Raw genomic sequence first — 57,671 nt, 5'->3', positions numbered from 1 at the left:
TCACCATATATATAAGCGGGATGCATCGGGCAATGTTGTGGAAGAGCAACGCTACAACGGTTCTTCTTTTGATACGATCATAATGGTTTACGATTATCGAAATCAGGTAATAGCAAGGTATGAACCGTACGGAGGCCAAGCGAAGGGCAAGAAAACACAGTTTAGCTACGACCGGGCCGGCCGGGTAATCGCCGAAACGCAGACCGTTCAAGGAACGGACGCGACGATGGGGTATACTTATGACGGGATGGGGAGACTTATCCGGAAGACTGATCCGCTGGGGAATGCCTGGAGATATGTTTATGATGCGAACGGAAATCAAACCAAGGAGATCGATCCGAGATATTCATCGTTGCCGGAAGAAAAGGCCCCGGGCATTGAACAAGAGTATGATTCGCTTGATCGGCTTGTTCGCACATCCGTTTTTGACGGACAAACCCGGACAGTGATTTCGTACAAGCACTACGATGGGCGCGACAACGTTGTACTGGAAGTGCAAGGCGAGGGATATAATGCTGCCGATCCGAACGCTTCTATCGGAAGCGTGTTCGAATATAACGCGCTTGATCGTCCGGTACAGATCATCTCTGCACAGACGGCTTCCGACAACCTGAAGACCGGATCCTTGTTATTTACCAAAAGGAATAAATACGACGGTGCCGGTAATCTGCTTGCGGAAACGGATGCCTTAGGAGCGACAACGAATTATTCTTATTATCTGAACGGTCTCCTGAAAGAGAAAGTGTTTGCGGACGGCAACAGCGAGACGTATGATTATGATTTGACCGGAAAGGTCTGGAAAAAGACGGTTGACCGCAATGGAGGCGTTACCAAGCAGTATCTGACCATCTTTGATCAGCCTGCTCGAATTGAATATCCCGATGGGACCTCCGAGAGCTTCTTCTATTCTCCCAAGGGTAAACTCGTTAGGAAGCTTGACCAGGCCGGAAACGAACAAAGAATGGAGTACGATGCCTCCGGTAATGTGACAACCAAGCTTGAGTTCGTATCCGTGAACGGCTCGCATAATCTGTACAAGCGGACCGAAATGAAATATGACGAAGCGAACCGCTTGCTTGAAACCGAAACCTTCCGTTTCGAGGAGCCGGCGGGTATGTCAGGAACTCCGGTAAAGACATCGACAGGCGACCGAGTTATGAACGTGTATGACAAAGCGGGGCGTTTAATTCGTTCCTCCGGACCGAATGGCCGAGAAACCCTTTTTGAGTATGACCGGACAAATCATGTTATTCTCAAGAAACAAAAAGTTTCGGACAATGATTATGATATGACCCGCTATGAGTATGATGTTCAAGGCAATCTCGTCGCCGAATCGCTCCTCGTACGCATGTCCGATTTGGCGCAGGAAGAGCTGGCGGGGGCCCAATTTGACGATGCTTATATTGATCGCGTTTTGTCGACAACCCGTTATATCTATAACAATAACGGCCAAGTGAAGAAACAGACCGATGCCAAAGGTCATGCGACGATGTTTGCTTACGATCTTGATAATCGTCTGATTCGTAAGACCGATGCTTTAAATGGAATTATTACTTATCGGTATAACGGCAATGGGCAACTTGTACAAGAGACCGACACGGCGGGGATGTCCAGGGTTTATGAATATGATGCGGTTAATCGTTTGATTCGTAAAAAGGAGCCGGCGGCCGACGGCTCTTCCGCGATTAGAAGATACGTCTACGACGCAAATGGAAATTTGATTAAAGAAATTGCTCCCAACCAATATAACTCGTCGTTGGACAGCGAGACTGCCGTCATGGGAATGGCCGGGGTTTCTTATAAATACGATTCGATGAATCGCCGTACAGTTACCTTTTCTCCGGAAGGGAAGGCGCTCGAATATGTGTCCTATGATGCGGTGGGGCGTGTAAACAAAATGGTTGATGGGCTGAGATACAAGGACAACAGTATTTCGGCATCGCCAGGAACCGAGATGGAATATGACGGTCTTGGGCGTAAAACGAAAGAAACCGATGCTTTAGGCGGTAGTGCCGTTTATAACTATGACATTTTGGATCATGTCATTCAAATTACGGATAAACGCGGACTCATTACCCGTTATAGCTATAATGCAGACGGTACCGTTTCGAAGATGACAAACGCCGATGGAGGCGTTGTCAAATATGCGTATGATCTTTTGGGACGTAAAATTTCGGAGATCAATCCGCTTGGCGTCCAAACACAGTATACCTACAACTCATTCGGTAAAGAAAAGGCCTTGACCGACGCTTATGGTCACACCACCGAATCGAAGTATGATCTTGCCGGCAACCTGTTGTCTTTTAAGGATAAACGGGGAAGCGTCAGCTTGTATAAATATGATGCGAAAAACCAATTAATTGAGAAGAAATCGCCCCTTGAAAAGGATGGCAGCGGAAATGCCGTTTATGCGGTAGAAACTTATTCGTACGATCCGGTTGGGCGTCTTCTGAAAGAAAGCCTCGCCGGCTCCAAAGATAAGTCGTTTCTTCGCGAGACGACCTACACTTATTATTCTAATGGGCTGGTACGGACCCGCTCGGACAATAGCGGAGCTTCGACAGAGACTTTCTACGACAGAAACGGCAATGTTGTCCGGACAGAGGCACCTCGTTCGGCAAACGAACGGGATATCGAAAAATTTGTCTATGACAGCTCAAATCGAATGATTCAACGAATCCGGCTTGTGGAAGAGCAGGCTCTGGATGCGGTCGTCGCCACGGGAGACAACCAGGATGCTGAAAATGCTGAAGTGGTAGAGCTTGCTACAGATTATGAGTACGATCTTCTCGGCAATCTGGTGAAGGAGACCGATGCGCGAGGCAGCGAAGTTTCTTATACGTATGATGCTTTGAACCGGTTATCTTCGAGGATACAAAAATGGGGTGGAGCGGATGCCGCAGTCAAGTATGATTACGATCCGGCCGGAAACCGTCTGTCGGAGACGAATGAACTGGGCTTCACCCAGCGTTACGCTTATGATGCGATGAACCGGGTGTCTTCGGTTACGGATGCCAAGGGTCATGAGTTGTCTTACGAATATGATGCGGCAGGCAATCAACTGTCGAAGACGGATGCCTTGGGCAACCGGACTTCTTTCGCTTATGACAAGCTTAATCGTCTGGTCTCGATAACGGATGCATATGAAACGATAACGGCACATTATGTCTACGACGCTACAGGAAACAAGATCAAGGATATAGATGCCAGAGGCTATCAGGCGGGAAGCTCGGATGATAGCCGTTACGGTGAAGTCTATGTTTATGATTTGGCCGGAAGGTTGGTCTCGAAGACGGATCGCGAGGGTTTCACAACAACCTATCGGTACAACCCGGCAGGGGAGCTTCTGAAAGAGACGAACGCACTGGGAGCTTCTTATACGTACGAATACGATAACGCAGGCCGACTGGTCAAGGTCACCGATCCGCTGGGCGTCAATGTGCTGTACAGCTACGACTTGGCCGGCAACAAGCTTGATATGACAGATGGAAGAGGGAAAGTTACCCGTTACGAGTACAGCTCCTTCGGCTTGCTCATCGGATTAATCAATCCGGACAACAAACGGATAAGTTACCGCTATGATCCGGCGTTAAATATTGCGGAGATGACCGACAAGAACGGCAACCATACCCGTTATACCTATGACAGTCGAAATCTGCTCCTGTCAAGAGTGGTGGATGAGACGGGAGACGCCGTCCATTTCACTTATGATAAAACGGGTAATCGCTTATCCATGACAGACGAAAGCGGAGTTACCCGATATGCCTATGATAAAAATAACCGGGTTACCGCCATATCCAGAGATGAAGCGGTACAAATTTCTTATACCTATGATGCCGTTGGCAATGTCGCTACGGTGAAAGACAAAAAGGGAAATACGACCACCTATACGTATGACAGGTCAAACCGGATGTCTTCCGTGGAATCGGAAGGGAATGTTTCAACATACACGTATGATTCAGGAGGAAACCGAACCTCCGTGACTTATGCGGGTGGTGTGAAGGAAACCTATACCTTTGACAAAAACAACCATTTGCTGACTTTGCAAAATTTGAAGCCCAATGGTTCACTGCTGTCCTCCTATACGTATACATATGACGGAGCAGGCCGACAGACGTCGAAGACGGACAGCTATGGCAAGACAAATTACACCTACGATGAGGCCGGACGGATTTTGAAGGTCGAGACGCCTGGAAAGACAACACTTTATGCTTACGACAAAAGCGGCAACCGTCTGACGGAATTAGAAACGTATACGTCCGAGCAGTCTAGCGGATATGTTGATCCGTCAAACGGGGGGAAAGTAATCTATCTCGTCAAGAAAAGTGAGTACGTTTATTCAAGCGCCAACGTTTTGCGGCAGCTCGTAGAGAAGATGCTGGATGCCGAGGGAAAAGAGACGTTGGAGAAGACAACCGTCTATTTATATGACGACAATGGTAATGAATTACGGCGGCAGGTAGGTTATATCCGACCACATAACCGTGACATGAAACAGGTGACCGGTGCCAATCCGCACGGTGACGGACTGACGAACGAGTTGTATGAGGTGTTTGAAAAAACAAGCAATACGTTTGACGGCTTCAACCGTCTGAAGCGCTCGGAGCGCATTCAGGGCGGAATCCGTTACAGCGTTGAGTACACCTATGACGGAGACGGACTCCGGACGCGGAAGCAATCCCGCAGCTCGAAGGAGGATAAGGCCGAGGTTACGAATTATCTCTACGACCGCCAATCCGTAATCCTGGAGACGGATGCCGAAGACCATGTATCGGTGAGTTATGTGCGAGGAATCAACTACATTGCCAGAATGGATGCTTCCTCGAAGGTGTCATACTTCCTGTTTAACGGTCATGGGGATGTCGTTCATACCGTCAGCGATAGCGGGGAGATGGAGAATCAGTACGATTACGATCCATTCGGGAATATCCTGCTAAGTGTTGAACAGTACGCCAGTTCGATACGTTATGCGGGTGAGTTCTACGATGCGGAGGTAGGCTTGTACTACTTACGGGCGAGATATTACGATCCGTACATTGGGCGGTTTACTTCGGAGGATACCTATAGAGGGCAGGATGATGACCCATTAAGCCTGAACTTATATACGTATGCGTTGAATGATCCGATAACTAACGTGGATCCGTACGGACATGCTGCGGTAACGCTGAGGGATCTGGCCAAAGCCACGGGGGCAAGTATGTCGTACAACTCCAAGACGAAGGTGACGACGGTGACCCTTTCATCGGGGGTGTCGGTGAACTTCAATACGAGCAGCAAATCGGATCAGAAGAGCAAAGGTTACAGCGTGCAGAACGGTCGGATTGTGCTAGACAATAAACAATATGACAAGCTGATGTCGCAATCGTATACGAAGGCAAAAAGCTCAGTTACAGGCGGTAAAGTAACGGTTAAATCCAAGGTCGAAACGGCGGTGGGAACCAATAACAAGATCGTATCGCACACGAAGGTGGAAAAGACCTATGATGTGAAGTCACCCGTGATAAAAGGGCTCACAAGTAAGTGGCCACTCACGGAAGAAAAGGCTAGTGTGCTGGATACGAAAACGCAGAAGATATCGGGTATTAATCTGGTAACCAATAAGGATTTGGTAACCAATAAAGAACTGACGAGGAGAAGTGCCCTGATCAAGAATATTACGAATGGATCGGGAGGAGCGATAGGGAGGCCTCAGGCGGCCGTCATCAGTTTGCTGCTGGAGCAAAGTAATGATTCCGTCAGTGAACATTTGAAAGCCAAATATAACGATATCGGAAAAGTTAGTGATAAAGATGACAAAAAGCTCCGGGGAAATAGTGAGCTCTACTCAGTAGCTCACCTGGTGAGCAATACTATAATGAACTCAGGAAAAGCACAAACGACTTCCGGCGATAACGACTTGAAGTCGTTCTACAAGTTGGTGTACCCGAAAAGAACTGATCAGGATTACCAAAACTTTAAAAAAATACTGTCAGGGTCCCAGAAGAATGATTTGGAATCAGAGATAAATGCCTTTTACAGCAAGGAGACGTTGCTGTACGGAGGATACTTGGACCAGGAAGAATATAGTGGCAAGTGGAAAACGGCCGAAGCAGTTCTAGAAGTGGCATTACCCGCCGCTGGATTTGGTCTATCGAAGGGGATTGCCCGGTTTGGCTTTAAAGGAGCGGTTCGGAGTGTTCCTAAGGGGACGGGAGAAACTGCGCAGAATTCTGGTTCACTTAAACTGGATTTGCAATTATTTGCAAAGGGCAAGTTTCCTACTGGCTCTGTCAGCGGTAAAGATGTGGTGAAATTCCTGAAAAAAGATGGTTTTTCAGAAGTGAGTCAAAAGGGTAGTCATGTAAAACTAAATGGTCCGAATGGGGAAGTGGTAATAGTTCCTGTACACGGAGGTAAAGATTTACCAATTGGAACTCTTAATAGTATAAGGAAACAAGCAGGCTATAAATAAAGGAGTGATTAGGTGGTACAAAAGGAGTATGAGTATTGGGCAATTTTCCATTTTGCTGATGATGGGATATCTGTTAGCTTTCCGGATTTACCTGGATGTATTTCATGCGGCTACTCTTCAGAGGAAGCTATTCAAATGGCGAAAGAAGCGCTCATGTTGTATCTTGAGGATATGACAGAAGAGACTATCCCCAAACCAACTCAGATAAGCTCATCGACACTAACACCTTCGGAAAAAGTATATTTAATAAAAGTGAAGTTATAAATTGTTCAATTAACCTTGATTGGCTACACGCCTTTCAATGTTTCTTTTTAGTGGGGGCTACCCAGTGCCGAATGAATCGGGCGGCCAATTGTTGGAACTCACATAGCCACTTGAAAACATTCTTCTTATTGCTCGCCGCGCTACTTCAACAATAGCAGCATATGCGCGGCGGCGATTTCACGAGGAGCGAGATTTATTTGTGCTTGACTACATCCTGAGCGTCTTTCTGGATTTAATAATACATAGCCAGTTCTCTCGGCGGATGGGTGGATTGATTCGTGGAACCTCCCCGTAATCCGCCATCTGGCGACGAATTGGGCGTAGAACGTCAAGAAACCGTCTTAGTTGGGTGCTACTGTTCTGCCGTGATCGTTCGCCTGTTCTGCGGATAAAAATGGGGATTTGCCCGGTTTCTATCGCCTGTAACCACTCGGGTACCGGATTTTCGACATGCGATATGAATGAGAGCTATGGATGGATTTTATGGAAAACGTGACATACGGTCCTATGTGGGGAAATACAGGGACCTCCCATAGGAGCATGCGAGAATCGTTACTCTGTCGGGTACTTTACCGTACAAAAGCACCCAAGAGACCATTGTTTTCTTTATCACGTTAGTGCTTTAAATAAAAGGGGGTACGATATTCAGAAGTGAAGCTGAATTCACACCTGAACATCTAGCTCTCCTCTGAAGACCGAAGGAAAGGAAAGGGACGGAGCGAAGCGGAGTCTTCCGAGCGAAGCGAGGAGGTCACAAGCAGGAACGAGCAGCTTGAATATTCGTGGGCATCCTATGCCCATAGAAGCCTGGGCTGTTTTTAAAATATGGAGGATGGATGTGCTATGCTCCTCGCTAACGCTCGGAGGACTTCGCTTGCTCGTCCGCTATACGAGGTATCTGGTAATAATTGAAATGTGCTGATTTCTCGCTGTTCTCTGGATGGTCATATTCCCCACACGCCCCCGCTGGCGACGATATGGACGTAGAACGTCCCGTAGTCACTGACGGGGGCTTTTTGCGTATTCGGAAAGGCTTTAGCCAGCCCCTGATGATTCGCCCGTTACGCTTTGTTTAAACGGGCTGTAACCATACTCCTTCCCTCTCTCCTTATTGGATACACCGAGCGAAGTGAGGAGATTATTTTCCCAGCCACTACTTTTCATGTCAATCACATGGAGTACAGATGCATCCCCCTGGTTTATTTATGTTAAACGCCCCAATAGGGCGCTAAAAAACCGAGGAGGGCTTGGCGATGGGATATAACTGCCAGATGACGAGGATTGGAGATTGCCTGAGAGTGAAGATATTCGGACGGGAGTTACCTGAAGAAAGCGACCGTAAATCGAAAAGCCAACGTTACGCGGAGATTGAAGCGATTCACGCTGATCGCTCTCTGACGGACTTGCAGAAACGGGTCTATTCGGCGGTTTTAGAACCGCCGGATGAAGAGGAATGCGCGGTAAATCGCCCTGATCGAACGCCGAAGCCGGGGACACTCCGGTTAGCGGAACGTGAAAGGTTCTGCCACCTGATGGATCAGAACTTTAGCCTAGGTCACAAGTTCATTACGCTCACCTAACGAGAAGCCGGATGTGACGCTGGATGAAGCGGCGAAGGACTATGAGAACTGGGTGAAGCGGATGCGTGAGCGGTACGGGGATTTCAAGTATCTCGCTGTTCGCTCCTTTCAGCAACGCGGCACGCTTCATTTCCACCTGCTAACTGATCTGCCGAATATTCCGAGAGCTGAACTGGCGGATGGAACGATTCGGGACATCTGGGGACTGGGAAGCGTCGAATTGAAACGAATCTACAGTCTGCCGATGGTGGAACGCCGAAACAAGCTGAAGCTTGACCTAATCAAGAATCTGCGGGATTTTAAGGCGGATGAACGCTCCTATGGAAAGCGCCTGTTCCTCAAGAGTAAGAACCTGATTGTCCCGAGGACGGTAAAAGGTGACTTTGATGAGATGATGGCGAAGTTGAAGGAGAGCGGGTATGTACCGGAGTTTGTGGAATCCCGTCAGTTTCCGGTGGAGTACATAAACTATATCCAGCTAGAAACGTACCACTTGAGGAAATAAAGGATGCCTTTATAACGTTACCGCATTAAAGCTAATAAGACCCTTGTTCCCACTGTGGGCGAGCTGAATAAAGGTGGTGTGACTTTAATTTTGAAATGAAAATTACCATTTGAGCTTTCGATTACCAATAACCCCCTGCCTCGACTGTGGGGAGGCTGAATAAAGGTCACCACACTTTAATTTTGGAATGAAATGATGCTTGAACTCCCCCACACTCGCGTACTATGATTGCTTCGATCAATAATTACCAAAAAATAGTAACCTAAATTAGGGGTTCGGTTACGGTAATTTTAATTATCGTTGCGATAGGGGGAGTTACGGTTGAACGTGATTGGTTATATTCGCGTATCGACGCAAGGGCAAGCGAAGGAAGGCTACAGTCTCACGTATCAGCGAGATGAGATCGAAGCGTACTGCGTCGCACAGGGTTGGAACTTGTTGCATGTGTATGAGGATGCCGGGATTAGAGGTGCGGAAGTAGACGAAGAAGCGCTGGAAGTCGAGCGGGAGGGCTTTCGGGATATGCTCGAAGCGCTGCCGGATGGCGGGGTGAGCTATGTGCTCGTACTAAATACGAACCGCTTGTGGCGTAGTGATATCGTGAAAGTGCTTGTTCACCGGGAGTTAAAGCGCTATAGCGTGGACGTAAAGAGTATCGAGCAGCCGACATACAGTATCCACCGGAAAGACCCGAGTGACTTCCTGATTAACGGGCTGATGGGAACTGCTCGATCAGTACCAGCGACTAGAGATTGCCCTGAAACTGGGGCGTGGAAGAATGAAGAAGGCACAGCAGGGCGGTTATGCCGGAGGACGCGCTGCGTTCGGTTATACGGCGAAGAAAGGACGGAAAGTAATCGAAGTAAACCCGCTCCAGGCATCGGCTGTGAAGCGGCTGTTTGAACTAAGGAAACGAAACCCAAGCATGACGCTGGCTGAGACAGCGCGACGGCTAAACGCCGAAGGATATACGACCCAGCAAGGCAAGCTGTTTACAAAGGTGCAAGTCAAGCGAATCCTTGACCGGAAAGAGCTTTATCAAGGCATGGTGTGCTATGGCAGCGTGAAGGTCACTGGGCTGCACGAAGCGATTCTTTGAGTCGGTGGTGGCGGATGAAGGAGATGGAGCGCTACGACCGTTGTGTTAAGGAGGAAGATTGGTATCTGGAACGACTGAAAACGCTGCGTGCCAGTACGCGATATTCGATCATATGTACCGCTATGGCGAGCGGTTCAAGATAAGCTGACGGCGGAGGATGTGCTGATCGTCATCGATCAATTGGAAGACGCGGTAAGATTGGAATTGCTTCATGTGCGACTTGGAAAGCCTGCCTGGCCTATGTGCTGAATTCGAACAAAACTAAATAGCTGACTGATGGAACGTGATGGGAATGAGATTTTGCTAACGTGTCTTTGCGGCTCGTCCGCTCGAACTGAGGATGCAAACTCATTGATCATAACGTTTCAAGCCGTCCGATGGGACGGTTATTCATGGGCTAGAGGTTGGCTTACGTTCCGTTGTGGCGTGTCCGCTTGTGCTAAGAATGCCTCTCCAGCATAGTAGTTGTCTCATCTCTATACGAGGAGTGAAACGAAGATGATTCAACCCGATAGATTGATCTATGTAGGCGTAGACCTGCACAAGCAGCATCATACTGCTGTCATGATTGACTGCTGGAGTAAGAAGCTGGGGGAAATCCGGTTCGACAACAAGCCGTCCGCCTTCCCCTTGCTTGTGAAGGAAGTGAAGAAACATACAAAGAAAGGCATGTCCGTTGTATACGGCTTGGAAGACGTGGGGGGATTCGGTAGAGCGCTTGCTGTTTATTTAACCGAAAGCGGCTGTTCAGTAAAGGAAGTGAATGCGAAGCTGGCGAATAACCGCCGTAAGAGTCACGTCACGGTTCAGAAATCCGATAGCTGGGATGCGGAATGCGTGGCGAAGGTACTGCGGGATGAACTGCCAAATCTGCCGGATGCGAAGCCGATTGACCTGTACTGGGCGATTAGCCAGCTTGTCACCCAGCGTAAATGGCAGGCCAAGAGCTTGTCGGGCATGGTGAAGAGGCTTCATCAGCAGCTTGGTTATCACTATCCGAGCTATAAAGCGTTCTTCTCCGAGATCGATGGGAAGACGGCGTTGGCCTTCTGGCATAAGTATCCTTCGCCAGTCCACCTGAACGGTGTGACGTTGGATGAACTGGCGACGTTCCTGCGGAAGCTGAGCAACTACGCACTCTCGACGAAGAAAGCGGATCAGATACTGACACTTATTGCGGAGGATGGCGATACGACGCGGGACTTTCAAGAGAAGCGCAATTTTATCGTGAAAGGGCTTGTGCGAAATATTCGCTTTTATGGGCGTGAACTGAGCCGTATAGAGAAGGAGATCGCAAGCCTAATGAAAGAGCTTGGCTTTCAGCTGGAGACTATGACGGGAATCGACTTGGTATTGGCTGCGGAGCTGGTGGCGGAGATTGGTGATATTCACCGCTTCGCTACTCCGGATAAGCTAGCGAGATTTGCGGGAGTAGCGCCGATAGCTGTAGGGTCGGGAAACAAGCACCGTCATTACAAGAGTAAGCAGGGCAACCGGGAACTGCATGATATTCTGAAAGCTCTCGCTATCCGACAGATCGCGGTAACTAGAACGAAGAAGGAACCTCGTAACCCCTACTTCCATGCGTACTACGAGCGAAGGATGGCGGAGGGGAAGACGAAGCAGCAAGCCATCGTCTGTATCATGCGGAAGCTAGTGAATATAGTCCATTACCTGATGCGGACGAAGGCGGCTTATGTGATACCGACAGTGCCTGAGAAGGACGCTGGGTGATATAATGGGAAAAGGCGGTAAAGAAGGTTTTATCGCCTAAATTCCCAGTTAGTAAGGCTTTATTAATTAGGATACGTATGAGGGGGAGCTTACAGAACCGCTAACATTAAACTTGTATACGTATGTCGTAAATAATCCATTAATATATACGGATTCAACGGGACATGATCATCGTGTGGATGGTGGCGGCAGTGGAGGCGGGGGAAATATTCGAGTCCCCAAATGGGTCACCTGGCCAAATGGAACGAGCAGTAAATCAAAAATAAAGCCAACTCCCACACCCAAGTCTCAAGTAAAGCCCACTACGAATCCTACAGTTAAAAATGACTTTTCGAATACAAAACTTCAAAAAGAAATATTAAATGAAAAGGCATACTATCGGGCGAAAGTTAGAGCTAAGTCTGAGGGGACGGGTGATGCTCCAGTTCCTACAAAGCCGGGTGGGGGAAGCAATCCTAGTGATTTTGTTAACCCACACTCTGAAAAGCATATGTATGACCCAAGTAGGCCATCAACTCCAAATCGTTCACAATATGGTGAAGATGTTGATGTTGGGAAATTAAGACAAGAAACAATGACTAATCCTGATAAAGCATATTCAAACTGGCCAAATCCTAATAACCCTAATACGCAAAGAATAACCAAGTATTATAAAGAGTTTGACGGGAACATTAGTACACCTGACACTCCGACAGGAAGTCATCGAGTCTTTGAAAACTTGGATGACCTTACAAGAAGTTCCCACTTCCCTTATGTTCCAAGAAAATAAATATTGGTGGTGTTAAGATGAATGGCATGCTATATCATGCTTACTTGCCCGAAGGTCATGAACATTATGTTTCCAAGGAAGTGATAATGTCGGGCGGTATAAACCATACAACAAAATCAAATAACCGATACAGCAATGGTGGCAGGGTTAAACTTGATGTAACTGAACGGTTTAGACCTTTGAATACACCAAATTGGGTTGATTTTAGAGAAGCAATCGGTGTTGATATGGTTAATCGGTTTACAAGGTCATTTTGCTTTCCTGAATTTACAAGTGAAATCTTAGTCTTTGATGGGGATATTTCTTTATCCATTTATGACCAAGCGTTTTATGAGGATTTGAAGGATACTGATGAGGAAGCACTTAATTTTGATACAGGCGAAAGTTTAGAACACTGGGTAAAACTGTATTGGGATAGTTTGATGACACTTGATGAATACAAAGGAAAGAAACCCTATCCTAAACCGGAAGTATTGGTTTTTGAACCAGTTCCTAAAGAGATTATCCAAGTATGTGAAGAATAAATAATGTCGACCTTGATTGGCTTCATGCCTTTCAAGGTTTCTTCTTTTGGAGGGGGTGGGTGACGAACGAACCTAACATTCAACCAATAGCACGAATAACCCATGTAATAGCTGTATAAAGATTTCGTCATTTCGGTTGTACGTACGTAAAGGCTTGAATTTTATACCCTAAGCAACGCTATTCCGTTACGTTGAACAGGTCGATTATGGTCAGATACCACCGTGATTGACCTGTTTTTTGTTATCTTCGTTTTCTCACAGGTTTTTGAAAATAATCGCAACTTTGCGAATACCTACCTCGATGGATATAGTGTCGAGAGCATCGCAACAATTTCGTAGGATAGTCCGACCACTATATTGTCAGGACTTAACTGAACAAACGGGAAGGTCATGTGTGAAAGGCTAGCCACCGAATCCCTCATTCCTATAATACAAGCGGCAAAACCGTCAAAAGTTTTGCTGGGTGGGGGAACGCATGAATAACGTACAACTTTCCGTCGATAAAATCGCTGTTGAATACCATGGAGTGACGGTCAATTTCTACAATCAACTGGCACTTTCATTTCGAGATTGGTTTGATATTGAGCCTGCCATACCATACAAGGGCTATGTCTATCATTGGAATCTAGCCCTTGATGATGCGTACCTGTACTTACGGTATCAACCTTGGTGGCAGAAGAAGTCAAGAAAGTACAGTCTTCGAATTGAAACCCATCCTGACCACTTAGTAAAGTTTCAACGGTTGCTTGATGCTCTGTATAGCCACGCGCAGAAGGTTTCCTTCTCTCGATGTGAATTGGCATACGATATTCCGTATCCGATGAATAATGCTTTCATTGCATCCAATACGGGGCGGAATATGAATGTCTATGAGGGAACTCGATACTATGGTCGGAAATTCGAAAGCAAAGACCATGCGTTTTGCCGTAATTCACGCTGGCGATGCCACAAATTAAAAAAATATTGCAACAGGTAGCCAAAGCAAGATTATTATGGAAAATCCTTATGGTTATGATCCTTTAAACCCTGAGATTTTACGGGTATTGCAAGAGGGAGGTACAATTGAAGTGACTGGGTCAAATGCAAACAGATTTTTTAATTCCATCCCCAGCAAAGCAAAAGAACTAGGTTTTCAAATAACTACTAATACTGTTCCTAATGTTGGACAATTTACTTATTCTAATGGGCAAGTGATACCAACAAGCAGAACATTTGAATTTATACAGTATATACTACAAAAATAGGAGGCGAACATGAATATCACATTGGATATTACTAAGAGATTTAATACACTTGTTAATCATGACAGTTTCTTTGACTTTGCTGCTATGAATCCAGTATTGTTTTTAAATTTTCCAAATGATATTCGTGGGAATTACGATCTTGAGCTTATGAATTTTGGACTTAATATCAGTAAAGAAATGGAACAGGAATTCATCAAGCATACTCCTTATTTTGACGATATTGTAAAATGTGAGTATGCCTATAAAAGTTTGGTCATCTTTGGGAAGGCAAAATTCACCTTTACTGAAATAAAAGGTGCAGACATACGGCTTTGCGACACAGGTGAAGTTGCAGAAAGCAGAGCATTGTACTATACGTGGCCCTATGAAGTCACGAAAGGCGATTATCAATTTTTATGTGGAGGACACTCACCATTTTCGCCTCATTATTTATTGTTGTATCTAATTGCTGATAGTAATACTAGAGCTACTATAACTTTTTCATCAAACAATTTTATACTCTTGGATTCACATTCAATTGAACTCGAGGAGTTCGCTTCTAGCAAACAGGCACCTTTTAGCTTTAAAGAAAATGTGACTGGCAAACATTTTTTGAGTAATTGTACAGCCATTCCAGGAAAAATGTTTGACTTTGATTTTCGGAACAAATATTTTGAAACTGTCTTTAAAGAGGGCTTTCATACTACAGTAGCGATTAAAAATGAAAAATAGTAAATACAACTTAGGTGACGAAAAAGATTCCATTAAAAGTAAACTAAGTAATGTTATAGTGAGGTGAACAGCTAAATATGGAAACTTTGTTTTTTAATTCACAATTGGCGATAGGGGAAGTAGTTCCGTTGATTTTTAAACATCTCAATGTTCAAAATGTGGCAGAAGGGGAGAACAGTTCATATCTGAATGAAATGTACTTTTCAGGTAGTGTTATCGGACTTGATATTAGGATTTCTGAAAACAATTACGATTACGAAGATAAATTTAATTATATGATTAGTATTAAAAAGTCTATTGGGACAGTTACTACTTAGGTACAACATCTTGGTTCGAGAACACCAAAACCTGCAGCATCTTGTGGTTTTCTATGCACAACGGGGAGAGTTGGAGGACCATTTACAGGCGTTTTGGCGACTTGAAATCAACATATGGTGCCGGAGTGACGGTTTAACGCTAAATCCACAATATAGGTACCTAAGTAGTAACATTGGGACAAGGCTAAAGAGCGAAGATGGGCTCTATTCTGTAGCAGAAATTGTCGCATCAGTAATCACAATGAGGTTGAATATAGAGGTAGCACTAGAGGGCCTACAAAGAGAAACCGAACCCAGATCATTACTGTTGTTCCGAAATAATGGCGGTGATTTATCAGTTCAGAAAGCTATCTCTTAATGTATTCTTCGGTGCAACTGTATCTTAGTGTTTAATTAGAGAAAGGGAAGCAAAAGTCCTCAATGTTGCTCCTAGAGCTCCCTAATCAAGATTGCTTACAGCCTGATCATAGCAGTAATCTCGTAATCCCAGTCACGCACACTGGTGTAGCTTTACTGCGAGGACATCACACCATTATTCAAGCAACAATCGTTTTGATGGGTAGGGGAAACACATGAATAACGTCTGACTTTCCAATGATAAGCTTTTTGTCGAATATCACAGAGTAAGCTTATAAAGTTGGTGATAATGGAGTAACTGTTAAATTCCCCGGCGAGTCAACGAGACCATATGTAAAGTCAAATGGCACTACTTCTCTTATTGATGAAATAATGAGTGCCAAAAAACCAATTCCTGATCCAGGGGGATTACCCAATGGAGTAAGGTGGGATGTTCAAGGAGCATATAATGGTAAAAGTGGGGTATGGGAGCTTGTGATCGATAAGGATACAAATACAATAGTTCATTTTCTATTCAACTCCAAGAAATAGGAAGTGGTGAGTTAATGAAATTTAAATCAACTGAAGATGTAAAAATGATAGTCGGCGAATTAATTTATACAAAAGATGATTATTCCTTTGACTTTGAACCTAACGTAAGTGCCGATTTTGCAATATTAATCGGGTATATTAATATAACCTTCGACTCTACAAGCAAAACGGCAAAACAAATATGGGGTTGTAATCCTTACTTGGGTTGGGCAAATAGGATATTGACTCCGCCAAAAGCAAAACAGCTAGGACTAATGATACAAGAAGAAATTGAATCTGGGGATGTATTAAGATTAGTTGAAGCTGGTGAATGGGAAACCTATTTCGATGAAAAGAGTGGGTGGGTTTGTATAGGGGATGTTTCAACCTTAGACACAGATGATGCAATTGAGTTTGCAAGAGGTATAGTAGTTGTATTGCAAAATGGGTTTATAAAGTCTTTGTGGTTAAGACCCAAAATTATGCAAAACGAAGTAAGTGAAAAAGAATGATATGAAAATTAAAATGAGCTATTAATTGGACAATGTTGTTATATAAGTATTTGTCCTACCCGGTAAACCGTGAAAGGGGAGCCGGGTTGAATTTGTGTTTGACCCTAAAACGAATGCTTTCGCTGTCGGCAAACCTAACAGTAGCTCCTTTACTGGATCACCACACCAAAAGTTAGCTGAAACAATAAATGCTGATTATAAAACTGTAGTGGGTGGTATGTTTAATAGAGGGACTAAAGGAGAAATATTAACTACTGAAAATAGTGGTCATTATGGTCAGAACTGGACTGCTGAAGTGAGAAAACAATTTGAAGAGGTAATGAGGAATTACGGATTGCCTGTAAAACATGAAGTATGGGGTATGTAAACTATGAACAATCATTTGAAATTACTAATTAAAAGTCACGTACCATTTGACAAAATAAAAATTTCTTATATGGTAAACACCGACATAAAAGTAAATTGGTTTCCGCTTATGTCATTTGGAGAACATAAAACAGTCATTGGACTATCCACTGATGCTCATTGGGTAATTAACGATAAGCAAGGAATAAGGATACTAGATGAATCCTGGAAATTTCTTCGCTTATTAGTATTATTAGAACAACCAAGCAATACAGTCCATAACTCTTTAAAGGAAGCCCTAGCCAGCTACAATATAATTGTTAATGTAGAGGATGTCTTTCCTTTTATTGAAGTTGTAAAAATTGGTTTTGAACAAAAATCAGACTATTGGGTAGAACTAGCATTAAACTGGTTTGAAGAATTGTCTTCAATTCAACAAAGTGAACCATTGGATTCCTTGTATAAAATTGTAAATGCACATTGGGCTTCACAAAAGTTACGTCATAGAGTAAGAAAGATGATAAGGAACATTGAACAAAAATAGTTATTTTTCAAACCTTGATTGGCTTCGTGCCTTTCAAGGTTTTTCTTTGGTGGGGGTTGCTCAGTGCGTGAAGTTATTCATCCAACAACGGTTATAATTCATGTAATACCTGTATACACCTCTGCGATCCAAGCTTATCTTCGGTGGAGAAAACAAGAACAAACGTCATAGAGCTATCTTACGTGAGCAAAACAAGGTCAAGGTTGTCTGATGAGGCACTAGCTTGTATAGAGCTGTTGGCCCAAAGGAATTCTATGAGGTAATGGAGACCGACAAGTTTAATGTAATTCCGGAGGGTTTAGGTGTTATTATTGAGGTCAAAGTACCAACCTCACAATTGAATAAGTTGGCAGATTTCACAGAAGTGGACAAATTAACGTGTTTTTTTGCAAACTGCTTCCAAAGTTATTGGTAAGGGAGAAATAAAACAATTTTTTATAAAATGATATAGTACCTTAAGTTGGTTGCATTTTTTTCAATGAACAGGTTGATTATGGTCAGATACACCATGATTGACCTGTTTTTTTGTTATTTTTTATTTCAATCGCAACAATAAAATGCTCCACTGCGACATGGAAGAGGGGAAGGGGCTGCCTTATATCAATAGTTCAACTTATAAGCCAAAGCCACCGACTCTCACAACGATTATTCAAGCGGCAATCGTTTTGTTGGGTAGGGGAAACGCATGAATAACGTCTGACTTTCCAATGATAAGCTTTTTGTCGAATATCACAGAGTAAGCTTATAAAGTTGGTGATAATGAAGTGACTGTTAAATTCACCGGCGATCTTGATGATTTTGCAGCAGGTCAAGGAGCTAAGACCTGGAGGGACTATCCTAACCCTGAAAACTGGAAGTCAACCGTATTAGATAATCTGAACAACCCAAATGTACAAATTAAATTTAATCTTACTGGTGTGGACAGTCCATGGGCTTCTGTATCGAGGGCAGCAAGGGGAGCAGGGGGCGCAACTGATTGGGAACTACTTCAAATCAAGTCAAGTCCCCAAGCATGGGGCAGAATTACATGGTATGAGAATGGTAAAGTAGTTTCGAATCCATTTGAATAAAAAAGGAGAAATGAAACAACTATGATACAATCTTTTGATAGTCGAGATTTTAAATTTTGGCATTATACCATTAGTCATGGACAATTACTCATAAGAAGTATTAAAAGTGCTAGTAATGCAACGAATATTGATATCATGTTTTTTGATGTTGATTATGTAGAAATACCTCGAAACCTCCCTAATTTAAAAATTGAAGAGGCAGGGGATGATGATGTTCTTTATATTAAGGAGAAAATCCATAAGTCTGTAAAACCTGAAAATATCACAATTCTGTCCTCTAATGATAAGCGTTATTTGGTAGTTGCAAGTATTATGAAAATTGATGAGAATGAATTAGATATGTTTGAATTGCCGTTTACCAAGTAAAACTTGAATTTCATTTACATCTTACTTCAACGGAGTTAAGTATAATAAATTCCGGTGGAGACCACCCGTGCCAAATGAACCTATCATTAAACTCCCAAAAGAATGATTTGGAATCAGAGATGAATGCCTTTTACAGCAAGGAAGCATTGTTGTACGGAGGATATTTGATCCAAAGCGACTTTACAGAAAAAGCAATAACAGCCCAAGCGATACTGGAATCGGCATTGCCGATTGCGGGGTTCGGTATTTCGAAGGGGATTGCCCGATTTAGCCCTAAAGCGGTTCGGAATGTTTCTGGGGAGATGGGGGAAGCAGGTACTGTCGGCGCAATGAAAGCTAGAAATGTCAAACCACTTGACGATTTAGTTAAATTGCCTGACGGGTCGATTGTTACACAAGGAGGAAGAAAGCTCACACAAGGACAAATTGATGAACTTTCTAAATTGGATTTAAGCAGATGGAATCAAGGTAGTCACGATTCAATAGCAGATACTTTTCTTAAACATTATTGAGAAGCATGGACGTGAAGTAGGTGCAACTAGTTTTACTCAATACTTTAACAAAGCAAACGAGTTCTCAAGGAATCTTAAAGGCAGAGGTGTTCCAGTAGATGGTTATACAGAAGGTGCTATGAAGTATTACAATAAAGGAAGGGACTGGGAAAGATATATAATTGTTGATCCTGACGGGAAGATTATTTCTTTTGGTGCGAGGTAAAAAATGGGGAATAATAGTTGGAAAAACATTCAGGTTACTGGAGTTTCTAGTATTGAAAAGTGTGTTGCGGAATTTGATGTTACACAACTAGATGTTCCATCAGGCAGATTTCGAATAAGAATCTATGAAAGTATGAGTGGGAAGTTCATGGGATTTACTAACTTGAAAATCAAAAGTTCATTCGATGGTTATCCTGAGGGGGGGGTTGGCAATGGGGATTCAATAACAGAAGCTTTACAAGATACAATTAATAACATTATGGAGAAACTTTCTGAGAACAGGGTACTTGATGACAGTGATTTTATTTTTGTAAATTACAATGAATTTTAATTGAATAGTTATAGTAAAAAGAAACCTTGGTTGGCCTTGCAGCCTCCAAGGTTTTATTATAGGAAGTGAAAAACAAGCATTATTTTACCAATGACATACCAAGACAATGATTTGGAATCAGAGATAAATGCCCTTTACAGCAAGAAGACGTTGTTGTACGGAGGATATTTGATCCAAAGCGACTTTACAGAAAAGGCAATAACAGCCCAAGCGATACTGGAATCTGCATTGCCGATTGCGGGGTTCGGTATTTCGAAGGGGATTGCCCGGTTTGGCTCTAAAGGGGTTCGGAGTGTTCCTAAGGTGACGGGTGAAGCTCCTGAAAGTTTAACTAGCTTGTATAGAGCCGTTGGCCCAAAGGAATTCTATGAGGTAATGGAGACCGGCAAGTTTAATGTAATTCCGGAGGGTTTACAGGCAAAACAATTTGGATTAAATTTTGATGAAACATTGAAGTTTGCTGATAAGTTCAAAGATATAGGTGCTATTATTGAGGTCAAAGTACCAACCTCACAATTGAATAAGTTGGCAGATTTCACAGAGGTGGACAAATTCATTTTTAAAAATGGTACAGTGACAATACACGTTGATAATTTAGATGAGTTTAATAAGATTATTCAGGATATCTCTCATAAGTATTGAAGGAGTGGTTGAATGTTAGTACTTGAAGCAAAGGTGTCTTTTGATAGACCCTCAGATAACCCTACAGCACTACAAAATGACTTGAATGCTGAGAATATAATAAGACCTGTGATAAATTTTGGAAATAATTTATTATTTTCAGGCACTCTAATAGTAAAAGAAGAACTAGCTAAATTAATTAGAGGTGAGGTTTACGATGTGATTTTTGAATTACCGACGGTTGAAGAAGAAGAGTACAAACATATTGAAAATTTGGTGCGAGTTGGAAACGTGTTTTTTTTGCAAACTGCTTCCAAAGTTATTGGTAAGGGAGAAATAAAACAATTTTTTATAAAATGATTTTATAAAATGATATAGTACCTTAAGTTAGTTGCATTTTTTTCAATGAACAGGTTGATTATGGTCAGATACACCATGATTGACCTGTTTTTTTGTTATTTTTTAATTCAATCGCAACTATAAAATGCTCCACTGCGACATGGAAGAGGGGAAGGGGCTGTCAAAAAATCTTCCGCAATATATCGGCTGGATAGTCCGACTATAATAAATGTCAGGACGTAACTGAACGCATCCCACGGTTGCCCTAATCCTTATAACAATAGTTCAACTTATAAGCCAAAGCCACCGACTCTCACAACCATTATTCAAGCGGCAATCGTTTTGTTGGGTAGGGGAAACGCATGAATAACGTCTGACTTTCCAGTGATAAGCTTTTTGTCGAATATCACAGAGTAAGCTTATAAAGTTGGTGATAATTGGAGTGACTGTTAAATTCCCCGACGATCTTGATGATTTTGCAGCAAGTCAAGGAGCTAAGACCTGGAAGGACTATCCTAACCCTGAAAACTGGAAGTCAACCGTATTAAATGTCGGGATTGTGGAAGGTTATAATTTTTTTGGGGATGGTTTTGATAAAAATCCATTTGAGTATGTTCCAGTCTCAGAGTAATTTTTGATTCAAGCCAAGATTAGTTAGAGATGAGGTTTACGAGTGGCGTTGGGCAAGGATATGAAATGGTTTCGGAGATACGTTGCCAATACACAACTGTAGATATAAAGCCCCACCGTCAGAGTCTCATCATTAATGGGAAAATCTCCCGTTAATGTACCGCTATTGGCTCTTCAATCGGATTTAGCTGGAAAAACTCCATCTATTTCACGGCCCTATTGCCGATATCCACAATTTCAGGCGAATTAGCGGGAGGTTTTCCAGCTAATTCGCCTCTGCAGCCGCATACGCACCAAATTAACGGGAAGAATTCCCTTTAATTCGAACCAAACATTAGTTGCGGGTCAACAGTGTGAAAAGAACCATTTACACCGCTGTCTAATATGCAAATCATAGTTCAACCTGTGTAGCTGAAATTGAAGTTCAAAAGTTGATTGACTTGCTCAACACCTTGTTTGGCTTCATGCCTTTCAAGGTTTCTTTTTGCGTATAGTGACGTAAGCACGGGGGTTAACGCCCCTTGATTTATAGTCCCAAAGACACAAAACGGAAACCCAATTGGGTTTTTTTTCATGGGAAAGTATTGAAGGATGTAGTAAAATTGACCTGCGCATCAACCGATACACTATTTATGGGACTTATTCTCAAAATTTGATATTTCTTTTTGGCAAAGCTGTCGAAAGGCAGTGACGCAAAGCTATAGGGACTACCTCCTGTCATAGGAAATGTCAGCCAGTTGCTCTTTGTTTGCGGCAGCCTATGGTTTTTTTACTGTGGGCTGTCTTTTTTTGCCCATTTCAGGGACCATTCTGTCGTTTGGGGAGAGGGGATGATAGCGGAATTTGATTAAAATTTTTAATAAATCAAACTTTTACCCAGATATAAATTACAAGAAAGAAAGAGGAGAAACAGGAGATGAAATTACCCCGTCTTGTTGGCGGTATGCGCCAATGGAGCATTGTAACCAAAAATATGGTATTAGCGAGCTTTTCGATTTTGATGACAGGCGTTATTCTCATTGCGTCGAGCTTTTATATTCAGGGGGAGGTTCTGACAAAGCAGTTGGAGTCCGATTCAAAAGCGGTGATGGAAGCCTGGTCGAAAAAGATCACCCCGGCGGAAGCCGCCGAAGCCATGAAAAGTACGGACCGGAATTCACCGATTCAGCAAAAGCTTACGGTGATCTTCGATGACTTATCCGCGACCCATCCGAACGTGGCTCAGGGTTATATTTTCGGCTCGGAAATCGTAAATAACAGCACGCTGATGATCGCTTTCCCAACGGCCGTTCTCGATATGTTCGAAGGAGAGGGCCTGCATTTAGGTGACCAGCTTGGACAGCCCCCGCATCATATCAAGGGCGTTCAAGAGATGTTAAAAACAAAGAAGCTCACCTTTACGAAACCGTACAAAGATGCTTACGGCACCTGGCTGACCGTACTTTATCCGATCCAAGATGAAAGCGGCAAGATTTTCGCTTATATGGGGATGGATTTTGACGCAAGCGTCATTTTGCGGGGACAGCAGGATTTGTTGAAGTACACCTGCCTCGCTTTGGTGGTTATTTTGCTGCTGGTGCTGACAATCCAATACCTATTTACAAAGCGGACCTTCGCGCCGGTAAAAGATCTAATGCATGCCCTGGACCAGTTGAGCCAGGGTGATTTCAGCGTGCGTCTGCAGGAGAGTCAAAGCGAGCTGGGACAGGTCAATGCGAAATTCAATTCCACCGTCGCCCATATGAACGAATTGGTCTCCACCATTAAGGCGGTTTCCACTCAGTCAGCCGAACAGGCGCGTGTCTTGTTTGCGGCCTCGGAGGAAAACCATAAGACCTCGACGGATATCACGAATCATATTGAAGAAATCTCGGACAAGGTGTCGATGCAGAGCAAATCGATTACGGAGAGCGTGACATCGCTGGAGGAAATCAATTCGGGAGTTTCCACGATCGCAGGCAGCACTTCCGCCTTGTCGGAAGCCTCGGTGCAAATGAAGGATCAATCCGAGCTGGGCGGCGAGAATATCGGCAAAGTCATAAAACAAATGGATTCGATTCGGGAATCGGTACAGGATTCCGTCGCCTCGATCGAGCAATTGCGCAAACGTTCCGGTGAAATTGAGGAAATCGTTCAAGTGATTACCCAGATTTCGGCCCAAACGCATCTGTTGTCCCTCAATGCGAGCATCGAGGCTGCGCGGGCCGGCGAGGAAGGCCGAGGCTTTGCCGTGGTGGCCAATGAGGTCAAGAAACTGGCGGAGGAATCGGGCAGCTCGGCGGAGAAGATCGCCGATCTCGTTCACTATATCCAGAACGAAACACTGACCGCCGTCAAGGCGATCAGCGAAGGGGAGCGGAACGTCAAGGCGGGGATCGATGTGGTGAAAGAAACCGGCGAGCTGTTCTATAGCATTTTGGATGCGACGGATTCCATCACGAGCCAAATTCAAGAAGTGTCCGCGGCCACGGAGGAAATGGTGGCGGAGACCGAGCAAATTACCGCGACGATTCGCCAGATCGCCGTATTGGCCGAGCGAAATGCCGATGTATCGGAGTTCATCAAGAACAGCGCCCTGGAACAGCGTGCCTCGGCGGGTAAAATCGTGGATTCGGCCGAGAGCTTGAACGAGATTTCCGGGAAATTGGAGAACATGGTGGAAGAGCTAAAAATATAGAGAGAAAACAAGGAGCTGAGTGAGTGGATACTTTACTGACGGACCGCAAGGTTCGGGACTTTTGGCTAAATGAACTGCAGTTGCCGTTATCCGGTTTCGATATTTATACGGATTCTCCCAAAGTGAATTACGAAGGTGATTCGGCCACAAGCACTCATAGGTTGGTCCTGCCGGAGGACGCTTTGTCCCGGATTAGCAAAGATCGCGACTTGGAAAGCTGGATGCTCACCTGTTATTATGTGTTTTTATTTCGCATGAGCGGAGAAACGGATCAGATTGTCGGAGTAAAAAATTCGGCAGGCGATCTTCTTCCGCTGCGCTTGAACTGCGATGGAAAGACGTCCTTCCGGGATCTCTACCGGGTGGTAAGGGATAAGCGGGCAGCTATGAACGACGTCTATATGCCGCTGAAGGATATCGAGGAAATGATCGGGCATTCGCCCGTGTTTTATACCGTGTTTGGAACAAAACCAGGAGCGGACGGTGCCGCCTTGAGAGGGGAGTCCGCAGGAAGCGCCTATTTGCATTGGCAGTTTGCTTGGTTGAACGGGGGCGGGGAGCTTCGGATCGGTTACGAGCGCCATCTGTTCAAAGCGGGGACCATCGCGAAATTCGCCGCCCATTTCGAATGGATCGTGCGCGCTGTTCTGGAGAATGAAGAACAGGCGATCGGAGCTATTCCGATATTGACGGCCGACGATAAGCTCGCCTACGCGGAACTGAACGACACGGCCAAGGTCTGGCCTTCCCTTCCGGTGAGCATCCCCGGGATGCTGCGAAGCACCGTGCGGCTTCATGGCGACCGCGTAGCTTTGTCCTCCGGGGACCGAAGGCTGACCTACCGGGAGCTGGATTGCGTTTCGAACCGCTTGGCCCGGATGCTGCTGCAGCGCGGGCTGCAAAAGGGCCAGTTCGTGGCCATATTCATGGAGCGCAGTCTGGATGCCGTCATCGCCATGCTCGCCGTCTTGAAGGCAGGCGGCGCGTACATCCCGCTTGATCCGGAGCATCCGGAGGATCGGAACGCCTACATTATCGCCGATACCCGGACCGGCATTGTCCTGACCAAGGAAGGATATGCGTCCCAATTAGAGACGCTTCTGACGGCCGCGGATCGGGAGGTATCCACCCTGTATCTGGATCGGCAGCTTGATGAGGACGATGCCGAGCTTGACCCGGCGTACCTGACTTCGGGAGATGATGTAGCCTATATCATTTACACGTCGGGAACGACGGGAAGGCCGAAGGGAGTTCTTATTCCTCACGCGGGGATCCTGAATCTGGCGATGGCCACGGTGGAGCAGCTTGGACTGCGGGAAGAGGACGTTATTCTCCAATACTCCACCTTCAGCTTTGACGCCTCGGTTTACGATATTTATAGCGCCATTTGCTGCGGCGCCCGGCTGCACCTGCTCTCGAACGAGCAGCGGTATTCGGTCGAGGCGTTCACCGCGGCGATTGAAGAAATGAGCGCGACGCGCATCGGCATTTTGCCGACCGTATTCTTTAACCAACTATCCGCTTATTTAAGTGCGGAGGAGGCTTTAAAATACGGTAGGATCCGCAGCTTCGTCATCGGCGGCGAAGCGCTCCCCGGCGAATCGGTACGGTCGCTGCAGCGAAAGCTGCCGCATCTGCCGGTCATCGTGAATGCTTACGGGCCGACGGAGGTCACCGTGGCGACCACGACGCATTTGATGGATAGCCCGGTCCCGGAGCATCTGAACACCATCAGCATCGGCAAACCGCTGGCCAATTACGAAGTGTTGATCGTGAACGAGCTGCTGCAGCCGTGCCCGGTCAACGTGGCCGGGGAGCTGTTGATCCATTCCGTAGGCCTGGCGAAAGGGTATTTGAACCAGCCGGAGAAGACCGGGGAGGCCTTTATTTCCGATCCGGTCAACCCGGGGTCGGACAAGCGGTATTACCGCTCCGGCGATCTGGTTCGCCTGCAGCAGGACGGCGGCATCGAATACGTCGGCCGGAAGGACCTGCAGGTCAAAATCCGGGGTTACCGGATTGAGATCGGAGAGATCGAAGAGAATTTGATCAAGCATGAGGCTCTCAAAGATGCGGCGGTGATCGTCAAAGAGGACGAGGCCGGGGAAAAGGAGCTCGTCGCTTTCTACACCTCCAAAAACGAAATGCCGGTGGAGAAGGCGGAGCTCGTTGCCTTTATGAAATCCAAGGTGCCGGCTTATATGGTCCCGAGCCATTTCATCTGGCTGGAAGCGATGCCGGTATCGCCGACCGGCAAAATCGACCGCAGGAAGCTCGGCCTGCATGAACTGCCGGAGGAGGAAGGGAACGGAGGGGCCGATGCGGCTCCGCCCGAGAACGAACTGCAGGCCGAAATCGCGGCGGCTTGGGCCAAAGCGCTGCGGCTCCGCGCGGTCGGCATCCATGACGATTTCTTTGAAATCGGCGGCCATTCGCTAAAAATTCTGGAGACGCTCGTGCTGTTGAAGCCCCGTTTCCCGCAATTGAAAATCAACGACTTTTTCGCTTATCCGACGGTAGCCCGGCTGGCCGAACGGGTCACCGAGTTGGCGCAAGCCGCCGCGTCAGGGAAAGGGGCCGCCGCTCCCGGACTGACGGGCGAGACGGTGGATCTGGCCGAAACGCCGCGCCAATTTGGTCCGGGATCTTTGACCGGCGGCAGCCCTATACGTCAACATCACATCCTCTTGACCGGGGCTACCGGGTATCTCGGTTCCTCGCTGCTGCATGAATTGCTGCGGACGTCCAAAACGACCGTGTACTGCTTAATCCGGCCAATGCATGGCCAGGATGCCTATGAACGTTTGCAGCGAGTGATGGAGGGTTACTTTGGCTCCGATGGCGTGTCGCGGATGGAAGGCCGCGTTGTTGCCGTACAGGGTGATCTGGAGCAGCCGGACCTCGGACTGGTTGGTCCGGTCCGCGAACTGCTTCTGGCGAGAATCGACTCGATCATCCACTGCGGAGCCGAGGTGAAGCATTTCGGCGAGGCCGAGTACTTCCACCGGGTCAACGTGGAGAGCACGGACCGCCTGTTGGCCTTGGCCCGCGGGAGAGAGGTCCGCTTTCATTACGTGTCCACGCTCGGGATTCCTGAGGATCTGGCCATGGCCGGGCAATGGGAAACGTTTATCTCGGAGGACGGATACCGTGATCCGAGCCTGGATACCGGCAATGTGTACACCAACAGCAAGCTGGCCGCCGAGCGGCTGGTCGTCCGCGCCTGCGAAGAGCAAGGCGTTCCGGCGACCGTGTATCGCGTCGGAAATCTGTCCTGCCATTCGGAGACCGGCGCTTTCCAGCGGAACATCGACAATAACGCCTTCTATCGGATGCTGAAGTCGATGCTTCTGCTGGGGAAAGCGCCGAGCGTCAGCTGGCAGGTCGATCTGACGCCCGTCAACTTCGCGAGCGGTGCAATTGCGGCCCTGGCTCTGCAAGAGCGGACGCCCGGGCGGCTGTTCCACATCTGCAATCCAGTGCAGCTGCCTTATGCGGAAATGGTCGACTCCTTCCGCGCCCTCGGGTACCGGATTGAGCTGCTGGATTGGGCCGAGTACGAATCCTGGCTGCTCGATGCGACCCGGCCGAAGGACCAGGCGGGGCTGGAGCTGGCGATAGCTCAACTGGAAGGAGACGGGGCGAAGAACTCCCCGTTCCGGTTTGCCTGCCCGCAAACCGTCGAGTACCTGGAGGGTACGGGGATCACCTGTCATGTTCCCGATTCGGAGTACATCAAGCGATTGGTGCAATATGCGACAGGTGTAGGGTATTTCCCGAAATCTTCATAAGGTCGGCCGAATTAATGAGAGTATAGAGGTGACGGATGCTCTTCCTGAAATGAAAGTTCGGGAAAGGGCATCCGTTTTTTTAACGCAGGCAGCGACCGGCCCTTTTAAGGTTGCGTGCATGCCGAACCCGCAAGTTATAATAGATCCAGAAAGGGGCGTACGACATTTGACCTACCAACTGGATATCGAGTATAAAGCCATATACGAACTTGCGAATAGTCTTCATACGTATATTTGCCGCAAGTCGCACAAGAAAATCATGCTGGCCCCTAACTGGGTGAAAGAAGTCGGGAGGACCTTAACTCCGGAATTTGCTTCACTGCTCGGCCGTATGGAAGTGGATGCGGATTGGAAATGGACCTATTTGCTGCTTTATTTATGCCGGGAAGGGGAGCATGCCGAGGACTTCCTGTCCTGGCTGGAGGGGAAATCCGTGGGCGACCTCTATGAGCTAATGGCGGAATACGGTCAACCCTTTCCGAAGGATATGGGGCAATTTCGCTCTCGCACGCTATCCATATTTCCCCAATGGAATGAACAATACTTTAAGCATACCGATTCGGCGATCCGGGAGTCGCTTCGGCTGGAAGCGGAGCGCAGGAAGAAAGAATTGGCTGCGCAAGAGCGGCACGGCGATTTGGCGGAGCGCATGACCCGTGGCCTGGTTTTTGAACCCAAGGAAGGACTGGAGCGGCTCGTATTGGTTCCGCAGTATCATTTTCAACCCATGAATGTGATTTATCATTTCGGCAAAATAACGCTGTGCCATTACTCCGCGAGAGTATCCAACGACAATCCGTCCGCATTCCCTCAACCCGAATATCTTACGATTCGCGCTTTGGGGGAACAGAACCGGTTGAAAGTTCTGCGCTTGTTGCACGAGGGTCCGAAAAGCTTCAGCGAGATTGTCCGCCACCTAAACATCTCGAAGGGGATTACGCATGACCATATCTCCAAGCTGAGAACGGGCGGCTTGATCCGGGCTCATATCGAGGGCGAAACGGTGACCGAATACAGCTTGCGTCTCGACTCGTTGGAGGAGTTGCAGAAAAAACTCATGGCCTATATTACCAACGAATAAAATGGATATGTTAGCCACCGCTGCCAAGGCAGGGTGGTTTTTTGTTTTGTAAAAAGAGAAATAAGGTAAAGTTCTCTATTTACAGAACTTACCGGCGGATCTATAATATGCATTAACAATTACATAGTTATCTCATCGGAATTAACCGAAATATACAAGAATAGGGGAGAAGGAAATGAAAAGAAACAGGATTGCCGCATTAACCGCAGCCGTATTGATGAGTTCGCTGGTGTTGTCCGCATGCAGCGGAGGAGCTTCCGACGATAAGGGCCCCACTGGCAAAGCTGCGGCCGCCACATCGGGCAATCCATCGGCGGTGACGGCGGAAGGAGGCGCGGCCTCATCCGGAGATGCCGGCGGAGTCCTCTTGGCGGCCGATTTAGCGAAGCTGCCGGACGTGGCTAAACAGCGCACGGATACCATTATCGTGGGGCTCACCGATCCGAGCGGCGCGTTCACCCCTTATTTCCACCAAAGCGGCTATGACGGCAATGTTTCTTCCTTGCTGTATACCCCGCTCGTAACGGTGGACGACAAAGGATTGCCGAAGGCGGGACTCGCGGAAAGCTGGGAAATTTCCGAGGATCAACGGACCTATACGTTTCATCTGCGGAAAGATCTGAAATTCAGCGACGGTTCTCCGTTGACGGCGGAGGATGTGGCGTTTACCTGGACGCTTCTGCACGATAAAGCATATGACGGAGACGCGCAGCTCCCCACGCTTCAAATCGAGGGCGGGGCGGCCTATAAGGAGGGGAGGGCCCCCGCGATTTCCGGAATTACCGTCGCGGATCCGCTGACCGTAACGGCGAAGCTGGAGAAGCCGAATGCCATGGCCCTTGTAATTTTGGGCGGGGACGTTCTATCCAAGGCTTATTACGGCAAGGATTACAAATTCGGTCAGTTGGACTACATCAAAAAGCTGCACGAAAAGCCTCTCGGCAACGGGCCTTATGTGCTTGAGAAATTCATTCCCGGACAGGAAGTAAGGTATGTGGCCAACGAGCATTATTATGCCGGCAAGCCAAAGACAGCGCGGTTTATCTATAAAACGTCCGAAGGGGATACTTGGCAGTACCTCGAGACCGGTGAAGTGGATTATGCTTCGTTCAGTGCGACGAAAGAGAATATCGATAAGCTCAAAAGTTTGGGCTTCGTCAATATACTGCCTTATACCCCGAGCACCTACGGTTATCTTCAATTAAATCTGGAGCACGACCAGCTCAAGGATAAGAAGGTTCGGCAGGCTCTCACCTATGGTTTGGACCGGCAAAGCATTTATGTGGATGCGAACCAGGGAGCCGGCCAGGTGGCCAACGTCCCCGCTTCGCCGATTTCCTGGGCTTATACGGAAGAGAGCATCAATGCGTATCCTTATGACCCGGTGAAAGCGAATCAGCTTCTCGATGAAGCCGGTTGGGCCAAAGGCCAGGGCGGGATCCGCGAGAAGGACGGAAAGAAGCTGTCGATTCACTTCCTGGGCACCAAGAACGCCCAAACGGACATTTTTATTGCGGTCGCCAAGGAAAATTTCGATGCCATCGGCGTTGAATTCGTACCTGAAATTTTTGCCGACTTCAACGCCCTGGTTTCTAAAGTCGAAGGCGGCGACTATGATATCGCTTCGTTCTCCACACCGATGCTGACGGACCCGTCGGAAGGGGTGCTGCAATTTGTGGACGGGGAAATCAAGGGCTACGACAATCCCAAGGTGAAGGAGCTTTATGACAAGGCGCTCTCAACCACCGATATCGGGCAGCGGAAGGCCGTTTATCAGGAGCTGTTCCAACTGTTGAACGACGAGCTTCCGGTTATTTTTACAAGTTACAAAAAGACGGTTTACGCCTACAACGGGCGCATTCAGAACCTTTCCGTCAGTCCGTTCACCGGCTTGTCCTCCAGCTTGCCGAATTGGGAATTGAAATAAAAATAGGCCGTCGCTCCGGTTTTTGGAGTGGCGGCTTACATAAGGGGCCGGATTATGAGCGCTTATATAAGCAAAAGGCTGATCTATATGACCTTAATTCTGCTTGCCGCATCCTTGCTCATCTTTAGTTTATACGCCTTAACCCCCGGCGATTTTATCAGCGGCAATATTAAACTTTCGCCGGAGAGAAAGGCCGAGCTCCGGGAAATCTATGGCTTGAACAAACCGCTGCTGGAAAGGTACGCCTTATGGATGAAAAACGCGCTGCATGGCGATTTCGGCTATTCTCTCGCCCAGCAAAAGCCGGTTCTGACGCTTTTTAACGAATATATATGGAACTCTTTTCTGCTGGCTGCGGTGTCCACCTTTTTTACCTGGGTCATTGCGGTTATTGTGGGCGTTATTTCCGCCTACAAACAGTACTCCTGGTTTGATACGGTGGTGCTGGTCGCCGTGTTTGCGGCCATGTCGCTGCCTTCCTTTTTCATCGGCTTATTCCTGATCAAAATCGTGGCCGTCGATTTGAAGTGGCTTCCGCCGGGGGGAATGCTGACGACGGGAAGCAATGCGGCAGGTTGGGCTTATATTACCGAAGTCATTCGCCATATGACCTTGCCCGTGATCGTCATGACCATTTTGGGGGTGGGGTCGCTGACGAGGTACTTCCGTTCCAATATGATCGATGTGATCAAGCAGGATTATATCCGGACAGCCAGAGCCAAGGGGCTGAAGGAAGGGAAAGTGCTATTTACCCATGCGCTTCGCAACGCCTTGCTGCCGGCGATCACCTTGGTGGGCTTCGAGCTGCCCGCTCTATTCGGAGGTTCGTTGATTATTGAGAAAATATTCAACTGGCCGGGAATCGGTCAGCTGTATATGAGCTCTTTCTCTTTGCGGGATTATCCTTTATTGATGGGATTCACGATGTTGATTGCCGTTTTAACGGTCATCGGCACACTCTTGTCCGATCTGTTGTATCGCATGGCCGACCCTCGCGTCAGGCTTCATTAGGGGGTGGAAGAAATGGACAATATTGAAACAATTGAGACGAGGGCGGCGAGACCGGGGACTCGCCCGTCCGGAAGGTCTTCGCTTTGGTCGCAGGCGTTTCAACAATTATTGAAAAACAAATTGGCCGTCTCGGGACTGGCCGTCGTGGTGTTTATGGGAATCGCCTGTTTTGTGGGTCCACTTTTTTCTCCGTATACGGACAATAAAGTGAATATGGCTCTGATGAACAGACCTCCAAATCTACAGCACTGGCTGGGGACCGATAAACTGGGGAGGGATGTATTGACCCGGGTCATGCAAGCCGGGCGCATCTCCCTAACGGTCGGTCTCGCTTCCATGGTCTTATCCGTATTTCTGGGAACCTTGCTTGGAGCGGTTGCCGGTTACTACCGGGGCATCGTGGATCAGGTCATTATGCGAATTGCCGATTTGCTGATGACCATCCCGGGACTGCCGCTTCTGTTTATTTTTGGAGCCTTGTTGTCGGATTGGAAGGTGCCTACCGATTACAGGATGTATATCGTTATGCTGATGCTGAGCCTTGTCAATTGGCCGGGACTGGCGCGAATGGTCCGGGGGCAAATGCTCAGCTTGCGGGAGAGGGAGTTTATGCAGGCGGCCGTCGTACTCGGGTTAAGAGATCGCCGGAAACTCTTCCATCATCTGATTCCCAATCTGCTCCCGCTAATTATCGTCATGGCTACCCTGAATATCGGCGGTGCGATTCTAAGCGAATCGGTACTCAGCTTCTTCGGGCTGGGGGTTATGCCGCCGACGCCGACATGGGGGAATATGATTGACACTGCAAACAATATGATTGATTTTCAAGAGCATCCCTGGCTTTGGATTCCGCCGGGCGTCTCCATTTTTGCAACGGTTATCGCCATCAATGTGTTTGGTGACGGGCTGCGGGACGTCCTCGATCCCAAAATGAAAAGATAGGTGAAAACGATATGTCGATTTTACTGAAAATAGATCAGCTCATTACGCAATTTCCCGCCGAAGAGGGCGTTATTAAAGCGGTGGACGGAGTAAGCCTGCGTGTGCTGCAAGGCGAAACCGTCTGTATTGTCGGGGAGTCGGGCTGCGGAAAAAGCGTGACCGCCCTCTCGGTCATGGGATTGTTCCAAGGGACTCCGGGGGCGAAAATCGAGGGGGATATCCTTTTTGAGGGTGTGGACCTGTTGTCCCTAAATCGCCATGAGCTCCGCGCGGTTCGCGGAAACAAAGTCGCCATGATCTTCCAGGAGCCGATGTCTTCCCTGAATCCGGTCCTAACGATCGGCGAGCAAATGATGGAGCCGTTGATTGAGCATTTGAAGCTCGGTAAAAAAGACGCCCGAAAGAGAGCCGTAGAACTGATTGAACAGGTCGGCATCTCCAGGCCTGAACAAATCATAAAAAGCTATCCGCACGAGCTCAGCGGAGGGATGCTGCAGCGGGTCATGATCGCCATGGCGATATCCTGCGGGCCGAAGCTGCTGATTGCCGACGAACCGACCACCGCCCTGGATGTGACGATCCAAGCCCAGATCCTCGATACCTTGCGCAGAATCAAGGAGGAATCCGGGATGTCCATTTTACTGATCACGCATGACCTCGGGGTTGTAGCCGAAATGGCCGATTATGTCGTCGTGATGTATGCCGGAAAAATCGTGGAGGAAGGGGAGGTTACCCGCCTGTTTGAAGCGCCGAAGCACCCGTACACGCGGGGGCTGCTGCGTTCCAAACCGGTGCTGGGACAGCGGGAGGAATCACTGTATTCGATCCCGGGCCAAGTGCCCGACCTCCTCGAATTAAAGCCATCCTGTTACTTTTACGACCGTTGTGAACATGGGATGGAGATTTGCCGGCACCGGGAGCCCGCTCTGGGAGAGGTGGGGGAGCGGCAGCGGGCGGCTTGCTGGCTCTATGAGGAGGCGAATGCCCATGCGTGAAGCTTTGCTTGAGGTGAACCGCCTAAAAAAATATTTTCCGATCAAATCGGGCCTTTTGCAGCGGACTACCGGATATGTTCGTGCGGTGGACGACATCAGCTTCACCATCCTTCCGGGAGAAACCTTCGGGCTTGTCGGGGAATCCGGCAGCGGAAAAAGCACCGTCGGACGCACGATTGTACGGCTCGCGGACAAGACCGGGGGAGAAGTCAAATTTAAAGGACTCGACCTATACGGCCTTAAGGAGGGGGACTTGCGCCAACTGAGGCCGAAAATTCAAATGATTTTTCAGGACCCTTACAGCTCGCTGAATCCCCGAATTCGAGTAGGGGACGCCATCGGCGAGGCTCTGCTGGACCATGGGCTCCACCCCAAGGAGGAAATCCGCGAACGCGTGCTGGAAGTGTTGGGCTTTTGCGGTCTGTCGGCCTCTCATCTCGATCGCTACCCCCATGAATTCTCGGGCGGGCAGCGGCAGCGGATCGGAATCGCCCGGGCGCTGATCCTTCAGCCGGATCTGATCATCGCCGACGAGCCGGTTTCCGCGCTGGACGTGTCGATTCAGGCCCAAATCATCAATTTGTTCAGAAAACTGCAGGAAACGCAGGGACTGGCCTCTCTTTTTATCTCTCATGATTTAAGTGTGGTGGAGCATCTATGCTCGCGAGTCGGCGTTATGTATTTGGGGAATCTGGTGGAGATGGCGCCGTGCGACGAGATCTTTTTTCGCCCGCTCCATCCTTATACGAAGGCATTGTTGTCGGCTGTTCCCCTTCCGATTCCCCGATTGAAGAGAGAGCGGATTTTATTGAAGGGAGAGATCCCGAGTCCGGCGAACCCGCCGTCCGGATGTAAGTTCCACACCCGCTGTCCTTATGCCACAGAGGCATGCAAAGAAAGGAAGCCGGAATTCCGCGATGTCGGGAGCGGACATTATGTGGCCTGCCATCTTGTAGACTGAGAATTTTTATACCGGAAGGGGGACAAATGCGATGCTGACGAGCCTGCCCCAGCCTTACGCGCTGCGCCTGGAAATGATCCGGGCCGCAGGCTATTCGGACAGGGAAGTGATCTCATGGATAGAGAACAAAGATGCCCCCGGTTTAAAGGAGAAGGTGAATCCGGATGTGGATTGGGAGGAATTCCTTGCATATGCCCATCAAAGCGGGGAAGCCATGCGAAAGGCTATCACCGAGGGATACCGGTTCAAATTTATTACCGCGGGGGGTCTGCAAAGTTTGCTGCGAATTCGTTTCGGCCTTCAGACCGGTGAAGACTACCGGTTCGACGGGTCCCGCTTCATAGACATCAGGCTATGCGCACGTAATTATGAGCTGTTGCGGGACGGGGTTCCCGAACAACACTGGGCCTTCTTCATCTCTCATCGGGATCATACGACCGGCGAGGTCCGGTTCGACATTGCGCTGGCATCCGCCGCGAATTAAGGAGGCATTTCCCTTCGGGGACAGCCTCTTTTTTCATTCCTGCAAAGGTGTCCCTGCTGCTTTTTGACGCCAGTGGAAAGGCCGGGTTTGAATCCTATTCTCGCTGGAAATGATAGAGAAGAGAGTCTATCAGATGGAAAAAAGAAAGCGGGGATAGAGATGAAGCAAATTTTGCTGATTACCGACGGTTGTTCCAATGTAGGCGAGAGCCCGGTTATGGCGGCCGCGCTGGCCCGGCAGGAGGGGATCGTCGTCAATGTGATCGGGATTGTCGACTACGGCACGATCGGGGAGCTCGGCAGTCTGGAAATCGCCGAAATCGCCAAGGCGGGAGGCGGGATGAGCCGGCTTTCCGGCACGCAGAAGCTGGCGCAAACGATGCAAATGCTGACGCGCAAGACCGTGGTTCAGACGATTCAGCACGCGGTTAATAAGGAGTTGAAAACAATTCTGGGGAATTCTTCCGTGGAGGACCTGCCACCGGACCAGCGTTCCCAGGTGGTGGAGGTCATCGACGAACTGAGCGAGAACAGCCCCTTGGACGTGGCGCTGCTCATCGACGCCAGCGCCAGCATGAAGCCGAAGCTCGCCGCCGTGGAGGAGGCGATTCGCGATATGATGCTCAGCCTTGGGGCAAGGCAGGGGGCCAGCCGAATGGCGGTGTTCCATTTCCCCGGGGCGCACGGGGGCGAAGACGCCGTCCTGGACCTGGACTGGACCGATGATCTCGGCCAAGCCCGCTCGATCTTTCAGCGGCTTGCCATGCGCGGCGCGACCCCCACCGGTCCGGCCATTCTGAAGGTGATGGATTTCTTCCGGTATGGTACACTGGAAGGACATGGATCGAAGAATTGGCTGGAGGACACAGGTAGAGGAGAAGGGATACTCGGTGACTACGTCGTCTAAATGGAGCCTGGCGCCGGGAACGGTGGTGACAGGCCGCTGGAAGGGCGGGCGCTACGCGATTCAGCGCCTGCTCGGACAGGGCGCGAACGGGGTCGTCTACCTGGTGAAGCAGGTGGACAGCGCGAAGCTGTATGCCCTGAAAATGGGTTTCGACACGGTGGATATACAATCGGAAGTCAATGTGCTGAAAGCTCTTCAGCGGCAGAGATACCGGCGAGGCGTGACGGGGCGGGATCTTTCCTATCTGGTGGAAGTCGATGACTATTCCTTTCAAGGCAGGGAGATTCCTTTCTACGTCATGCGCTATGTCAAAGGGGAGCCGTTAAGGGCTTTTCTTGCCAAGAGAGGCGGGGCCTGGCTGGGGATCGCCGGCCTCCACCTGCTGCGTCAGCTCCGGCAGCTTCATGAGTCCGGGTGGGTATTTGGAGACTTGAAGCCGGAGAATGTGCTGGTCTCCCCCTATGGGGAGGTCGAATTAATCGATTACGGTGGAGTCAGCGGGATCGGCCGCAGCGTCAAGCAGTTCACGGAATGGTATGACCGCGGTTTTTGGGGAGCGGGCGGGCGAACGGCGGAGCCTTCTTATGACTGGTTCTCCTTCGCCGTCGTTTGTATCCATTTGCTGGCCGAAGGGCCATTGAAACGGGCGGCGACCCAGTTGCCCCAGACGCGGAGCTGCAACGATCTGACCGCTATTCTCCGTTCGGAGCCGGCACTGGCGCCCTACCGGGAATGGCTGGAGCGGGCGCTGGCCGGCCAATTTAACGATACGGCCGAAGCCTGCCAATTATGGCGGGAGCTGGTGACCGCCTCGTTCGGCCGCCGCAAGCCCAAAGGTCAAACCCCGCGCTGGATGCTGGGGGCCTTTGCCGTTTCTTTAACATTGCTGGTTTGCGCATTGTATCTGACCTTACGTTTTTGACCGCCGAAGGTCAAAACATATGCTGCAACCATAGACTATAGGATCGCCCGGAAAGGAAGAGCCGCCAAATGAATCCCGATATGTACCGCTTGGTGGATGCGGTGCGCCGCACTGGAAAGGAACACGCGTTATGGTCCCCGGGAGACTGCATCGTCGTAGCGGTATCCGGAGGGCCGGATTCCGTGATGCTGTTGCACATTTTGCTGGAGCTTTCGCGGGATCCGGAACTTGGTTTGAAGTTGGTCTGCGCACACGTCAATCATGGCTTCCGCGGGAAGGAGTCCGATGAGGAGGCCGAATTTGTCCGCGGTTTGGCACAGCGTCTGGGGATTCCTTTCGAACTTGGCGTTTTTGATATTCCTACATATATGAAGGAAACCGGAAAGGGCGGGCAATTGGCCGCCCGGGAGAAAAGGTATGCCTTCCTTCATGAAATGGCCGCCAAATACGGGGCTTCGGCGATTGCTCTCGCCCATCATGCCGATGATCAGGCGGAGACCGTGATGATGCGGATTTTGCGGGGAAGCGGCCCGTCCGGTTTGGCCGGTATGAAGCTGAAACGCCGCGAAAAAAATGTGGAACTTATTCGTCCCCTCCTTCGTATATACAAAAACGAGCTGGTCCAAGCTTGCGACCGCTCAAGCATTCCTTATGTAATCGACAGCTCCAACCTGCTTCCCAAGTATGCGCGCAATGCAATCCGGCTGGATGTGCTTCCTTTTTTGGGGCAATATAATGAACAGCTAACGGATTCACTGAATCGTCTGGCCGAGGTCATCGGCGAAGAAGACGACTATATGCGGCTGGAAACCGAGCGGATTTATGCGGAGACGGTGACTTGGCAAAACGGCGGTGCGGCGTTTCAACTCCGGGGATTCACCTCCCTACATGCCGCTTTACAACGGAGGTTGATTAAACTAATATTAAATTATCTGCCTTTAGGTACGGATGACGGCGATTTTATCAAGGTAGAAGCCATTCGAAAAGGGGCGGTCCAGGATCGGCCCACGACATGGGTTTTGGATCTTGGAAGAGGTGTCCGCTGTTATCGTGAATACGATACCATTCGGTTTGTACCTGCCCGAGCGGAAAATCCTCATTATACATATGTTGTGGAACATTTTCCGGCGGAAGTGTCCGTGACGGACACGGGGCAAACCTTGCGTTTTACCCGTAAGCCTGCCGGTTCGGGTCTTGTCGGGCCCATGACGGATGGCAACGGGGAGGCAGCGTTTGATGCGGATGAGCTTGTCTATCCGCTTACTGTTCGTTCCCGGCTTCCGGGAGACAGGATGAACGTGATGGGGCTAAATGGAAGCAAAAAGGTGAAAGATATTTTTATCGATGAGAAAATACCTCCCACGCTTCGCTCCCAGACCCCCATGGTGACGGACGCTTTGGGCCGGATTCTTTGGATTCCCGGCGTGCGGCGGTCATCGGCGGCGGTAGTGGACGGGAAGACGTCCTCCGTGCTGCATATGGCCCTGCTGCGGAATCCTGATCCCGACCTTGGGGTTTAACGTAGTGATGACATTCATAGTATAACGTAGGAGGTTTACTTATCTTGCAGAACGATATCCAGGAAATTTTGATTACCCGGGAACAGATTCAGGAGAAGGTCAAAGAGCTCGGGCGCCAGCTGAGCGAGGAATACGAGGGCCGGAATCCGCTGGTCATCTGCATTCTGAAGGGCGCTTTTATATTCATGGCGGACCTGGTGAAGGAGATCACTGTGCCGCTGGAGCTCGATTTTATGGCGGTATCCAGTTATGGAGCTTCTACCCGATCTTCGGGTGAAGTTAAAATCATCAAGGATTTGGACACCTCGGTAGAGGGCAGAGACATCCTGATCGTGGAGGATATTATCGACAGCGGGCTCACTTTGAGCTACCTCATTGATGTTCTGGAGCGCCGCAAGGTGAAATCCGTGAAGATCGTCACCTTGTTTGATAAGCCGGCGCGTCGGACCGTGAAGCTGGAAGCGGATCTGGCAGGTTTTGTGATCCCGGATGCTTTCGTTGTCGGTTATGGATTGGATTACGCCGAGAAGTACCGCAACCTCCCATTCGTCGGAGTGCTGAAACCGGAAATTTACAGCAGCTAATTTCACCGGTCCCTCGGGCCGGAGCCATCCCCCGCCGTTTTTTTGAAAAGGCGTGCGCGGCTATGTTAAAATAACTTAAGGTTTTGAGAGGAGGTAGGGGATGAATCGGTTCATCCGGAATTCTGGTTTTTATTTGATACTTTTCTTAGTCGTGGTGGGCATCGTCCAATTCCTCAACAGCGGAAATGAGACAACCGTCAACCCGAGCTATACCGAACTGCGGCACGAATTAAAGGAGAAAAACGTAGAAGAATTAACCGGGAAATTCGACGGTTACGCTTATCTGGTGACCGGTAAGTATAAAAAGGAGGTCGGAGAAAGCAAAACGAAGAACTTCTCGACCTATATCCCTTATGATCCGAATGTCCTTAAAGAAATTACGGATCTCAGCGAGCAGAATAAATTTAACATTAAATGGGAAAAAATGCGGGGAGAGAGCATCTGGCTGACCTTCCTGACTTCGATCATTCCGCTCGCGATCATGTTCATTCTGTTCTTCTTCCTGTTCAATCAGGCGCAGGGCGGCGGCGGCAAAGTGATGAACTTCGGCAAGAGCCGGGCCCGTCTCTATAATGAGGAGAAGAAGGCGACGTTCGAGGACGTGGCCGGAGCCGACGAAGAGAAGCAGGAACTGGTGGAAGTCGTCGAGTTCCTGAAGGATCCGCGGAAATTTGCCGCACTCGGTGCCAAAATCCCGAAAGGGGTACTGCTCGTAGGCCCTCCGGGGACCGGTAAAACCTTGTTGGCCCGTGCGGTAGCCGGGGAAGCGGGACGTCCTTTCTTCAGTATTTCCGGTTCCGATTTCGTGGAAATGTTCGTTGGGGTCGGTGCTTCCCGGGTTCGGGATTTATTCGAAAACGCGAAGAAGAATTCGCCATGTATCATCTTCATCGACGAAATTGATGCCGTTGGTCGTCAGCGCGGCGCCGGACTCGGCGGCGGACATGACGAGCGCGAGCAGACGCTCAACCAGTTGCTCGTTGAGATGGACGGTTTCGGCGGCAACGAAGGTATTATTATCATCGCGGCCACGAACCGTGCGGATATTTTGGACCCGGCCTTGCTGCGTCCGGGACGTTTTGACCGTCAAATTACGGTCGACCGTCCGGACGTGAAAGGCCGCGAAGCGGTGCTCAAGGTGCATGCGCGCAACAAACCGCTCACCAAGGATGTGCGTTTTGACGTTATCGCCAAACGGACAACCGGCTTTACCGGTGCGGATCTGGAGAACCTGCTGAACGAAGCGGCACTCCTTGCCGCCCGCCGGAACCGCAAGGATATTTCTATGACCGAAGTGGATGAAGCCATCGACCGCGTCATCGTAGGTACGGAGAAACGCAGCCGCGTGATCAGCGACCGGGAGAAACGCATCGTGGCCTTCCATGAAGCGGGCCATACGATTGTAGGCTACTTTCTGGAGCACGCCGATATGGTACACAAGGTGACGATTATACCGCGCGGCCGCGCCGGCGGATATGTCATCATGCTGCCGAAGGAAGACCGCATGCTGGTGACGAAGCAAGAGCTGCTCGACAAGGTCACGGGCCTACTGGGCGGCCGGGTTGCAGAGGAGCTGTTCATCGGCGAAATCGGCACCGGGGCGTACAGCGACTTCCAGCAGGCGACGAGCATCGTGCGCAGCATGATCGTCGAATACGGGATGAGCGAGAAGCTCGGTCCGATGCAATTCGGCACATCGCAAGGCCAGGTGTTCCTGGGCCGCGATATCGGGCACGAACAGAATTACAGCGATCAGATCGCTTACGAGATCGATCAGGAAATGCAGCGCTTCATCAACGAGTCGTATGAGCGTTGTAAGAAGCTGTTGACGGAGCATGCCGAGGAAGTTCGCTTGATCGCCGAGACCTTGCTTGAGGTGGAAACGCTGGACCTGGATCAGATCAAGCAATTGATCGAGCATGGGCGTCTGCTGGATGCGCCGGAAGCCGGCAAAGACGGCGAAGGCGACAGCGGAAGCGGCACGACCGAGCCGGGCGAGCCTATCGTGGACAATGTCGGCGACGTGCGCGTTCGGATTCAAGGCAAGACCGAGGATCCGGCCCCTGCGGGACCAACCGGAGACATTCCGAACGAGATCCCTGGCAGCAGCACGAACGACGTCTCGAACGACCCGACGGTCGACGCGCCGGAAAGTACGGTGCGCGATGTAACGCCGGACGGGGACAACAAAGACGGGAACGGGCAAGGCCCGGGGGGCAGCACGCCGCCAACCGTATAAGCGACGCTGGATATCATCCGGGGGACAGACAAAGTCTGTTTCCCGGATTTTTTGCGAATTCATGGCTTAAAGGCCGTTAGATTACCATTGTCCCATGTTGACTCATTTGGCATGAGGATTTCCTGCAAATCTGCAGGGACCCAAAATCAGGGTCGGCCTGCTTTTCCCAAAAATTGGACCCCAAAAAGCCGCAATTTCACATCATCTAGCCGAATTCGACAAAATAGCGCCGCATAAGGCCCTTATCTACCTGCACGAGATTCAAATTGCTTAATGCAACGCTAGTGGCCGTATGGAGGCTTATTAGCGGGAGGTTTTCACGTTAAATACTCCGTACTCTTACTTCATTCCACCTAAATTTGGGAATCCGGCCTGATTTAATTTAAATTTGAGCTTTCCTTCCCGGATCGATTGACAGCCCTAATTCGCTTGTGTAAATTAGGTGTTAACACAGCCGTGTGAATTTAGGTACGTTGACGTGACGGCAAGTATGCGTATTTTTGCACAAACATTACTATAGGGATGCGGATGAGAGAGAAGCGCGGGGAAACACCGCGGTCGCATACAGGGGAGGATGTCAGGTGGAGGCTCTAGCACGGGAGCGGAAGGCGGAAATGAACCGGGAGCTTCGGGAGAAGCTGGTTCAGCTTAAGAAGGAACGCAACGCAATTATTTTGGCGCATTATTATCAGCGCGACGAAATTCAAGAAGTGGCCGATTTTCGCGGCGACTCCTTTTTGCTCGCTCAAAAGGCGGCCTCAACCGAGGCGGAAACGATCGTGTTTTGCGGCGTTCATTTTATGGGAGAGAGCGCAAAAATTTTGGCGCCGAACAAGACGGTGCTCATTCCCGATGAACGGGCCGGCTGCCCGATGGCGGATATGGTGAACGTGGATGGCTTAAGAAAGCTTAAAGCGCAGCACCCCAATGCCAAAGTGGTCACCTATATTAACTCTTCGGCCGAGGTCAAGGCGGAGACGGATATTTGCTGCACCTCCTCCAATGCCGTGAAGGTGATTAACTCGGTCGATGCGGATGAGATTATCTGGGTCCCCGACAAGAACCTGGGACACTATGTCCAGCAGCATACGGACAAAAAAATGATTATCTGGGAAGGGTACTGCAACACCCACGATATGCTGACCGTGAAAGACGTGGTCGAGATGAAGGCGAAGCATCCGGAAGCGGAATTCGTCGTTCACCCCGAATGCCGGCCGGAAGTCGTAGCGATGGGTGATTTCGTAGGCAGCACGACCGCGATTCTCGAATATTGCAAGAAGTCGTCCGCCAAGGAATTTATCGTGGGAACCGAAGACGGGACCGGATACCAACTGAGGCTGGACAGTCCGGAGAAGACCTTCCATTTTGCCTCGAAGTTTCTCGTTTGTCCCAATATGAAAGTCAATAATCTGAAAAAATTGGTGAAGTGTCTGGAAACGATGCAGCCGCAAATTTATGTCCCGCCGGCGGTCGCCGACAAAGCCAGAACCTCATTAGAGCGCATGCTACAAGTTCAGTAGCATGCGCTACTCTCTGTCAAGGACAGGTGGTCACCTTGATTCCACAATACTTGGTTGATTTTGATTTGGCGGAGCTTCCCGTGATCGACACGGACGTGATCGTGATCGGGTCGGGCATCGCCGGGCTGTTTACGGCCATAAAAACAAGTGAAGACCGCAAGGTCATAATAATAACGAAAAAATCACTGATGGAGAGCAACACCCGGTATGCCCAGGGCGGCATTGCGGCGGTCATTTCCGATGAGGATTCGCCGGCTTCGCACCGGGAGGACACGCTCCTTGCCGGAGCGGGGCTTTGTTCCTCGGCCGCGGTGGATATTCTGGTCAATGAAGGTCCCGACGGTGTCAGAGAGCTCATGTCTTTGGGAACGGCGTTCGATCATCTTGAGAACGGGGAGCTTGCCCTGACAAAGGAAGGCGCGCACAGCCACCGCCGGATTTTGCATGCCAATGGAGATGCCACGGGGTATGAGATTGTCCGGGCTCTGTCGGAGCAGGTGGGGGGACACGCCAATATCGACATCTGGGATGACCACTACGTGATCGATTTGATCACGAAGGACAATGTATGTCTGGGTGCGCTGGTCCAGCAGCCCGATGGCCGCCGGGTTTTCCTGCGCGGCAACGCAACGGTTCTTTGCAGCGGCGGGGTCGGCCAGCTATACCGCTATACGACCAATCCGGAGGTGGCGACCGGCGATGGGGTGGCGATGGCCTACCGGGCAGGCGCGATAATTCGGGATATGGAGTTTATCCAGTTCCATCCGACCGCGCTTTGTTATCCCGGCGCTCCGCGGTTTCTTATCTCGGAGGCGGTGCGCGGAGAAGGCGCCGTTTTACGGAATATCCGCGGCGAAAGGTTCATGGAGAAGTATCACGAGCTGCTGGAATTGGCTCCGCGCGATATCGTGGCCCGGGCGATTGTCAGCGAAATGGAGGAGACGGGTGCGACTCACGTGTATCTCGACATCACCCATGAGGACCCCGAGACGATCAAGCACCGGTTCCCTACCATTTACGAGACCTGCATCGGCTATGGTCTGGATATGACTGCCGATTGGATTCCGGTCGCCCCGGCTGCGCATTATATGATGGGAGGCGTGCAAACGGGGCATCATGGAGAAACCAGCGTACGCCGTCTGTTCGCTTGCGGGGAGGTTTCCTCCACCGGCGTGCATGGTGCGAACCGGCTGGCGAGCAATTCACTGTCCGAGGCGGTCGTCTTCGGACGGCGAATCGTGGGGCGCATCCGGCAACTGGAGCCGCTCGCCGAGACCGGTGCGGACATCGCGTACATGCCGGGCCGCCAGGAGGCGGTTATGCAGCCGATCGTGGAACGGCGGCTGAAGCTGCAGAAAGTCATGGTTCGGCAGGTGGGAGTGCGCCGCACGAAGGAAGGGCTGCTGAAAGGCATGGAGGAATTGAAGCGGCAGCTGCCGATCTTCGGGGCGGTTTTACATACCCGGGAGCAGTTGGAGTACGCCAACATGCTGACCTGCGCTTTGCTGTTGGCCGAGGCGGCGTTGGCCCGCGAGGAGAGCCGCGGGGGGCACTACCGGGAGGATTTCCCGGAGAAGGACGACGTACGGTGGCGCCGGCATATTTTATGTCACCGGAAAAAAGGAATGTTGGAGGAAATCAGCGATGATGTTTAATGGATATAACGAAGGCCTGGTGGAGTCGATTCGGTTGTGGCTGAAGGAGGACGTGGGTTCGGGCGATGTCACGACGGGCGTCACAATCCCCTCCGGACATCAATCCAAAGGCATTATCCATGCCAAGGAGTCCGGCGTTATTGCCGGGATGCCGGTCGCGCAGCTGGTATTCGAGGTTGTAGATCCGATGCTCGCGTTTACACCGCTTGTCCAGGATGGTCAGCACGTGGAGAAGGGCGCTGTTCTGGCGGAAGTGGAGGGCAGCACGCACAGTATTTTGACGGGAGAGCGTCTTGCGTTAAATTTGCTGCAGCGGTTGTCCGGAATCGCTACCCGGACCCGCAGCTTTGTAGACGCGCTTGAAGGGCTGCCGGTCCGTCTGGTGGATACGCGCAAAACGACGCCCGGCCACCGCATGCTGGAGAAATACGCGGTGCGCACCGGCGGCGGGGCGAACCACCGGTTCGGGCTGTACGATGCCGTGATGATCAAAGACAACCATATTAAAGGGGCCGGCGGCATCGCCCAGGCGGTGAGCCGGGCGCGGAAGAACATTCCGCACACGATGACAATTGAGGTTGAGGCGGAAAGCTTGGAGCAAGTGGAAGAAGCTTTGCAAGCGGGGGCCGATATCATTATGCTGGATAATATGGGGCCCGATTTGATGAAGGAAGCGGTGCGGCGAATCAAAGTGATAGCGCCCCATGTGAAAACGGAGGCTTCCGGGAACGTAAATCTGCAGACGGTGCGGCGGATTGCGGAAAGCGGTGTGGACGTCATCTCCGTGGGCCGGTTAACGTACTCGTTCGAAAATCTGGACATCAGTCTGGACCTGGGCGAAAAGAAAGAGGGGTAATACCGTGTTTCTAGTGGTAGATGTCGGCAACACGAATATTGTTCTTGGGGTATACAGCCAGCGTGAGCTGCTGCACCATTTCCGGATTTCGACGAACCGGCAGGCAACGGTCGACGAGTACGGCGTCCTGATTCATAACCTGTTCCAGATGTCCAAAATCGAACCGGATGACATCGAAGGGATCATTATTTCCTCGGTCGTTCCGCCGCTGATGCATGTCCTGGAAGAGTTGTGCAAAAAATACCTGCATCATAAGCCGCTGGTGGTTGGCCCGGGCATCAAAACCGGGCTCAACCTGCGCTATGAAAATCCGCGCGAAGTGGGTGCCGACCGGATCGTCAATGCCGTGGCGGCGATTGAGCGGTACGGCGGCCCGCTGGTGGTCGTCGATTTCGGGACGGCGACGACGTTTGACTGCGTCGATGCCCAGGGTAATTATTTAGGCGGAGCCATCGTACCGGGGATCGGCATTTCGACGGAGGCCCTGTACCAGCGGGCATCGAAGCTGCCCCGCATCGAGCTGGAGAAGCCGAAAAAGGTTATCGGACGCAACACCGTGCACGCGATGCAGGCCGGCATTATTTTCGGTTACGCGGGCCAGGTCGACGGGATTGTGGAACGGATTCGGGCCGAAATGGGCGCCGAGCCGAAGGTGGTCGCCACCGGCGGCCTTGCCGAGTTGATCGCGAGCGAATCGCGGACGATTGAGGAAGTGAATCCCTGGCTTACGCTGGAGGGGCTTCGCATTATTTACGAACGAAATCAATGAACGTGAACTCCAAGTTCATATAAAGGAGGCTTCCTGCGTGGAGGAAAAGAAAGAATTGAAGGACCGGCTGGTCCGGGGGACGGCGATGGACGGGAAAGTCCGGGCCTTTGCGGTGCAGACGACGGAGCTGGTGGAGGAACTCCGCCGCCGCCATGATACGTACCCGACGACGACGGCCGCGCTGGGACGTACCGTCACCGCGGCCGCGATGATGGGCGCGATGCTGAAAGGCGAAGAACGGCTGTCCATCCAGGTGAAGGGGGACGGACCGGTCGGCCAAATCGTGGCCGATGCCAATGCCAAGGGAGAAGTGCGCGGCTATGTAACGAATCCTCATGTCCAGTTGCCGAGCAACAGCAAAGGCAAGCTGGATGTGGCGGGAGCCGTCGGCACGACGGGCTTTATTCACGTGACGAAGGATTTGGGACTCAAAGACCCTTATCGCGGGAGCGTTCCTTTAATTTCCGGGGAGCTTGGCGAGGACTTTACCTATTACTTCGCCCTTTCGGAACAGACGCCGTCGGCGGTCGGCTTGGGGGTGCTGGTGGATACCGATTCTTCCGTCATCGTGGCGGGCGGATTCATTATTCAACTGCTGCCGGGATTGAGCGATTCGGAAATCGACGCGATCGAACGGGCGGTCGGACAGCTGCCGCCGGTGACTTCGCTGCTCGACCAAGGCTTGGAACCGGAGGAAATGCTGCGTTGGATCGTACCGGATGTCAAAGTGCTGGAGGAAATGGACATTACGTTCTCCTGCCACTGTTCCCGGGACAGGGTGGAACGGACGCTGATCAGTTTGGGGAGAGAGGAACTGACCACGCTTCGGGATGAGGACAAGGAGACGGAGGTTGTCTGCGACTTCTGCAACGAGGTATATACCTTCACCCAGGACGAGTTGGACGAACTGCTTGCGCAAATGAATTAATTCCCTCGCCGGGGGATAAGGTCCGGCGGTTGGATGGAATACTTTGCTCTTCCGGTGTAGACTTTGGAAGGGCAGGGTATTTTTTTGCGCCATTATTGACAAGTCCGATCGGGGTTGTTAAGATAATAGTAGTAAAACCAACTTGTTTACTCGGAAATAGCTTGGATGGAACGGAGACGGTCTATCCGCAAATCTATAGTTTATAAATACATTTAAGCGTCGGATTCGATCTTGTTTTTTTCTTAATCAATAAGGAGGGTTATGACATGGCTAGAATCGTAAACAACATTACAGATCTGATTGGCGATACGCCGCTGGTCCGGCTGAACCGCATTGTACCGGAGGACAGCGCTGAAATCTATGTGAAGCTGGAATACCAAAACCCGGGGTCCAGCGTGAAGGACCGGATCGCCATCAGCATTGTGGAAGAGGCGGAGAAGGCCGGCAAATTGCAACCGGGCGGCACGATCATTGAAGCCACGAGCGGCAATACCGGAATCGGGCTTGCCCTTGTCGCTGCGGCGAAGGGATATAAAGCGGTCATTGTCATGCCCGAAACGATGAGCTTGGAGCGCCGCAACCTGCTGCGGGCTTACGGTGCCGAGCTGGTGCTGACGCCGGGATCGGAAGGCATGAACGGCGCGGTTAAGAAAGCCGAGGAAATTTTGGCGGCCAACCCGGACTATTTCATGGCGGATCAATTCCGCAACCAAGCCAACGTGAAAATCCACCGCGAGACGACCGGCCCGGAAATCGTGGAAGCGATCGACTCGCTGGACGGCAAGCTTGATGCTTTTATCGCCGGGATTGGAACGGGCGGTACAATTTCGGGTGCGGGCGAAGTGCTGAAGCAGCGTTTTCCGGACCTCAAGATCTATGCGGTTGAGCCGGCGGCATCGCCGATTCTGGCCGGGGGCAAACCGGGACCTCATAAGATTCAAGGATTGGGCGCGAACTTTATTCCCGAGATCTTGAACCGTGAGATTTATGATGAAATCATTCATGTCGAGAATGACGATGCATTTGAGCAAGCGCGCCAAGTGGCCAAGGAAGAGGGCATCCTCTCCGGGATTTCCTCCGGTGCGGCCGTATTTGCGGCGCTTCAAGTCGCCAAGAAACTCGGCAAAGGCAAACGGGTCGTTGCGATCATTCCTAGTAACGGCGAACGTTACCTGAGCACGCCGCTGTATAATTTCGAAGCTTAATTTGGCGGCCATTCTTGGCAATAACGCGGATACTACCCCTATCGCGGCTCTTCAGGGCCGCTGTAGGGGTTATTTGTATTTTAAAGTCGCGGGGTTTTTAGTATACTAGCTAGCAATAACCAAGAATGAGGCTGGAGGATGCGGCAGCGGATGGAGACGGTCATATCGCAGGAACAATGGGAAGCTTGGGCGGAGGAAGGGACATGGTCTCTGCTGCCTTGTGCGGTTAGAAAACCGGTGGCGGGCGGTCTGCCCGCCGACTGGACGCGAGCCTGGGAGGAGGCGCGGCCGTATTCTTTTGTGCTGGAGAGCGGAAAAACAGGCAGGTATACCTTTCTCGGGCTTGATCCGATCTCGGTCATCCGCGGCAAAGGAAACAGAGCTGTCCTTACCGAGATAGCTTCCGGTGAAACGGTGGAGCGGTCAGGGAAGCCCCTGCAGTTGCTTAAACAGTGGATGGCGCCCTGGAAGTCGCCGGTTGCAGACGGCTTGCCGAAGTTTTGCGGGGGCGCGGTCGGATTTTTGGGATATGATGTCGCCCGCTCCCTGGAGCGCCTTCCCCGGATGGCCAAAGACGATCTGGAGCTCGACGATTATGTATGGATGCGGTTCGAGGAAGTCTGGGTCTGGGATGAGACGGAAAAGTTCGTATATGCCGTCGTTCATAGCCCGGTGGACAATGAGCCGGGAATGGACCTGAAGAAGCTCTATACGTCGGCGCGCGACAGGGCGATGGGGATGGCGGACCGTTGGGAGCGGTTTTGCCGGAGGATGGAAGAGGGCTCCGTGTCCCCCCAGGACTCCGAGGAACAATCCGGGGAAAAGAATCAGGCCCCGCCTGCCGGCCCTGGTCCTTTGAAACCGCCCGCCGAAGCCGGGGAGCTGGTCAAGTCGGATGCTTTGCCGGGCTGCAAGGCGGTTTCGATGCCGCAGGAGGCTTTTGAGGCGGCGGTTCGGCGGGTGCAGGACTATATCGCGGCTGGCGACGTGTTTCAGGTGAACTTGTCGCTGAGGCAAGCCTTTGAAGTCCAAAGCTCCCCTGAAGCCGTCTACGAGTGTCTGCGGCGGATCAATCCCTCGCCTTATATGGGTCTGCTGCGGCTGCCGGATTTTCAGCTCGTGTCGGCTTCGCCCGAGCTTCTTGTGAAGGTGGAGCGGGGGCGCATCAGCACCCGTCCGATTGCGGGCACCCGGCGGCGGGGGCATACCGCCGAGGAGGATGCGCTTATGGAGGCGGAGCTGACCGGCAGCGAAAAAGAACGCGCCGAGCACATCATGCTCGTCGATCTGCTGCGCAACGACTTGGGCCGGGTGGCGGTCTACGGCTCGGTTCGGGTCAGCGAGCTGTTTACCATTGAGCGCTATTCCCACGTCATGCACCTCGTTTCCGAGGTGGAGGGCGCCCTGCCTGCGGATAAAACGGCGTACGACGCGATTGCCGCCGTTTTTCCGGGAGGAACGATCACTGGGGCGCCGAAGGTGCGGACCATGGAGATCATCGAAGAGCTCGAACCGGTCACCCGGGGGCCGTATACCGGCTCTATGGGCTGGATTGACTACAACGGGAATATGGAATTAAATATTATTATACGAACACTGGTCGTCAAGGACGGAGTCGGCTATATCCAAGCGGGAGCGGGCATCGTCATCGATTCCGTTCCCTACCGCGAGTACCGGGAATGCAGCAACAAGGCCAGAGCGGTTGCCGCAGCGGTCCGGCAGAGCGAACTAACCGCCGTTCACGGCGAAGGACAGGGGATGAAGTGATGATACTGGTCATCGATAATTACGATTCGTTTACGTACAACCTGGTTCAATATTTGGGGGAGCTGGGCGGGGAGGTCGTCGTACGCCGTAATGACGAAATCGACCTCGAGGGCATCCAGCAGCTGAACCCGGATCATATTTTGCTGTCCCCGGGGCCTTGCACGCCGAATGAGGCGGGGATTACGCTGGACGTGATCGACCGCTTTAAAAGGGAGATTCCGATCTTTGGCGTATGCCTCGGCCATCAGGCGATCGGACAGGCCTTTGGCGGGAAGGTCATCCGGGCCGAACGCCTGATGCACGGCAAAACCTCACCGATCCATCATCAAGGGACATCGGTGTTTGCCGGCCTGCCGTCGCCGTTTACGGCGACGCGCTATCATTCCCTGATCGTGGAGCGGGAGAGTCTTCCGGATTGTTTGGAAATTACGGCGGAAACCGCTGAAGGCGAGATTATGGGCTTGCGCCATAAACAATACGCTGTTGAAGGCGTTCAATTTCACCCGGAATCCATCATCACCGATCATGGGCATCAGATGCTCCGCAACTTCCTGAGCCGGAAGGCGGAAGCCGGGGTATGACTTACCTCGGGGTGAACGGGAAGCCGACCCCCTCAAACGAAGCCGTGATTTCCGTTATGGATCACGGCTTCATGTACGGGATGGGGCTGTTTGAGACGTTCCGCACCTATGGTGGCCTACCGTGTCTGTTGGACCGCCATCTGGAGCGGCTACAGGAGGGTTGCCGGGTGCTCGGCATTCCTTATGCAGCGCGCCGGGATCGGCTGGAGGCGGAAATCGCCGAGCTGCTGGCCTTGAACGGCTTGGAAGATGCCTATCTCCGGCTGACAGTCTCCGCGGGACAAGGCCCTCTTGGGCTGACCACCGAGCCTTATGCGATGCCTGCGGTGATTCTGTACGTCAAGCCGCTGCCCAAGTCCAGCCCGGAGCTGTACCGCCTCGGCAAAACGCTGTGGCGCCTCTCAACGCCGCGGAATACGCCGGAAAGCGGGGTGCGGCTCAAGTCGCTCCACTACATGAACAATATGCTGGCCCGGCGGGAACTGGCGGAATACGAGCGGCTGACGGCAGCGGCGGCGAGTGCCGGGAAAGCCGGGGCGGTGGTACGGCCGCAGCCGGCTGAAGGGATGATGCTGACGGCGGAAGGTTTTTTAGCGGAAGGGATCGCCAGCAATTTATTTTTTGTCCGGTTAGGTAAACTATATACTCCTGAGATCGGAACGGGGATATTGCCGGGGATTACCCGATGGGCGGTCCTGGAGCTCGCCGGCAAACACGGTTGGACTGTCGAAGAGGGCAGGTATACCTGGGATGAATTGCGGGAAGCCGATGAGGTGTTTGTCACAAACTCGATTCAGGAGTTAGTGCCGATAACCCGGCTGGCGGAGCCCGGCGGGAGTGAAGTGCCGGTAGGCAGCGGAGAAATCGGGCCGGTGACGGAACGGCTGCTTTATTTTTATAGAGAGAGTGTGGGAAGCTGATATGCAGAACAGGGTATTCGAAAGAACTTATCCATGCGGCGAAACGACTTTGAAACTAGGCGAAAGAACCCTCATTATGGGTATTCTCAATGTAACCCCGGATTCATTCTCCGATGGGGGAAAGTATAACGATCCCGAGCGGGCGGTTCGTCATGCGCTGCAAATGATCGCCGACGGGGCGGACTTGATCGACCTTGGTGGGGAGTCGACACGCCCCGGACATCAGTCGGTGAGCGAGCAGGAGGAATTGGAACGGGTCGTTCCTGTGGTGGAAGCCCTTCACCGGGAGGCGCCGCATATTCCGATTTCCGTGGATACCTATAAATCGCGCGTGGCCCGGGAGGCGCTCAAGGCGGGAGCGCATATCATCAACGATGTCTGGGGCTTCAAAGCCGACCCGCAGATGGCTGCGGTGGCCGTGGAGTTTGGCTGCCCGGCGATTCTGATGCATAATCGCGACAACCGGGATTACACCGACCTGCTCCAGGATGTGGCGGACGATCTGCTGGAGAGTGTTGCTCTGGCCCGGACGGCCGGTGTGAAGGAAGAGCGGATTATATTGGACCCGGGGATCGGGTTTGCCAAAGATTACAACGAGAACCTGCTGGTGATGAAAAACCTGGATCGCCTGATGGATCTGGGCTACCCGCTGCTGCTCGGAACCTCGCGCAAAAAATTCATCCGCACCGCGCTGGATCTGCCGACGGAGGAAGTAGTGTTCGGCACGGCCGCCACGGTGGCCCTCGGTATTGCCCAAGGATGCCAGATCGTTCGGGTGCACGACGTGAAAGAAATCAAGCGCACGGCTCTGATGTGCGATGCGATTTTATACGCTTAATTTTGGTTAAAACGGAGGGTGAAAAATGATGGATAAAATGATCGTACGACGGATGGAATTTTACGGATACCATGGTGTGTTCGAGGAAGAGCGCAAATTGGGTGCCCGTTACTATGTGGATTTGGAGCTGGAGCTGAATTTGCGGGACGCGGGGGAATCCGACGATTTGACCAAAACGGTTAATTATGCCGAAATTCATGAGCTGGTCCGCGGAATTGTGGAACAAAAAAGCTTCAAATTGATTGAGGCGCTTGCCGAGCATATTGCATCCTCGGTATTGGACACTTATACTAGGGTAGATGCTTTAACGGTCGGCGTGACCAAACCGCATCCGCCTTTCGATATCAAGTTTGATGGCGTGACGGTGGAACTGCGCCGCACCAGAAAGTGAGAAGGTTATATGATAGCACAGACCCCCTCTGAAAGCTCAGAGGCTTATATTGCATTAGGGGCTAATTTGGGAGACCGGGAAGCGCAGATGATGAGAGCGGCGGCATTGCTGAGCGAACATCCGCAGATAGCGCTGCTGCGTTGCTCGAATTTGTATGAGACTGACCCGGTGGGTTACCTGGATCAGCCGAACTTTATCAACATGGTGCTGGCGGTAAAGACAACGCTGACACCGGAGGCTCTGCTGGCGGTGATGCAAGAGGTGGAGCTTGCTCTCGGGCGGGAGCGGAGCATCCGTTTCGGCCCGAGAACCGTAGACCTCGATCTGCTGTGGATGGAGGGCCGGACGATGGAGACCGCTTTTTTGACACTGCCCCATCCGCGCATGTTTGAACGGGCTTTTGTGCTTGTTCCGCTTAGCGATATCGTATCCGAAGGCGAAGCATCGGGGTTATACGAGCGGGTAAGGGCCGCCTTGGATTTGGTGGACGGAAAGGATGGCGTACGGTTTTGGAAAACAGGCAGCTTGCCCAGCGGCTTAGGGCATTCCGAAAACTGAAGGGATACACGCAGCAGCAACTCGCCGATGAGACCGGCATATCATTGGCTGTTTTAGGGGCCGTTGAGCGGGGTAACCGACGGGCAGAAGATCAAATTTTAAATAAAATTGCGGATGTTCTGGGCGTACCGTTGGCGGAGCTCAAGCAACATCAAAATCCATAAAATCAGGAGGGACCATCATGCTGAAGATCGGCGATATTGAAATGAAAAATCAGGTCGTGCTCGCTCCGATGGCAGGCGTATGTAATCCGGCGTTCCGCCTGATTGCGAAAGAGTTCGGCACCGGGCTTGTCTGCGCAGAGATGGTCAGCGATAAAGCGATTATTCACGGCAACAAGCGGACGAAGGAAATGCTGTTTGTCGACGAACGGGAGAAACCGCTTAGCTTGCAAATCTTCGGGGGAGACCGCGAATCTCTGGTTGAAGCCGCTAAAGTGGTAGATCAGGAGACCAACGCGGATATTATCGATATCAATATGGGTTGCCCGGTGCCCAAAGTAACGAAATGTGACGCGGGTGCGCGTTGGCTGCTGGATCCGAACAAAATCTATGAAATGGTTTCGGCGGTCGTAGACGCTGTCAGCAAACCGGTTACCGTAAAAATGCGGATCGGCTGGGATGCGGAGCATATTTATGTCGTTGACAATGCCAAGGCGGTGGAGGCCGCGGGCGGCAAAGCCGTCAGCGTTCACGGCCGTACCCGGGAGCAATTGTATACCGGCAAGGCTGACTGGGAATTTATAAAGCAAGTTAAAGAGGCGGTGTCGATTCCTGTCATCGGGAACGGGGACGTAGTCACGCCGGAGGATGCCAAGCGGATGCTCGATCAAACCGGGTGTGACGGGGTGATGATCGGACGAGGTGCGCTCGGTAACCCTTGGATGCTGTATCGTACCGTCGAGTATTTAAAGACGGGCGTTCTGCTGCCCGAGCCGGGAGCGGAAGAGAAAATCCGCATTGCCATTCTGCACATGGACCGGTTGGCCGCACTGAAAGGCGAGGCTGTCGCCGTCCGGGAAATGCGCAAACATATGGCTTGGTACCTGAAAGGCCTGAAGGGCACGGCCCGGGTTAAGGACATCATCATGGAAGAAACGAAACGTGACGAAATGGTGCGGATTTTGGAGAACTTTGTTGCCGAATTAAATGCGGAAAACTATGGGGAAGCCGAATCGGCATAAGGATGCGGGAGAAACGCATACGGAGGCCGGTGGGTCCTCTTTTTACAGGGAATCGATTTATGAAGCGTTTACAATTCTAGAGTCTGGTGTCATTGACATTTCAGAACGGTTCCCCTATAATTTCACAATATAAATTCGCCTCAGGAGATAACTTCCACAACATGGATGGTCTGACCTCCATGCGATTGCATATGATATTCTCAATGATGCGTGAGCTTTCACGGCCGTTGTCAGGCGGGAACCACGGACCTTCTCGGGATAGTCGATGCTTTGAACGCTCCTAACGGGGAGAGGCGCCCTTGAAGTTGCCCGGCAGTCCGCCGCACAGTGCGAATATTATTTCCATGACAGGAGAATCGGTTGAGATGAGCGATAAAGAAGTCATTCTTACACAGGACGGTCTGAAGAGACTGGAGGAAGAGTTGGAGAATTTGAAATCCGTAAGACGCCGCGAAGTGGCCGAGCGGATTAAGACAGCCATCGGGTATGGGGATATCAGCGAAAACTCGGAATACGAGGACGCCAAGAACGAACAGGCCTTCATCGAGGGCCGAATCATTACGTTGGAGAAGATGCTGCGCAACGCCCGGATCATCAATAACGATGAGATCGATACGGATACAGTGAGCATCGGTTCTACAGTAACGGTTGAAGATTTGGAATTTGGCGATACGATGGAATACGCGATCGTGGGGACGGCCGAATCCGACCCGCTGCAGAATAAAATTTCGAACGAAAGCCCTGTCGGAAAGGCGATTTTGGGCAAGAAAAAAGGCGCGATCGTCGATGTAACCGTACCGGCAGGCGTTATTCAATATAAAATCGTGGATATCAAGAAATAAGCTCTATCAACGTCCCGAGAAGCTTCCCCGGCGGAAGCTTCTTTCACTGTTTTTAATTCAATTTAAATATTAGTCGCAAGGAGTGGAACCAAGTGAGCGAGGAACAAAACAACCAGGAAGTGGTCGAGGTCAGCGAGTTGCTAAGAATTCGCCGCGAAAAATTGGACGAGCTGCGGGGATTGGGCATTGATCCTTTCGGCAAAAAATACGAGCGTGATGCGATGGCCGGCGATATTTTGGCCCAGTATGACCCATTGACGAAGGAAGAACTCGATGAGAAGCAGGTCGAGGTTTCGGTGGCCGGCCGGATTATGGCCAAACGGGTGATGGGTAAAGCCAGCTTTGCGCATATTCAAGATCTTTCCGGGAAGATTCAGCTTTACGTGCGTCAGGATAGCGTTCCGGAAGAAAAGTATGCCGCGTTCAACGTTCTCGATCTAGGAGATATCATCGGCGTGACCGGTGAGGTTTTCAAGACGAAAACCGGCGAAACGACCATCAAGGTGAAAGATCTGGAGGTTTTGTCCAAGTCGCTCTATCCGCTTCCCGACAAATACCACGGCCTGAAGGACGTGGAACTGCGCTACCGCCAACGTTACGTGGATTTAATCGTTAACCCCGAAGTGCAACAGACCTTTATCAAGCGCTCGCGGATTATTCAATCCATGCGCCGCTATTTGGACTCGCTCGGCTACCTGGAGGTTGAAACGCCTACACTGCACAGCATTGCCGGCGGTGCGGCGGCTCGTCCGTTCATCACGCACCACAACGCGCTGGACATGGAGCTGTACATGCGGATTGCCATCGAGCTGCACTTGAAACGTTTAATCGTGGGCGGCTTGGAGAAGGTTTACGAAATCGGCCGGGTATACCGGAACGAAGGTGTATCGACACGCCACAATCCGGAATTCACGATGATCGAGCTGTATGAGGCTTATGCCGATTATAAGGACATTATGGCGCTGACGGAAAATATGATCGCTCACATTGCCCAAGAAGTACTGGGTACTCAAGTGATTCAATATCAAGGAAACGAGGTCGACCTGACGCCGCAGTGGCGCCGCGTTTCCATGGTGGATGCGGTGAAAGAGGTGACCGGCGTTGATTTCGGCGTTCAGATGACGAACGAGGAAGCCCATCGACTGGCTAAGGAACATAAAGTTCCTGTAGAGCCGCATATGACCTTTGGTCATATTTTGAACGCGTTCTTCGAGCAGTTCGTTGAGGAAACTCTGATTCAACCGACCTTTGTCTACGGTCATCCGGTGGAAATCTCGCCGCTGGCCAAAAAGAACGAGGAAGATCCGCGCTTTACCGACCGCTTCGAGCTGTTTATCGTAGCGCGTGAGCATGCGAACGCGTTCTCCGAGCTGAACGATCCGATCGATCAGCGTCAACGGTTCGAAGCCCAGTTGCTGGAGCGCGAGCACGGGAATGATGAGGCGCATGAGATGGATGAAGATTTCATCCGTGCTCTGGAATATGGCATGCCGCCAACCGGCGGGTTGGGTATCGGTATTGACCGCCTTGTGATGCTGCTCACCGATGCGCCATCGATTCGCGACGTACTGCTGTTCCCGCATATGCGGAATACGGCGGAGTAACACTGAGGAGCCCTGCGGTGAGCGGGGCTCTTTTTTTGTTTTAAAAAAGAGTTGCTATGGTCTGATGTCTATGTTATATTATATATCCGGTCGTTAATTAAGCGTGTTTGAAACGAAGAGCACAGCTTCTTGGTAAAAAATAATGCTTGCTAAATAACGCCGGATGTAATATACTATAAGAGTTGCCGCTGATGAGGCGATAACGAAATGAATGAAGTTGATCTTTGAAAACTGAACAACGAGTGAGTATTAAAATGAGAAGTAAAATTCTCGTCAGATTCAAAATGAGCTATCAGCTTATTCAATAAGTTTCAACTTTATTGGAGAGTTTGATCCTGGCTCAGGACGAACGCTGGCGGCGTGCCTAATACATGCAAGTCGAGCGGACTTGATGGAGTGCTTGCACTTCTGATGGTTAGCGGCGGACGGGTGAGTAACACGTAGGCAACCTGCCCGTAAGACTGGGATAACTACC

At 50.5% G+C, this 57,671-nt stretch carries 50 protein-coding genes, 1 rRNA gene, 2 pseudogenes and 1 riboswitch (1 of these 54 running past the window's edge); all 53 genes and pseudogenes read left to right on the top strand.

Translation table 11 applies throughout. The annotated features are described in order from the left end of the window. Positions 1-6,451, top strand: partial view of an RHS repeat-associated core domain-containing protein gene (locus V4U84_RS23125; RefSeq protein WP_334078045.1) — the 3' portion only. It extends 3,236 nt beyond the left edge of the window; only the last 6,451 of its 9,687 coding nucleotides appear in the window; its start codon lies off the left edge, out of view; the stop codon is at positions 6,449-6,451. A 12-nt stretch (positions 6,452-6,463) separates the two neighbouring features. Further along, positions 6,464-6,715 (top strand): type II toxin-antitoxin system HicB family antitoxin, encoded by a 252-nt coding sequence (locus V4U84_RS23120; RefSeq protein ID WP_334075559.1) that lies wholly within the window; start codon positions 6,464-6,466, stop codon positions 6,713-6,715. 1,253 nt (positions 6,716-7,968) lie between these two features. Continuing rightward, the gene (locus V4U84_RS23115) at positions 7,969-8,295 is read left to right on the top strand and encodes a hypothetical protein (RefSeq protein ID WP_334078044.1); all 327 of its coding nucleotides are present in this window, start codon (positions 7,969-7,971) and stop codon (positions 8,293-8,295) included. Positions 8,296-8,308: 13 nt separating this feature from the next. After that, positions 8,309-8,800, top strand: a complete 492-nt coding sequence (locus V4U84_RS23110) for a rolling circle replication-associated protein (RefSeq protein WP_334075557.1) — start codon at positions 8,309-8,311, stop codon at positions 8,798-8,800. Positions 8,801-9,121: 321 nt separating this feature from the next. Then, positions 9,122-9,899 (top strand): annotated as a pseudogene (locus V4U84_RS23105) (recombinase family protein). A gap of 498 nt (positions 9,900-10,397) precedes the next feature. After that, positions 10,398-11,633: an IS110 family RNA-guided transposase gene (locus tag V4U84_RS23100; RefSeq protein ID WP_334075555.1), complete on the top strand. Its 1,236-nt coding sequence runs from the start codon at positions 10,398-10,400 to the stop codon at positions 11,631-11,633. Between the two features lie 175 nt (positions 11,634-11,808). Further along, positions 11,809-12,402 carry a hypothetical protein gene (locus V4U84_RS23095; protein WP_334078043.1) on the top strand — a complete coding sequence of 198 codons (594 nt, stop codon included), beginning with the start codon at positions 11,809-11,811 and terminating at the stop codon, positions 12,400-12,402. Positions 12,403-12,419: 17 nt separating this feature from the next. Then, positions 12,420-12,926, top strand: a complete 507-nt coding sequence (locus V4U84_RS23090; protein ID WP_334075553.1) for a DNA polymerase III — start codon at positions 12,420-12,422, stop codon at positions 12,924-12,926. Positions 12,927-13,401: 475 nt separating this feature from the next. Next, entirely contained in the window at positions 13,402-13,902 is a 501-nt protein-coding gene (locus tag V4U84_RS23085; protein ID WP_334075552.1) for a hypothetical protein, read from the top strand. A 16-nt stretch (positions 13,903-13,918) separates the two neighbouring features. Then, complete coding sequence (locus V4U84_RS23080) at positions 13,919-14,170, top strand: hypothetical protein (RefSeq protein WP_334075551.1); 252 nt, start codon at positions 13,919-13,921, stop codon at positions 14,168-14,170. Between the two features lie 9 nt (positions 14,171-14,179). Continuing rightward, a complete protein-coding gene (locus tag V4U84_RS23075; protein ID WP_334075550.1) occupies positions 14,180-14,881 on the top strand; it encodes a hypothetical protein in 702 nt (233 codons plus the stop codon). Positions 14,882-14,958: 77 nt separating this feature from the next. Continuing rightward, the gene (locus V4U84_RS23070; protein WP_334075549.1) at positions 14,959-15,198 is read left to right on the top strand and encodes a hypothetical protein; all 240 of its coding nucleotides are present in this window, start codon (positions 14,959-14,961) and stop codon (positions 15,196-15,198) included. Between the two features lie 902 nt (positions 15,199-16,100). After that, a complete protein-coding gene (locus V4U84_RS23065) occupies positions 16,101-16,577 on the top strand; it encodes a hypothetical protein (RefSeq protein WP_334075548.1) in 477 nt (158 codons plus the stop codon). 88 nt (positions 16,578-16,665) lie between these two features. Next, positions 16,666-16,944: pseudogene (locus tag V4U84_RS23060) on the top strand (polymorphic toxin type 43 domain-containing protein); the annotation flags it as partial. A 3-nt stretch (positions 16,945-16,947) separates the two neighbouring features. Further along, positions 16,948-17,466 carry a hypothetical protein gene (locus V4U84_RS23055; protein WP_334075547.1) on the top strand — a complete coding sequence of 173 codons (519 nt, stop codon included), beginning with the start codon at positions 16,948-16,950 and terminating at the stop codon, positions 17,464-17,466. 764 nt (positions 17,467-18,230) lie between these two features. After that, on the top strand, positions 18,231-18,536 hold the full coding sequence (locus V4U84_RS23050; protein ID WP_334075546.1) for a hypothetical protein: 306 nt from the start codon (positions 18,231-18,233) through the stop codon (positions 18,534-18,536). Between the two features lie 21 nt (positions 18,537-18,557). After that, positions 18,558-18,902, top strand: coding sequence for a hypothetical protein (locus tag V4U84_RS23045; protein WP_334075545.1), 345 nt, complete (start codon positions 18,558-18,560; stop codon positions 18,900-18,902). Positions 18,903-18,976: 74 nt separating this feature from the next. Further along, a complete protein-coding gene (locus tag V4U84_RS23040; protein WP_334075544.1) occupies positions 18,977-19,414 on the top strand; it encodes a hypothetical protein in 438 nt (145 codons plus the stop codon). 208 nt (positions 19,415-19,622) lie between these two features. Continuing rightward, complete coding sequence (locus V4U84_RS23035) at positions 19,623-19,949, top strand: hypothetical protein (protein ID WP_334075543.1); 327 nt, start codon at positions 19,623-19,625, stop codon at positions 19,947-19,949. A 90-nt stretch (positions 19,950-20,039) separates the two neighbouring features. After that, the gene (locus tag V4U84_RS23030) at positions 20,040-20,591 is read left to right on the top strand and encodes a hypothetical protein (protein WP_334075542.1); all 552 of its coding nucleotides are present in this window, start codon (positions 20,040-20,042) and stop codon (positions 20,589-20,591) included. A 12-nt stretch (positions 20,592-20,603) separates the two neighbouring features. Next, positions 20,604-20,930, top strand: a complete 327-nt coding sequence (locus tag V4U84_RS23025) for a hypothetical protein (protein ID WP_334075541.1) — start codon at positions 20,604-20,606, stop codon at positions 20,928-20,930. A gap of 421 nt (positions 20,931-21,351) precedes the next feature. Continuing rightward, the gene (locus V4U84_RS23020) at positions 21,352-21,540 is read left to right on the top strand and encodes a hypothetical protein (RefSeq protein ID WP_334078042.1); all 189 of its coding nucleotides are present in this window, start codon (positions 21,352-21,354) and stop codon (positions 21,538-21,540) included. A gap of 656 nt (positions 21,541-22,196) precedes the next feature. Next, positions 22,197-22,284: riboswitch (cyclic di-GMP riboswitch) on the top strand. A 171-nt stretch (positions 22,285-22,455) separates the two neighbouring features. Beyond that, positions 22,456-24,216, top strand: coding sequence for a methyl-accepting chemotaxis protein (locus V4U84_RS23015; RefSeq protein ID WP_334075539.1), 1,761 nt, complete (start codon positions 22,456-22,458; stop codon positions 24,214-24,216). A gap of 23 nt (positions 24,217-24,239) precedes the next feature. Then, a complete protein-coding gene (locus V4U84_RS23010) occupies positions 24,240-28,007 on the top strand; it encodes a non-ribosomal peptide synthetase family protein (protein ID WP_334075538.1) in 3,768 nt (1,255 codons plus the stop codon). A gap of 166 nt (positions 28,008-28,173) precedes the next feature. Continuing rightward, a complete protein-coding gene (locus V4U84_RS23005; RefSeq protein WP_334075537.1) occupies positions 28,174-29,088 on the top strand; it encodes an ArsR/SmtB family transcription factor in 915 nt (304 codons plus the stop codon). A gap of 175 nt (positions 29,089-29,263) precedes the next feature. Beyond that, complete coding sequence (locus V4U84_RS23000) at positions 29,264-31,015, top strand: ABC transporter substrate-binding protein (RefSeq protein WP_334075536.1); 1,752 nt, start codon at positions 29,264-29,266, stop codon at positions 31,013-31,015. A 54-nt stretch (positions 31,016-31,069) separates the two neighbouring features. Then, positions 31,070-32,026 (top strand): ABC transporter permease, encoded by a 957-nt coding sequence (locus tag V4U84_RS22995; RefSeq protein ID WP_334075535.1) that lies wholly within the window; start codon positions 31,070-31,072, stop codon positions 32,024-32,026. Positions 32,027-32,038: 12 nt separating this feature from the next. Next, complete coding sequence (opp4C, locus tag V4U84_RS22990) at positions 32,039-32,968, top strand: oligopeptide ABC transporter permease (RefSeq protein WP_334075534.1); 930 nt, start codon at positions 32,039-32,041, stop codon at positions 32,966-32,968. A gap of 11 nt (positions 32,969-32,979) precedes the next feature. Continuing rightward, on the top strand, positions 32,980-33,963 hold the full coding sequence (locus V4U84_RS22985; protein WP_334075533.1) for an ABC transporter ATP-binding protein: 984 nt from the start codon (positions 32,980-32,982) through the stop codon (positions 33,961-33,963). Further along, positions 33,956-34,924, top strand: coding sequence for an ABC transporter ATP-binding protein (locus V4U84_RS22980; RefSeq protein WP_334075532.1), 969 nt, complete (start codon positions 33,956-33,958; stop codon positions 34,922-34,924). Before V4U84_RS22985 ends, V4U84_RS22980 begins: the two co-directional genes overlap by 8 nt. A gap of 31 nt (positions 34,925-34,955) precedes the next feature. Beyond that, a complete protein-coding gene (locus V4U84_RS22975) occupies positions 34,956-35,408 on the top strand; it encodes a hypothetical protein (protein WP_334075531.1) in 453 nt (150 codons plus the stop codon). Positions 35,409-35,567: 159 nt separating this feature from the next. Then, complete coding sequence (locus V4U84_RS22970; RefSeq protein WP_334075530.1) at positions 35,568-36,314, top strand: vWA domain-containing protein; 747 nt, start codon at positions 35,568-35,570, stop codon at positions 36,312-36,314. Continuing rightward, positions 36,298-37,236: a protein kinase domain-containing protein gene (locus tag V4U84_RS22965; RefSeq protein ID WP_334075529.1), complete on the top strand. Its 939-nt coding sequence runs from the start codon at positions 36,298-36,300 to the stop codon at positions 37,234-37,236. Before V4U84_RS22970 ends, V4U84_RS22965 begins: the two co-directional genes overlap by 17 nt. A 68-nt stretch (positions 37,237-37,304) precedes the next feature. Then, positions 37,305-38,756 carry a tRNA lysidine(34) synthetase TilS gene (gene tilS / locus V4U84_RS22960; RefSeq protein ID WP_334075528.1) on the top strand — a complete coding sequence of 484 codons (1,452 nt, stop codon included), beginning with the start codon at positions 37,305-37,307 and terminating at the stop codon, positions 38,754-38,756. A gap of 44 nt (positions 38,757-38,800) precedes the next feature. Next, a complete protein-coding gene (hpt, locus tag V4U84_RS22955; protein ID WP_334075527.1) occupies positions 38,801-39,340 on the top strand; it encodes a hypoxanthine phosphoribosyltransferase in 540 nt (179 codons plus the stop codon). Between the two features lie 100 nt (positions 39,341-39,440). Further along, positions 39,441-41,579, top strand: coding sequence for an ATP-dependent zinc metalloprotease FtsH (gene ftsH, locus V4U84_RS22950; RefSeq protein ID WP_334075526.1), 2,139 nt, complete (start codon positions 39,441-39,443; stop codon positions 41,577-41,579). Positions 41,580-42,160: 581 nt separating this feature from the next. Then, positions 42,161-43,099: a quinolinate synthase NadA gene (gene nadA, locus V4U84_RS22945; protein ID WP_334075525.1), complete on the top strand. Its 939-nt coding sequence runs from the start codon at positions 42,161-42,163 to the stop codon at positions 43,097-43,099. Positions 43,100-43,134: 35 nt separating this feature from the next. Further along, on the top strand, positions 43,135-44,754 hold the full coding sequence (nadB, locus tag V4U84_RS22940) for an L-aspartate oxidase (protein ID WP_334075524.1): 1,620 nt from the start codon (positions 43,135-43,137) through the stop codon (positions 44,752-44,754). Then, positions 44,744-45,610 carry a carboxylating nicotinate-nucleotide diphosphorylase gene (nadC, locus tag V4U84_RS22935; protein ID WP_334075523.1) on the top strand — a complete coding sequence of 289 codons (867 nt, stop codon included), beginning with the start codon at positions 44,744-44,746 and terminating at the stop codon, positions 45,608-45,610. The genes nadB and nadC overlap by 11 nt, the downstream gene beginning before the upstream one ends. Before the next feature lie 4 nt (positions 45,611-45,614). Further along, positions 45,615-46,379, top strand: coding sequence for a type III pantothenate kinase (locus V4U84_RS22930; RefSeq protein WP_334075522.1), 765 nt, complete (start codon positions 45,615-45,617; stop codon positions 46,377-46,379). Positions 46,380-46,416: 37 nt separating this feature from the next. Beyond that, positions 46,417-47,307: an Hsp33 family molecular chaperone HslO gene (gene hslO, locus V4U84_RS22925; RefSeq protein WP_334075521.1), complete on the top strand. Its 891-nt coding sequence runs from the start codon at positions 46,417-46,419 to the stop codon at positions 47,305-47,307. Positions 47,308-47,573: 266 nt separating this feature from the next. Continuing rightward, positions 47,574-48,512 (top strand): cysteine synthase A, encoded by a 939-nt coding sequence (gene cysK / locus V4U84_RS22920; RefSeq protein ID WP_334075520.1) that lies wholly within the window; start codon positions 47,574-47,576, stop codon positions 48,510-48,512. A 150-nt stretch (positions 48,513-48,662) separates the two neighbouring features. Beyond that, positions 48,663-50,279, top strand: coding sequence for an anthranilate synthase component I family protein (locus V4U84_RS22915; protein WP_334075519.1), 1,617 nt, complete (start codon positions 48,663-48,665; stop codon positions 50,277-50,279). Next, entirely contained in the window at positions 50,279-50,860 is a 582-nt protein-coding gene (pabA, locus tag V4U84_RS22910; protein ID WP_334075518.1) for an aminodeoxychorismate/anthranilate synthase component II, read from the top strand. Before V4U84_RS22915 ends, pabA begins: the two co-directional genes overlap by 1 nt. Then, a complete protein-coding gene (locus tag V4U84_RS22905) occupies positions 50,857-51,780 on the top strand; it encodes an aminotransferase class IV (RefSeq protein ID WP_334075517.1) in 924 nt (307 codons plus the stop codon). Before pabA ends, V4U84_RS22905 begins: the two co-directional genes overlap by 4 nt. A 1-nt stretch (position 51,781) precedes the next feature. Next, entirely contained in the window at positions 51,782-52,618 is an 837-nt protein-coding gene (gene folP, locus V4U84_RS22900; protein WP_334075595.1) for a dihydropteroate synthase, read from the top strand. 28 nt (positions 52,619-52,646) lie between these two features. After that, the gene (gene folB, locus V4U84_RS22895) at positions 52,647-53,009 is read left to right on the top strand and encodes a dihydroneopterin aldolase (RefSeq protein WP_334075594.1); all 363 of its coding nucleotides are present in this window, start codon (positions 52,647-52,649) and stop codon (positions 53,007-53,009) included. A gap of 9 nt (positions 53,010-53,018) precedes the next feature. Next, positions 53,019-53,567 carry a 2-amino-4-hydroxy-6-hydroxymethyldihydropteridine diphosphokinase gene (gene folK / locus V4U84_RS22890; protein ID WP_334075516.1) on the top strand — a complete coding sequence of 183 codons (549 nt, stop codon included), beginning with the start codon at positions 53,019-53,021 and terminating at the stop codon, positions 53,565-53,567. Continuing rightward, positions 53,519-53,731: a helix-turn-helix domain-containing protein gene (locus V4U84_RS22885; protein ID WP_334075515.1), complete on the top strand. Its 213-nt coding sequence runs from the start codon at positions 53,519-53,521 to the stop codon at positions 53,729-53,731. The genes folK and V4U84_RS22885 overlap by 49 nt, the downstream gene beginning before the upstream one ends. A gap of 17 nt (positions 53,732-53,748) precedes the next feature. Next, a complete protein-coding gene (gene dusB / locus V4U84_RS22880) occupies positions 53,749-54,750 on the top strand; it encodes a tRNA dihydrouridine synthase DusB (RefSeq protein WP_334075514.1) in 1,002 nt (333 codons plus the stop codon). 365 nt (positions 54,751-55,115) lie between these two features. Continuing rightward, positions 55,116-55,592: a transcription elongation factor GreA gene (greA, locus tag V4U84_RS22875; protein ID WP_148454309.1), complete on the top strand. Its 477-nt coding sequence runs from the start codon at positions 55,116-55,118 to the stop codon at positions 55,590-55,592. Positions 55,593-55,684: 92 nt separating this feature from the next. Beyond that, positions 55,685-57,196 carry a lysine--tRNA ligase gene (gene lysS / locus V4U84_RS22870; RefSeq protein WP_334075513.1) on the top strand — a complete coding sequence of 504 codons (1,512 nt, stop codon included), beginning with the start codon at positions 55,685-55,687 and terminating at the stop codon, positions 57,194-57,196. Between the two features lie 317 nt (positions 57,197-57,513). Beyond that, positions 57,514-57,671 (top strand): 16S ribosomal RNA (locus V4U84_RS22865); the annotation flags it as partial.

It is taken from the genome of Paenibacillus sanfengchensis, from assembly GCF_036864765.1.
GTDB lineage: Bacteria > Bacillota > Bacilli > Paenibacillales > Paenibacillaceae > Fontibacillus > Fontibacillus sanfengchensis.
The sequence above is the reverse complement of the archived record's forward strand: the minus strand, read 5'-3'. Positions and strand labels throughout refer to the sequence as shown.

What these genes read in the sequence shown, in the direction of transcription:
- V4U84_RS23115 (WP_334078044.1), top strand. Translation starts at nt 7,969, where the DNA reads ATGGGATATAACTGCCAGATGACGAGGATTGGAGATTGCCTGAGAGTG.
- V4U84_RS23100 (WP_334075555.1), top strand. Translation starts at nt 10,398, where the DNA reads ATGATTCAACCCGATAGATTGATCTATGTAGGCGTAGACCTGCACAAG.
- V4U84_RS23090 (WP_334075553.1), top strand. Translation starts at nt 12,420, where the DNA reads ATGAATGGCATGCTATATCATGCTTACTTGCCCGAAGGTCATGAACAT.
- V4U84_RS23085 (WP_334075552.1), top strand. Translation starts at nt 13,402, where the DNA reads ATGAATAACGTACAACTTTCCGTCGATAAAATCGCTGTTGAATACCAT.
- V4U84_RS23080 (WP_334075551.1), top strand. Translation starts at nt 13,919, where the DNA reads ATGGAAAATCCTTATGGTTATGATCCTTTAAACCCTGAGATTTTACGG.
- V4U84_RS23075 (WP_334075550.1), top strand. Translation starts at nt 14,180, where the DNA reads ATGAATATCACATTGGATATTACTAAGAGATTTAATACACTTGTTAAT.
- V4U84_RS23070 (WP_334075549.1), top strand. Translation starts at nt 14,959, where the DNA reads ATGGAAACTTTGTTTTTTAATTCACAATTGGCGATAGGGGAAGTAGTT.
- V4U84_RS23065 (WP_334075548.1), top strand. Translation starts at nt 16,101, where the DNA reads ATGAAATTTAAATCAACTGAAGATGTAAAAATGATAGTCGGCGAATTA.
- V4U84_RS23055 (WP_334075547.1), top strand. Translation starts at nt 16,948, where the DNA reads ATGAACAATCATTTGAAATTACTAATTAAAAGTCACGTACCATTTGAC.
- V4U84_RS23045 (WP_334075545.1), top strand. Translation starts at nt 18,558, where the DNA reads ATGATACAATCTTTTGATAGTCGAGATTTTAAATTTTGGCATTATACC.
- V4U84_RS23040 (WP_334075544.1), top strand. Translation starts at nt 18,977, where the DNA reads ATGAACCTATCATTAAACTCCCAAAAGAATGATTTGGAATCAGAGATG.
- V4U84_RS23035 (WP_334075543.1), top strand. Translation starts at nt 19,623, where the DNA reads ATGGGGAATAATAGTTGGAAAAACATTCAGGTTACTGGAGTTTCTAGT.
- V4U84_RS23030 (WP_334075542.1), top strand. Translation starts at nt 20,040, where the DNA reads ATGACATACCAAGACAATGATTTGGAATCAGAGATAAATGCCCTTTAC.
- V4U84_RS23025 (WP_334075541.1), top strand. Translation starts at nt 20,604, where the DNA reads ATGTTAGTACTTGAAGCAAAGGTGTCTTTTGATAGACCCTCAGATAAC.
- V4U84_RS23015 (WP_334075539.1), top strand. Translation starts at nt 22,456, where the DNA reads ATGAAATTACCCCGTCTTGTTGGCGGTATGCGCCAATGGAGCATTGTA.
- V4U84_RS23000 (WP_334075536.1), top strand. Translation starts at nt 29,264, where the DNA reads ATGAAAAGAAACAGGATTGCCGCATTAACCGCAGCCGTATTGATGAGT.
- V4U84_RS22995 (WP_334075535.1), top strand. Translation starts at nt 31,070, where the DNA reads ATGAGCGCTTATATAAGCAAAAGGCTGATCTATATGACCTTAATTCTG.
- opp4C (WP_334075534.1), top strand. Translation starts at nt 32,039, where the DNA reads ATGGACAATATTGAAACAATTGAGACGAGGGCGGCGAGACCGGGGACT.
- V4U84_RS22985 (WP_334075533.1), top strand. Translation starts at nt 32,980, where the DNA reads ATGTCGATTTTACTGAAAATAGATCAGCTCATTACGCAATTTCCCGCC.
- V4U84_RS22980 (WP_334075532.1), top strand. Translation starts at nt 33,956, where the DNA reads ATGCGTGAAGCTTTGCTTGAGGTGAACCGCCTAAAAAAATATTTTCCG.
- V4U84_RS22975 (WP_334075531.1), top strand. Translation starts at nt 34,956, where the DNA reads ATGCTGACGAGCCTGCCCCAGCCTTACGCGCTGCGCCTGGAAATGATC.
- V4U84_RS22970 (WP_334075530.1), top strand. Translation starts at nt 35,568, where the DNA reads ATGAAGCAAATTTTGCTGATTACCGACGGTTGTTCCAATGTAGGCGAG.
- tilS (WP_334075528.1), top strand. Translation starts at nt 37,305, where the DNA reads ATGAATCCCGATATGTACCGCTTGGTGGATGCGGTGCGCCGCACTGGA.
- ftsH (WP_334075526.1), top strand. Translation starts at nt 39,441, where the DNA reads ATGAATCGGTTCATCCGGAATTCTGGTTTTTATTTGATACTTTTCTTA.
- nadC (WP_334075523.1), top strand. Translation starts at nt 44,744, where the DNA reads ATGATGTTTAATGGATATAACGAAGGCCTGGTGGAGTCGATTCGGTTG.
- cysK (WP_334075520.1), top strand. Translation starts at nt 47,574, where the DNA reads ATGGCTAGAATCGTAAACAACATTACAGATCTGATTGGCGATACGCCG.
- V4U84_RS22915 (WP_334075519.1), top strand. Translation starts at nt 48,663, where the DNA reads ATGGAGACGGTCATATCGCAGGAACAATGGGAAGCTTGGGCGGAGGAA.
- pabA (WP_334075518.1), top strand. Translation starts at nt 50,279, where the DNA reads ATGATACTGGTCATCGATAATTACGATTCGTTTACGTACAACCTGGTT.
- V4U84_RS22905 (WP_334075517.1), top strand. Translation starts at nt 50,857, where the DNA reads ATGACTTACCTCGGGGTGAACGGGAAGCCGACCCCCTCAAACGAAGCC.
- folP (WP_334075595.1), top strand. Translation starts at nt 51,782, where the DNA reads ATGCAGAACAGGGTATTCGAAAGAACTTATCCATGCGGCGAAACGACT.
- folB (WP_334075594.1), top strand. Translation starts at nt 52,647, where the DNA reads ATGGATAAAATGATCGTACGACGGATGGAATTTTACGGATACCATGGT.
- folK (WP_334075516.1), top strand. Translation starts at nt 53,019, where the DNA reads ATGATAGCACAGACCCCCTCTGAAAGCTCAGAGGCTTATATTGCATTA.
- dusB (WP_334075514.1), top strand. Translation starts at nt 53,749, where the DNA reads ATGCTGAAGATCGGCGATATTGAAATGAAAAATCAGGTCGTGCTCGCT.
- greA (WP_148454309.1), top strand. Translation starts at nt 55,116, where the DNA reads ATGAGCGATAAAGAAGTCATTCTTACACAGGACGGTCTGAAGAGACTG.